Source organism: Rhodococcus sp. IEGM 27 (assembly GCF_033142305.1).
GTDB classification, from domain to species: domain Bacteria; phylum Actinomycetota; class Actinomycetes; order Mycobacteriales; family Mycobacteriaceae; genus Rhodococcus_F; species Rhodococcus_F oxybenzonivorans.
The window spans coordinates 167,842-225,512 of sequence record NZ_JAWLSG010000005.1 but is presented as its reverse complement, the minus strand read 5'-3'; the positions used below and the strand labels follow the sequence as shown (position 1 = coordinate 225,512).

Below are 57,671 nucleotides of genomic sequence, written 5' to 3'. Positions count from 1 at the left end.
TCGAGGCCAGGACGACGAACACGAGCAAAGCGGTGAGAAGGACCTCGACGATCATCGCAGCACCGATGCCGTATCCGTTCTCCAGAATGCCGCCGAGCGGGCCTTTGATCGCCGAGGGGCTGTGCTCACCCCAGCCGTTGGCCCCGAGCCCGTCGGCCTTGCGGTCGTACGACGGCAGACTCTGCGCAATTGCGTAGATGACGAGTCCTGCGAGGAGGCCGCCGATTACCTGGGCCACGATGTACAGGCCGGCCCGGACCACCGACACTCGGCCGAGGGCCAGATGTCCGATGGTGACGGCCGGATTGACGTGACACCCGGAAATGGGACCGATGGCGTAGACGAGGAAGAGGAGCGTCAGTCCGAAAGCCAGGGCCACACCGAGATTGCCGACCTTGGCTCCGGCGAACACCGCCGTGCCCACTGCCGAGAAAACCAGCACGAAAGTGCCGATTGCCTCCGCCGAGTATTTCTTGATATCCGAGATCGGCTCGACCTCTACGTATTCCTGTGCGGTTGGAGACATTGAACCCACCTTCGTCGGAATGGATCGTTAGTCCTTGCTTTCCACAGTTCTGCGCCGGACTTTACGCCAGGCGTGTGATCTCCACGACGACTTCGAGGTCTGTTGCCTGCCCTCCCGAGAAGATTCCCTTGAGCGGCGGGACGTCGGCGTAATCACGCCCGACACCCACCGACACGTGCTGCTCGTTGACGGCCACAGCGTTGGTGGGGTCGTATCCCCACCACGCGCCGGTCCATGCCTCCACCCAGGCGTGGCTCTCCCCCGCGATCGTGTCGTCCAGTGCCGCATCCGCTTTCGGGTGCAGATATCCCGACACGTACCGGCTGGGAATCCCCATGCTTCGTAACAGGACGAGCGTCAGGTGGGCGTAATCCTGGCATACGCCTTCCCGTTCGGCCCAGGCCTCGACTGCCGACGTGTGCACGCCCGTGGTCCCGGGAACGTACGCCATTTCCGCGTGCACCCAGTCCGCTGCGGCTACAACGGCTTCCTCGGGCGTGCACCCCTTCCGGAGATCGCGAGCGATCGCGTCGAGCTTCCGGTTGCGGGGCGCGTACTGGGTGTTACTGAGCTGCTCGTTGAACCGGTCCGTCACCGCCGGCCCAGCCAGTTCGTCCCAATCCACCGACTCCTCGGGAGGCGAGAACGGTTCCGTCTCCACGACCGACAGCCCTGTGACCTCGAGTTCCCGATGCGGCGCATGCAGATCGAAGGCGGTGACCGCGGTACCCCAGTAGTCGGTGTAGCGATACGAACGGGTGGCCGGGGTGGTCTCCACTCGGTTGAGAATCACCGTCTGCCGACTGTCGCCGCGGGGAGTGAGCCGCGCCTCGTTGTATGAAGACGTCACCGGCGCGTCATAGGCATAACCGGTGGTGTGCACCACCCTCATTCGCCAGCTCACAACTCTCCCTCCACGACGGCTTCTGCGCCGACGGCCCGTGCATCGGTCCACGCCACCCACGGCGCGGCGTGAAAATACTGCAGTGCGATCGCTTCTCCGAGCTCACGGCAGGTGTCCTGCAAACCCACCAACCGGTCCTGGAGGTCCTCGAGGAGAACGCCGGGGGGCAGGAACTCGAGTTCGCTCCGCGCCCGTCCCAGCAGACGCTGTGCCTCGGCGCGCGGTCCCACCCGGCTGTCGGGTTGATGGTCGAGTTCCGCGAGACATTGTTCCGCCTGCCGGATGGCATGGAACACCGACCGCGGGAACAAGCGGTCGAGGAGGATGAACTCGACGACGCGGTTGGCGTCGAGCGCGCCGCGGTAGGTGCGCAGGTACGTGTCGTGAGCGCCCGCCGAACGCAGAACCGTCACCCACGCCGGCGACGACGGTCGGTCGCCCGCGCGGGACAGCAGCATTCGCGCCAGCATGTCGACACGTTCGATCGAGCGGCCGAGCAGCAGGAATCGGTAACCGTCGTCACGACTCATCGTCGAGTCGGCGAGACCGGCGAACATCGCCGCGCGCTCCTCGACGTAGCGGAAGAACTCGTGCGGCCCAAGCCGTTTGGCTGCGCGTTCGCGTTCCGCGAGACCGTTGTACGTGGCGTTGAGGCACTCCCACATCTCACTCGACGTGACCTCGCGGGCGCCTCGGGCGTTCTCGCGTGCGCTGGCGAGCGAGTCGATGATGGAGCCGACCTGATTACGACTGAAGGCGACGAGTTCGGTGACCGAGCGAACATCGAGTTCCGTACTCGGAGCAGGGATCCCGAGAACCCGCAGGAGCAGCCGGGACGTTCGGTCCGGATTCACCGACGCATCGTCGAGCAGTTGATGCACCGCGACGTCGAGAATCCTCGCCATGTCGTCGGCACGCTCGACGTACCGGCCGATCCAATACAGCGATTCCGCGTTTCTCGCCAGCATCAGCCCTCACCTCCACACTTCTGTTGCTGTTGCTGTTGCTGTTGCTGTTGCTGCTGCTGCTGCTGTTGTGACGTACTGAGTTCGGGGCCCTGCTCGGCTTCTGCGGTCTGCGCAGGTTCGGTGACGAGTTCCTCGCCCGCGAGTTCCTGTTCCTCATCCGAGGTTCGGCTGGCGAGCACCCAAGTGTCCTTGCTGCCACCGCCCTGACTGGAATTGACCACGAGAGAACCCTCGGGCAGGGCAACCCGGGTCAGTCCCCCCGGCAGCACCCACACGTCCTCGCCGTCGTTCACCGCGAACGGGCGAAGGTCGACGTGCCGGGGCACGAGCTCGTCACCGATCTTGGTCGGCACCGTGGACAACTGGACCAGCGGCTGGGCGATCCATCCGCGCGGGTCTGCCCTGATTTTCCGGGTGATCGTGTTCAGTTCCTTGGGTGAGGCGTCGGGACCGAAGACGATGCCGTATCCACCCGAACCTTCCACCGGTTTGATGACCAGTTCGTCCACGCGGTCGAGCACCTGCTCGCACTCGTCGTCGAGCCAGCACCGGAACGTGTCGACGTTCGAGAGCAGCGGTTTCTCACCGAGGTAGTAGTCGATGATCTGCGGCACATAGGTGTAGACCAGCTTGTCGTCGGCGACACCGTTTCCGACGGCACTCGAGATGACGACGTTTCCGGCCCGCGCGGCATTGAGAACACCGGCTACGCCCAATACCGAATCCGGCCGGAAATGCATCGGGTCGAGGTAGTCGTCGTCGATGCGGCGGTAGATCACGTCCACCTGGCGCTCACCCTCGGTGGTGCGCATGTAGACCATGTTGTCGCGGCAGAAGAGGTCGCGGCCCTCGACGAGTTCCACCCCCATCTGACGCGCGAGCAGTGAATGCTCGAAATAGGCAGAGTTCCCGACACCGGGAGTGAGCACCACCACGGTGGGATCGGCCTCGTTGAGCGCAGCGGACGCCCGCAGCGCGCGCAGCAGATGCGTGGAGTAGTCGCCGACCGAACGCACGCGGTGGGACATGAAGAGGTCGGGGAAGACGCGCGCCATGGTGCGGCGATTCTCCATCACGTAGGACACTCCCGAGGGCGACCGCAGGTTGTCCTCGAGTACGCGGAACACCCCGTTCTCGTCGCGAACGAGGTCGATACCGGCCACGTGAATGCGCACACCGTTGGGTGGAACGATGCCCGACGCCTCCCGGTGGAAGTGCTCACACGAGGTGACCAAGCGTTTCGGGAGGACGTGATCGCGCAGGATGCGCTGCTCCCCGTAGACGTCGTGGAGGAACATCTCCAGCGCTTTCACGCGCTGCTTGATCCCCTTCTCGAGGCGCGTCCACTCCGCGGCGGCGATCACCCGGGGGACGAGATCGAGCGGAAACGGCCGTTCCTGACCGGAGAGGGAGAATGTCACGCCCTGGTCGATGAAGGCCCTGCCCAGCGCCTCGGAGCGGGCGGCGAGATCGGCGCTGTCGGCCGGCTCGAGGGCCTTGAAGACACCCTTGTAGGGGGGCCGGACACTGCCGTCACGGTCGAACATCTCGTCGAACGCCAGCCCGTACCCTCCCACGTCGACGTAGCCGTCGAACACGTGCGCGGGCCGCGCCGGCTTGCGTGATCGGGTCGTCACAGAGGCTCGCGACTGAGCTGCCGACGCTTTCACGCCCTTCTGTCTGCTGTCGCCCGAGACGGGAGCCGGCGCCTTCGTGCTTCCCTGTGACTTCGTTACTGTTGACGACTTCGATGCTGGGGGCGTCATCCCAGACATGCTGCTACATGTACACCCGTTCAGCAGCACAGCCGCCCTGTCCCCGGCGCGTCCGGGGTCCGGTTTGAGATCGAACCCCGATCACTGGTAATCTCGCCTGTCGGTGCATAAGTGTGCGCCCACAGCTTTCTAGACCGTATCCAGCTTAAGACGACAGGATTTTACGCGTGGCCAACATCAAGTCCCAGGTGAAGCGGATCCGTACCAACGAGGCGGCCCGACTCCGTAACCAGTCGGTGAAGTCCTCGCTGCGCACGGCCATCCGCTCGTTCCGCGAGGCTGCGGCGGCCGGTGACAAGGACAAGGCCAACGAGCTCCTCGTCGCCACCAGCCGCAAGCTCGACAAGGCGGCCAGCAAGGGCGTCATTCACTCCAACCAGGCTGCCAACAAGAAGTCTGCTCTCGCGCAGGCTCTCAACAAGATCTGACGACACCTTCGTCGTAGCTCTCCAACAGCCGCTCGGTCCTCGGATCGAGCGGCTGTTGTCGTGCGCCGATCAGAGCTGCCGTAGCAGCGATACGCGTCCGACCGCGCTCTCGACGGCATAGTCCGCGTCCGCAGCGGCACCTTTCACGTCTGCGTTGAGGGCGGCGACGATACGCAACGCTTCACCGACGGACGCGGGAGTCCACCCTTTGGCGATAGCCTGCACCTTCTTGATCTTCCAGGGCGGCATGCCCAGCTCGGACGCCATCCGAAACGGATCCCCCCTGCCTGCGGGCGCCACGCGCGCAATCGAGTGCACCGCGTCGGCGAGCGCGTCCGCGAGCAGCACGTGCGGTACCCCACGCAGCATGGCCCATCGCAGCGCTTCCCTGGCACCCGCCGTGTCCCCGGCCACAGCCTTGTCCGCGACATCGAACCCGGTCACCTCGGCCTTGCCCGAGTAGTACCGCTGAACGGCAGCCACGTCGATCTTTCCGCCGGTGTCGGCGGTGAGCTGTGAGCAGGCGGCCGCAAGTTCCCGCAGATTCGAGCCCACACCCTCGAACACGGTCTGCACCACTTCCGGTGACACCCGGACGCCGAGCGTGCGGAACTCGCCGCGGATGAAGCCGATGATGTCACCGGATTTCAACTTGGCGCACGGGTGAGTGACCGCGCCGAGTTTCTCGAGTGAGCCGGTCATCGCCTTCGCACGCCCACCGCCGGAGTGCAGAACCACGAGCACGACACCGGGCGGCGGGTCTGCTGCGGCGTCGAGAATGAGCGCGACCGCATCCTTACCCGCCTCCGCGGCGGACTCGAGCACCACCACCCGGTCTTCCGCGAACAGGGACGGACTCAGCAGCTCGGCCAGTTCTGCAGCACCGGCATCACCGGCCCGCAGCCGGTTGACGGGCAGTTCAGCACCCGGCGCGACGGCCGCAGTGGCCCGGACCTGGGCGATCACGGTCGACACGGCGCGTTCGACGAGGAATTCCTCGTCACCGAGGACCAGATGAAGTTGTTCGAGCTGGGTTGGGGTGCTCACGCGACAATCGTGCCACGGGCGGCGGACACGAACGGTGACCCCCGGCGCCTACCGGACGGACGCGCCCTCAACTGGTCACCTCTCGCGTCAGGAATGCCAGCACGTCGGCCAGTGAGCCGCGCCGTTCGAACTCGGCGCGTTGCTGCTCTGCGCCCGTTCCGTCACGGAGCATCAAGTCGAGTCCGGCTTCGAGGAAGCCCAGATCCTCCGCGCCGAGGACGTCACTCACCGTGTCGTGCATCAACTCGAGTTGCCGCCGGATCGCCAGAGGCCGGGTCGAAACCGGACTCGTGCATTCCCCGTCGAGCCCTTCTCGGGCTGCCCGCCACTGCTCCGCACGTAAGAGTTCGATCCTCGGTGAGTCGACGGACACCCCGTCGTCGATATACCGCAACGCCCGCGCGACCAGCCCCTTCACCGCAACGGCATACACGGACGCGTGCGCTGCGGTCATGGCCACGTCCGCGATCCGAATCTCGATGGTCGGCTGCGCGTCGGACAGTCGAACGTGCCAATAGATCATGCCGCGGTCGAGAGCAGCGCCGCTGGCAATCATCGCGGTCACGGTGTCCTCGTACTCCTCGGCGGAGTCGAAACGCGGCGGCGGGCCTGCGGACGGCCAGCGCGACCACAGGATGTGACGCCAACTGTGGTAGCCGGTGTCCTGCCCGCTGTGGAAGGGCGAGTTCGCGGCCAGCGCCAGGACGACGGGCAGCCATCCTCGGATGTAGTTGCTCACCTGTACACCGATCTGACGGTTCGGTATCCCCACGTGAACATGGCAGCCGCACGTGGTGACCGAATCGACGATCGGCCCGAAACGACGAGCCATCTTCTGGTAGCGCGGTGTCGGCGTGATCGCAGCGGGACCTTCCTCGACCATCAGCGGGGTGCCACTGGGCAGGAGCAGGAGATCGCGGTCCGCGGCAACCTTCACCAGACTGCTGCGCAGAGTGCGCAATTGCTCGTGCACCTCTTCACCGGTGGAGCACACACCGGTCGCGGTTTCGATCTGGGGCCGGGACAGTTCGCGCTGCAGTCCCTGGATTTCCTCACCGGCTTCCGCCACCACATCGGGTCCCGCGTCGGAGAGATGCCCCGAGGAGTCGACCAGGAAAAACTCCTCCTCGACGCCGACGGTGAGGTTTCGAACCGATTCCCTTGCTGCAGCGCCCATCCGAGAGGTATCCCCCGATCGGTCGATACGAAACCGGAGCACCCGCTCACGTGAAGCCGATCACCTCTTCACCCCACGCACGGCGAAGATCCCGATCGGGGTCCGCCACCACCGCATCCGCCTTGCCGATCAACAGCGTGGCGCGGTCCGTCTCGTCGTACCGTGGCCAGGGCGTTTCGGTTTCCCCGCCGTCCGGGTTGCCCGCCGACGCGAAGGACAGCCACCGCCGCTGAATCCGATCGGATACGTGAGCGGCGGTCCGGCGGCCACCGAGCTTGAAGGTGGGGTCCCGGGGGACGACACCGAAGTTCCCGAACACATAGGGCACTTCCGTCCCGTGGGTCGCACCGATTCGCGCCGCCCGGAGAAAAGGCGTGGCGTAGTCGAACCGATACAACCACGTGGGTGCGACGCGACTGTGGGCCTCGGCGATCCACAAAGTGGGCATCCGGAAAGCAGCGTCCCGCGAGATCTCCATTGCGGACCGCCTCTTCGGGTAATCGAGGTATGCCGCCTCCACCTGCTGCTCCTCGTCCACCGGCAGGTCGGGGTGGTCCGCAGCGATCGCCACGAACATCTGGTGGACGGCGTCCGGGGTGATGGGCATGAGCGGAGACTTCATCAGCCGGAACATCGACGCCTCGTCCTTGTTGGTCCCGATCATCAGCGGCACCTTGTGCGCGAGGCCGTGACGGAACGCGGCCACCGGGTAGTGCGGTACCACGTCACCGTCCACGGTCGGCGCAACCGCCAGCGTGCCGGGGACGCGTGCAGGCACCTGCTGCACGAGTTCCACGCAGGCCGCAGTCAACACGTCGACGGGAAGATCGCGGAGACGTCCCACCTCGGCGGGAGCCAGGCCGACCAGTTCGAGGAACGCCTCCGCAATGGACGCCGCGCGCTCGCTGCCGTAGACCGAGGTTGCGGGCGAACTTTCGGCGATCGCCCGGTGGAAGAGTCCCTCGGCGGCGGGCGACGTCATCAGCGTGGTCACCGCGCCGCCCCCCGCGGACTCGCCGAACAGTGTGACATCGGCCGGGTCGCCACCGAACGCGGCGATGTTCGCTCGCACCCACTTCAGCGCCTCGATCTGATCGTGGAGACCGAGGTTCGTATCGAAAGGCTGCTCTGCCGTCGAGAACGACGAGAAGTCCAGGAAACCGAGAGCACCCAGTCGATAATTGATCGTGACCACCACGACGTCGCCGCGCTCCACCAGATGGCAGGCATCGAACATCCGCTGCGCCGAGGACCCGAGGTAGTAGGCACCACCATGAATCCACACCATGACGGGGCATGGTCGATTCTGCGGACGTTCGGGGGCCCAGACGTTCAGTGACAGGCAATCCTCGTCGAGCGTGAGGCCGGGGTCGATGGGCAGCGGCCCGTGCTCGTTCTGCGGTGCTATCGGCCCGAACGCCGAGCAGTCGCGCACGCCCTCCCACGACTCGGCGGCCCGTGGGGCGCGCAAGCGCAGGGCGCCGATCGGCGGAGCCGCATAGGGTATCCCCCTCCACACCAGTGCGCCGGCGAGGCGCACGCCTCGCGCGGTTCCCTGAGCGATGGACACGAGTGGACTATCGGTGGACGACACCATGCCGCCATCTTCGCCGCCGACAAGGATTCGCGAGTCGGTTCCAGCAATTTCTTCCGGCCGGGGCCCGGCCCGACCCCTATCTGGCAGACTGGGCGTCAACACTGGGCTTGCCCGGATGTGGAGGACCCGATGCGGGACGACGAGCAGGAAGCGACTCGCTCACAGCCTGTCGACAAAGCGTCGGCATCGTTGGCCGGATTGGCCGAACTGGTGTACGCCGGCGCGGACTTTCGGGATGTCCAGCAAGCAGTCTGCGATGTCGCCCCCATTCTCGTCGACGGCTGTTCCCACGCCAGCCTGATGCTTCACGAGAAGGGTCGATTCGTCACCGCCGCGGCCAATGACACCGTCGCCGCCCGGGTGGACGAATTGGAGCGGAGCGAAAACGAAGGTCCGTGCGTCGATGCCATCCTCGAGGAGACACCGCAATTGGTACCGGACCTCACCGCCGCACACGAGTGGCCGCGGTTGGTGCGCCGGGTGCTCGCCGAGACCCCGGTTCGCGGTGCAGCCGGGTTCCGCCTCGTCGTCCGGCGTCGCAAGGTCGGCGCCCTCAACCTCTTCGCCGATACGCCCGGCGCGTTGACCGCAGCATCCGTCGAACAGGGGATCATGCTCGCATCGTTCGCCGCTGTAGCCCTCACCGCGGCGCATGAGCACCTCGAAGCGGAGACGTTACGGGCGGGGTTGACCAGCAATCGGGAGATAGGGAAGGCATTGGGCTTGATGATGGCGTTTCACAACATCACCGAAGACCAGGCGCTGGCGATCCTGCAGGCGACATCTCAGGAAATGAACGTCAAGATCTCGGCGCTGGCTGAGGAAATCATCGTTCACCACCACAAGAACCTGAGCTGATCGGCACCAGTTCAGCCCCGACTTCACTCCAGCTCGGCGGCCTCCGGGTTCCCGGCAATGCCCAGCATGGACAGCAGCAACCGGCAATCGTCGGCGTCCAGCGATGATGCGGCGACGACGCGCTGCGCCCGGCGAACCTGACCCGCGTCGAGGACATCGTCCACATCGAGATCTGCCTGCTCAGCTTCCGACATACCTCTCACCTCCAATGCGGATGCACTTCAGGACCATTCGCCGCAGTATTTGTCACCGGATGGTAGTCGCAGTTGCCGCGCGGCATACACACATCGCGCATCGAATCCGCGATCGGTGCGGCCTACCGAAGTGCCCGTAACGGTTCGCTCAGTTCGTTCGAGAAGAATTCGAAGAATCCATCGACGTCGGGACCCGCGTTGATCAGCACCAGACGATCGAACCCGGCGTCGACGAATTTACCCGCCACCTCCAGATGACGCTGCACGTCAGGACCACACGCCATTCCTTCCCGGACATCCTCCGGACGTACCGTCGCCGTGGCCGCCTCGAAGTTGATCGGGTTCGGCAGCTCCGCCTGCACCTTCCATCCCGTCATACCGAAACGGAACTTGTCGTGCGCCGAGTTCACTGCCGACTCCACGTCCGGCGCCCACGCGAGCGGCACTTCACCGTACTTGGGCCCCGATCCGCCGGCGTCGGAGTACGCCCGCACCAGCTCGGCGTCGGGTTCGGTGGCGAACAACCCGTCCCCCAGTTCCGCGGCGAGGCGCGCGGCTTCCGCGCCCCCTGCCGCGACGGCAATCGTGGGCGGCACCTCGGGCAGGTCGTACACGCGGGCGTCGTCCAACGTCAGGTGCTTGCCCTCGTAGGAGTGGTAGCCACCCGACCACAGCAGTCGAATGATGTCGAGCGATTCGCGCAGCATCTCGTGCCGCACCCGCACCGACGGCCACCCACCGCCCACCACATGTTCGTTGAGACGCTCTCCCGAGCCCAGACCGAGTGTGAAACGCCCTTCGCTCAGCACTGCGGTGGTGGCGGCAGCCTGCGCGATGATTGCGGGGTGGTAGCGGACGAACGGGCAGGTGACACCCGTTGCCAAGCCGATGTTGCTGGTTCGGGCGGCGGCCGCGGCGAGCATCGACCACACGAATCCCGAGTGGCCGTGGCTGTAGAGCCAAGGATGGTAATGATCGCTCACCTCGACGAAGTCGAAACCCGCACGCTCGGCCTCCACCGCTTGGCGCACGATTTCCCGTGGATCGAACGTTTCGGCCATGAGCTTGAAACCGACCTGCATGAGGAATCCTCCTGTGTCGTCGAGTTCCGAGCAGGTTGCCCGCACGGCGGCGTACTCACACAGCGCCGGCGAGAGAGGACGGCCACACCGGTGCCCAGAGCAGCGCGAGACCGACCGCGGCCCCGAACAGCAGCAGGCGGAATCGTCGGACGCGCAGCGCCACCCCGATCAAGACTGTGCAGGCGAGGACGGACACTGCGCCTACCGGCCCCGACGGGACCGGTATCGACGCCCCGGGGATCCGCGACCCGTGGTCGGCCACGGTGACGAGCCACCAGAGTGGCCACTGCGTCAGGCGTACCGTCACTTCCGCGACCGGCACCGAGACCGCTGACACGAGGGCGGTGACGGCGCCGAGCACCGTGACGATTCCGATGACAGGCGCGACCAAGAGATTGGCCCCCACCGACACCGCGCTGACGGTCCCCGTCATTGCGGCGACGATGGGCGCGGTCACCGCGAAAGCAGCCACTGCGACGGCCACCATTTCCGCTGCCGCGCGCGGCCATCGCCGCCCGACAAGAAGGTCCACCCAGACCGGCGCGACGACAATCAACGCCGCGGTGGCCGTGACGGACAGGAGAAAACCGAAGTCCACAGCCAGCGCCGGAAAGAACATCAGCAACACGATGACACCCGCGGCGAGAGCCGGTACCGCCTGCTTCCGCCGACCGCTCACGAGAGCGAGCAACGCAACCGAGCCCATCGCCGCGGCACGCAGCACGCTGGGCGACGGCCTCGCCACCACGACGAAAGCGACCAGCGCGCCGGCCGCCAGAACGGCGCCGGCCCGCGGGCCGAGTCCGAGCGCCCGGACCAGGAGCAACACCGCCCCCAGGAGGATGCTGACGTTCGCGCCGGACACCGCGGTCAGGTGTGTCAGTCCGGTTGTCGTGAAATCGTCCTTCACTTCGGCCGACAGCGACGACGTATCCCCCACCACCAGCCCAGGCAGCAGTCCTGCCTCGTCGGGCGGCAGAACGGCGGCCACGGCCGTGAACCGGGCGCGCAGGGCGCCCGCCCATCGCTGGTGAGGAGGTGCCGGCCCCACTTCCGAGGGTGGTCCGGACACCCGCACCGTGGCCAGAGTCAGGTCGCGGTGCATCGGCGGGCTCACCTGCCCTCGCAGGACCACCTCCTGTCCCGGCAGCAGACCGGACCACCCATCGGACGGGGCGAGAACGATGATCGACCCACTCGCGTGAACAGTCTCGGTGGCTTTGCGTATCTCGCGCAAGTGCGCGTCAACGCGGACCCGTCGACCGAAACTTGCGAGTTTCTGTGGGTCGTCGGCGATTTCGATCACCAACGTCACCCACGCGCCGTTCGACGCCAGGTTCACCATCGGGTGCGTCTCGGCGGCCTGTACCCGCACGGCGACGGCCGTGCTGCACACGCATCCGAACACAAGAAGCGCCAGTGCCGTCGTCCGATGCGCCGTCCACCGGGAGTCACCCGACCGGACACTCGCCGCGACCAGCGCAACAGCAACGAGAAACGCGCCACCCACCACCCACCACGCGGTTCGCGCACCCCACAGGATCCCGCCTCCGGTCGTTGCCCAGCAGGCCGCCGCGAAGGGAACAAGGCGGACGTCGAGCCGGTGCGACTCCCGCTCGGACCTCACACGGTGACCTGGGACCGTAGCTTCTCGAGGCGCACCGGCCCGATCCCGTCCACCTCGCCGAGTTGGGCCACGTCCGTGAACTTCCCATTGGTGGTGCGCCACGCGATGATGGCTGCCGCAGTCACCGGGCCGACCCCGGGCAAGGCATCGAGCTCGGTCTCCGTGGCCGTGTTCAGATCGACGAGCCCGCCCGTCGTTGCCTTCCCGTCCGCCGGTGCAGCTCCCGGAGTGGAGACGCCGCCCACCGCACTGGGCGCCGCTGCGGGCGCGGCCACCCCGACCACGATTTGGTCACCATCCGAAAGCCGTTGCGCCAGATTGAGAGCGAGGGTGTCGCCTCCGGTGCGCACCCCTCCCGCGGCGGCGAGTGCGTCGGCAACCCGAGAGCCAGGCAGCAGCCGCACGAGCCCGGGCGTGCTCACCAGACCGACCACACTCACCACGATTTCGTCCACCGGCGGCGGAAGCTGCGGCCGAGCCGCCTCGGCCGGTTCCGCGGCGGGGGTGGCCTCCGAACGGACGTGCGCAAGGGGAAGGGAGGGCACGGCCTGCGCCTCCGGCTGACCGCTGCGAACACTGATCACGGCGACTGTCGCCAGAATCAGCCCCACTATGACGAGGACGGCTGCGCCTGCGCGGCCGGGGTCGACGCGCGCACCCCACCAGCGTTCGGGAAGGGCGCGGGACCATCGCCCTTGCGCAGACCACGACGGCGCGTCTTCGGGTTCGGCGTCCTCGGCGTGCGCCAACCATCCCGGTGTGGAGGGGCCGGACGGGGCCACCGCACCCGGAGGAAGATGCGCGTCCTCCCCCGACGTGATGAACGCCAGACGGCTCCGTCCTCGCGAACGCTCTTCCCTGTTGCCCATGCAGAGAAGGTAGAACGTCGCGGCGGCCGATCAGCGAGGTTGTGGGCAAGAAAAACTGGCCTGTGGATCAGCTCGAGGTTGTGGATGAATCGGCGTCTGCATAACCCTCGGCGGGCTCTGGGCAGAGAACGACGCCGATAGCGCCTGCCCCCACGTGGGCCCCGATCACCGAACTGAAATCAGTGACGACGAGGTCGCTGACCTGCGGAATCCGTTCTTTCAGCCGCTGCGCCACCGCCTCGGCCCGGTCGGGTGCATGCATGTGATGCACAGCCACCGAGGTTCTGTCCACCCCTGCCAGCTCGACGGCGGAATCGATCATCTTCGCCATCGCCTTGGTGGAGGTCCGGGTTTTCTCCTTCAGGACGAGTCGTCCATCCACGAGATGCAGCACCGGTTTCATCGCCAGCGCGGTGCCGAGCAACGCGGCCGCCGCGCCGATCCGCCCCCCGCGGCGCAACTGATCGAGCCGGTCCACGACAATCAGGCAACGGCTGCGACCCGCTACGTCGACAGCCCGCCGGTACACCGTCTCGAGGTCGGCACCGCTCTTCGCCAACCGTGCTGCTTCCAGCACCGGGTATCCCAAACCCATTCCAGCAGACTGGGAATCGACGATGCGCACGCGACCGTCGAACTCCTGTGCCGCCTGCCGTCCGGCCTCCCAGGTTCCCGACAACTGGCGGGAAATGTGCACGGCGACCACGCCGGCGCCCTCGCTCGCTTCCCACGCCGCCGCGTAGGCCTCGGACAGCTCGCCGGGGGAGGCACCCGCGGTGGTGACGCCGGCGAGGTCCTCCGGAATGACGTCGATTCCCTCGCGAAAGTCCTCGTCGCCGCTGAGAACATGAAGGGGCACGACCTGGATTGCTTGCTCCTCGACGACCTCGGGGACAAGCGAGGCCGACGAATCGGTGACAACGACAACGGGCATGGGACTACTCGGCCCCGCTCGACACCGCGTCCGCGGCAGTGATGTCTTCGCCCAGCGTCGGTGCCGCTCCGGTGGCACGAAGGGCGGTCAGCATGGCCGCCGCTACCTGGGTGTGACCGTCCCAGCCCCAGTGGATTCCGTCCGGATTGCCTCGGCCACCGAAGATGTCGGCTCGCACGGCCTCCGCGAGGTCGACGAGCGGAACGTTCTTGTCCTCCGCCCACGCCGTGATGGCCGCGACAGCACCCGGCCGGCCCGAGTGCACCTTGCCGTAGGCCTCACTGCGGTGGACGGACGGGAGAGTGCCGACGACGGGCAGTTCCGGTCGCATGTATTCGAGCGCCGCCCGGGAGCTTTCGAGGTACTCGACGCTCAACTTCGGGGGCAACGCGACCGGCCATCCGAGCGGAGACAGCCGCGGCTGCAACCATTGGTAGGCCGTACGCACAACCCGGCGCAGCGCGGGCGGGCGAATGTAGCGGAGCTGCTCCCGCAGTGCGGTGGGCAGCGGGGACGGGAGCGAATCCATTCCCCCGACCGCGAACACCACAGCGCCCGCCCGGGGGACGGCCGACCACACGCGGGGGTCCTGGGTCAGTGCCCACCAGACGTCACGACTGGTCCAACCGATCCGCGCAACAAGCTCCACGTCCCAGTTCAGCTCGCGCGCAACGATGTTGGGCCAGATTTCGGGATGATTGGACGGCAAGCCGCCCTTGGGTCCGTAGTAGGACAGCGAATCGGCGAGCACGAGAAGGACCGGCCGCTCTCCGGAACCGGCCTCCATGTCAGAGGACGTCACTTGCCACGCTCGCGGATGCGTTCCAGACGTCCAGGCGCCAGCTCGGCGAGTCGGAGTTTCCGTGCGCACTGAGCTGAACCCAGCTGGTGTTACCGAGACCACCGAGCACCGGCCAATGACTGACAGGAAGATCGAGAAGCGCCGCGGTAAGTGCAGCAATCAATCCGCCGTGGGCGACGAGGACGACGGGCTGTTCGGCCCAATCCTCGTACTTCTCGAGAAGCTCGGCCACCACCGGGGTGCTGCGGCGCGCGACATCGACACGGCTCTCTCCGCCGGGCGGTGCCCACGTCGCGTCGCTACGCCAGGCCGCGCGCGCACCCGGTGCCCGCGCGTCGACGTCGAGGTGAGTCAGCCCCTGCCACTCACCGAGATGGGTTTCCCGCAGGCGCTCGTCGATCTGTACCGGCAGTCCGGCGTTGTCGCCGATCTCCACCGCCGTGTCGTACGCACGCCGCAGGTCCGAGGACACGATAGAGATCGGTGAGCGACCGACGAGGACGGCGGCAGCGGCGCGGGCCTGCCTCCGGCCGAGTTCGGACAGGTCGGTGTCGAGCTGACCCTGCATGCGGTTTCCGGCGTTGTACTCGGTTTGGCCGTGCCTCAGCAGAATGAGCCGTCGCGGGGCGCGCGGAGCGTCCGTCACTGCTCGGATTCCTCACTGTTCGCGGAGCCGGGATCGGCACCGTTGGTCGCGGGGGCGTGCACGCCGATCCCGTCGACCGGGACGGTGGGGCAGTCCTTCCAGAGCCGGTCGAGTGCATAGAAGTTACGTTCCTCGTTGTGCTGCACATGGATGACGACGTCCACGAAGTCCAGCAACGCCCACCGACCCTCCCGGGTGCCTTCACGGCGCACCGGCTTGTGACCGGCCTCACGCAGACGTTCCTCGATGTTCTCGACAATCGCGTTCACCTGGCGCTCGTTGGGCGCCGACGCGATGACGAAGCAGTCGGTGATGACCAGCTGCTCGGAAACATCGAGCACCACCACATCGGAGGCCAGCTTCTCGTCGGCCGCCACTGCCGCGATGCGTGCCATCGCGATGGCTTCGGTCGTTGCGCTCACTCGATGTTCTCCAGTTCGTTGAAAAGTGCTAGCTCTTGGTCTTGCCGGGGGCCGGTTCGGACATCGTCGTCGCACCGTCCAGGCGCTCGGCGTCCGGCGGCCGATACAGGTTCCGCTTCGAGATGTACTGGACCACGCCGTCCGGCACCAAGTACCACACAGGCCGGTGCCGGCTGGCGCGCCGCCGACATTCCGTCGAGGAGATCGCCAGCGCCGGTATCTCGATCAACGTGACCGCGTCCTCCGGCAGCGCGTCGAGATGAGCGGCCAGATGTTCGGTATTGAGATCGAATCCCGGGCGCGACACTCCCACAAATTTCGCCAGTGAGAACAGTTCCTCCCAGTCCTGCCACGACAGAATACTCGCCAGGGCATCGGCACCGGTAATGAAGTACAGCTCGGCGTCGGGATGGAAGCTGCGGAGATCGCGCAGAGTGTCGACGGTGTAGGTGACCTTCCGGCGGTCGACGTCCACCCGGCTCACCGAGAACCGTGGGTTCGACGCAGTGGCGATGACCGTCATCAAGTACCGGTCTTCCGCGGGGCTGACCACTTTCCCCTGCTTCTGCCAGGGCCTGCCGGTGGGTACGAAGATCACCTCGTCGAGGCCGAACCGGTCGGCGACTTCACTGGCGGCCACCAGGTGACCGTGGTGAATGGGGTCGAAGGTGCCGCCCATGACCCCGAGACGGCGCCGACGTGCGCCCGTTGTTCCCTGTTCCACGAGTGCCGAGCTTACGTGGTCATACCGGGAGCAACCCGGCGACCACCGAGGCGAGCTGCTGCGCGGAGCGGCACTCGTGCATGCTGATGACCTCGTTGTACACCTTGGCGGCCGAATCCCCGGAACCCCACTGTCCGCGTGGCTCGGGGTTGAGCCAGTGCGCATGCTTGGCCACCGACACCAGACGCGCCAGCGCCTCCAGATTGGGGTCGCGATAGTTGTTGCGGCCGTCCCCGAGGACGAGCAGTGAGGTGCGTGAGGTAATGCTCGAGGTGAACCGCTCCGCGAACACACCGAATGCGTTGCCGTAGTCGGAGTGCCCGTCGTAGCTGACGAGCTCGGCCTCGCGGATCATCCGCGACATCGCGTTCCCGAGGTCCGCGCCGGTGTCGAAGAATCGGGTGACTTCGTCGGTGGTGTCGATGAAAGCGAACACCCGCACCCGCGAGAACTGCTCCCGCAGCGCATGGACGAGCAGCAATGTGAAGTGGCTGAACCCCGCCACCGAACCCGACACGTCGCACATCACCACCAGTTCCGGGCGGGCGCGTCTCGGCTTGCGCTGGACGAGATCGATGGGCACTCCCCCGGTGGACATCGACTTGCGCAGGGTCCGCCGGAGATCGATCGACCCGGCGCGATGACGACTGCGGCGCACCGCGAGCCGGCTGGCCAGCAGTCTGGCGAGCGGGGTGACGTTACGTTTGAGAGCGGTCAGCTCGGAGTCCGACGCGCGCAGGAAGTCCACTTCCTCGGCCAGCCGCGGCACGCCGTACGACGCCACCCGCTCCTTGCCCAGATTCTCGGCCGACCGCCGACGCGTCTCCTTCTCGACCATCTTTCGGAAGTCGGCGATCCGCTGCGCCGCGGTGCGTTTGGCCACCTCGGATTCGTAGCTTTCCGTCATTCGGGCTTCGCCGTCCTGCTGATTGCCCAGGAGTCCGTCGAGGATCTTCTTCAGCAGCGTCTCGGGCGCCACGTCCCGCAACGCCTGGTAGGCGGAGAACGACGGCCCGTTCGCCGACTGGTACTGCCCGAGTTCCTCGACCATCTGCGCGGTCAGGAGTTCGGTGAGTTCGAGCGCTTCGGGCGACCCGTCGGCGAGGAGCTCGACGATCAACTCACGCAGGGCGTCGTAATCGATGTCGCCCTTCTCGGTTCGCGGAAGCCTGGTGTCGACGGCCCCGCTCGACCGATTCCCGACGGCCGCGGGGAACCACAGATCGAAAAGAGCGTCGAAGGTGGAGCGGTGAGTGGGACGCCGTAGCAGGGCGCACGCCAGTCCCTCTCGGAGTGCCTCGCGGTCGAGGAGGTCGAGGACCGACATGACCTGCCCGGCATCGACGGTCTCCGAGGGGCCCACCATGATGCCGCGCCGCCGCAACGCCTCGACGAAGTCGACCAGGTGGCCGGGTAACCCGTGCGGCGCGGCGGGCCCCGATGTTGCCGACCGGGACGTGGGAGGACCACCTGCAGCCATGGGAACCCTCAGTTCAGTCGCAGTTCGGCAGCGGCGCGCTGCTGGTCGGATTGGTGTTTGAGGACCACGCCCAGGGTGGCCCGCACGGCGTCGTCGTCGAGAGTGTCCAACCCGAGCGCGAGGAGCGTGCGGCCCCAGTCGATCGTCTCGGCTACCGAGGGCAGTTTCTTCAACTGCATTCCGCGCAGCACCCGGATGGTCGCCACCAACTGCTCGGCGATCGCTTCCGGAAGCTCCGGGACGCGACTCGCCAGAATCTTGCGTTCGAGTTCGGCATCCGGGAAGTCGAGGTGGAGGAAGAGGCAGCGACGCTTGAGCGCCTCGGACAACTCACGGGTGGCGTTGGACGTGAGGAGCACGAACGGCTTGCGGACGGCCGTGATCGTTCCCAACTCGGGAACCGTGACCGCGAAATCGCTGAGCACCTCGAGGAGCAGGCCCTCGATTTCGACGTCCGCCTTGTCGGTCTCGTCGATCAGCAGCACCGTCGGATCCTCGCGCCGGATCGCGGTCAGCAGCGGACGCGACAGCAGGAACTCCTCCGAGAAGACATCCGCCTTGGTGGAGTCCCAGCTGCTGTCGCTGCCGTGAAGATTCCCCGTTGCTGCGCTCGCCCCGGCCTGGATGCGCAGGATCTGCTTCGCGTGGTTCCACTCGTAGAGCGCGCGAGCCTCGTCGACGCCCTCATAGCACTGCAACCGCACCAGTTCGGCGTCGGTGGTCTGCGCGACGGCTCGGGCCAGCTCGGTCTTGCCGACACCCGCCGGTCCCTCGATGAGCAGGGGCTTACCGAGCCGGTCGGCGAGAAACACCGCGGTGGCGGTGCCCTTGTCTGCCAGGTAGCCGGTTTCGGCGAGCCGGGTGATCACGTCGTCGACGCTCGCGAACAACGGCGTCGTGGTGGGTAGTGCGCGATCCACGCTCGCTCCTTTCGATGGGCTTGCGGAAATTGGTGGTCGAACTGTGGCGCTAGGCCGGACGCGTGTGCCCGTCCCCCCACACGATCCACTTCGTGGAGGTGAGTTCCGGCAGCCCCATCGGACCGCGGGCGTGGAGCTTCTGGGTGGAGATCCCGATCTCGGCGCCGAAACCGAACTGCTCGCCGTCGGTGAAGGCGGTCGACGCGTTGACCATGACGGCGGCGGCATCGACGCGGGCGGTGAACTCGCGCGCGGCCGACAGGTCGGCGGTCACGATGGCCTCGGTGTGACCGGTTCCATATCGATCGATGTGCTCTACCGCGGCATCGAGATCGTCGACGACCTTCAGCGCCACATCGAGGGTGAGATATTCGTCCGACCAGTCCGTCTCGGTGGCGGGCACCATGCCGGGAAGATCTCCGTGGACGGTGACACTGTGCGTCTGCAGCGCCTGCAGAAGCTTCGGGACGGCGACGTCGGCAACGGCGGCGTCGACCAGAACCGTCTCCGCGGTATTACAGACGCTCGGCCGCCGCGTCTTCGAGTTGAGCACGATTCGTTCGGCCATCTCCAGGTCCGCGGCGGCATGGATGTAGACGTGGCAGTTACCCACGCCCGTCTCGATGGTGGGGACGGAGGCGTCTCGCACGACGGCGCTGATCAGTCCGGCGCCGCCCCGAGGAATCACGACGTCGACCAAACCACGCGCCTGGATGAGATGGGTGACACTCGAGCGGTCCTCGGTGGGCAGCAATTGCACCGCGTCTTCCGGCAGATCCTGCGCCGTCAGCGCGGCGCGCAACGCGACGACCAGCGCCGCATTCGACTTCGCCGCGGACGAGGATCCACGCAGAAGCGCAGCGTTGCCCGACTTCAGAGCCAGGCCGAACGCGTCCACGGTGACGTTGGGACGGGCCTCGTACACCATGCCCACCACACCGAGCGGCACTCGGAGCTGTCGCAGTTCGAGCCCATTGGGCAGGGTGGATCCGCGCACCACTTCACCGATCGGGTCGGGCAGACCCGCTACTTGACGGAGTCCGGCGGCGATTCCCTCGATCCGAGCCTCGGTCAGCCGGAGCCGGTCGAGAAGGGATTCCTCGGTGCCGGACGCCCGGGCCGACTCGATGTCGGCCGCGTTGGCGGCAAGGACGTCAGCCGTAGCTGCCAGTACCGCATCGGCGGCGGCGTGCAGGACCGCGTCTTTCTGCGCGGTGGTGAGCAGAGCAAGGACCCGCGACGCGGTGCGGGCACGACGAGCCGCCGCGTGAACGGCCTCACGGGTGTCCACGGCACCGGTCGACGCGGTGGAGGTCACTGCAGTCATGAAGACAGCCTATATACCGGGGTCTGTGCAGCGCGGCGCGGGAACGACCGGGAATGATTTGGTCCCCCGCGCAGGTTGCGACTGGTCGAGACCATCAGAGGCAGGAGTGCTGTAGTGAGCGTGTTGTTCGAACCCATCACCTTCCGCGGAGTCACCGTCCCCAATCGGGTGTGGATGGCGCCGATGTGCCAGTACTCGGCCGACGTGACGGGCCGCGACGTGGGGGTTCCCAATGACTGGCACCGGACGCACCTCGTGACGCGCGCCATCGGCGGTGCCGGCCTGATCCTCACCGAGGCGACGGCCGTCAGCCCGGAGGGCCGCATCAGCCCCGCCGACCTCGGCATCTGGAACGACACCCAGGCCGAGGCCTTCGCGGAGATCAACGCACAGCTCGAGTACTTCGGCGCGGTCCCGGGCATCCAGCTCGGTCACTCCGGGCGCAAGGGCTCCGCACACGTCCCGTGGCGCGGGGGTGGGAGCCTCGACGGCGACGATCGGCTGTCCTGGCAGACGGTGGCGCCGAGCGCGATCGGTTTCCGCGACCACACCCCGCCGGCCGCGGCGACGACCGACGACATCCGGAAGGTGGTCGCCGATTTCGCCGCCGCCGCCGAGCGGGCGTCGCGGGCCGGTTTCAAGGTGGTGGAAATCCATGCGGCACACGGATATCTGCTGCACCAGTTCCTCTCACCGGTCAGCAATCACCGCACCGACGAGTACGGCGGCAGCTTCGCGGGCCGCATTCGCCTCCTACTCGAAGTCGTCGACACGGTACGCGGGGTCTGGCCCGCCGAGTTGCCCGTCTTCGTCCGGGTCTCGGCAACCGACTGGCTCTCGGAGGAGCCCGGCCTCGACGCGGACAGCTGGACGCCGGATCAGACCGTTTCCCTCGTGCAGGCCCTCGCGGACCTCGGCGTCGACCTCGTCGACGTCTCCAGCGGTGGCGTCGCGTCCGCCCGGATCCCGGTCGGGCCCGGCTACCAGGTCCCGTTCGCCCGTCGCATCCAGAACGAGACCACGGTCCCGGCCGCCGCCGTCGGGCTCATCACCGAGCCGGAGCAGGCCGAGCGGATCGTGGAGTCGGGAGAAGCCGTCGCCGTGCTCCTCGGGCGCGAACTGCTCCGCGACCCGTGTTGGCCGCGAAAAGCCGCACGGGCATTGAATGCGCAGGTGACGCCGCAGATTCCGGCGCAGTACGCCCGGGCGTACTGAGGCTCGGGCCGACAAGCCCCCGTGTCCTTTGCTACGGTAATCGCTCTTACAGCTGGTAGTCCCGCACCCCGGACGGTGGGGCGGGACCAGCCACGAGCCAGAGCCGATCGGCGGGGGCCGCATCGCGCCGAAGGGTCCGTGGCCAGGAGACCCGACCAGCACTTCACCCGGCGGGCGACGAAAAGATGCGTGCATCAGGTACGTGCCCCGCGTGGGTGATACCGGCGCTGGGGAGCGCACGACTCATGAATGCACCAGATCACTCCATCACCGCGGACGAGGTGGCGCAGTCACCCGACGTCACCGTCATCGACGAGGCCTCGGTCTCGCGGGCCGTCAAAGCGACCATGCTCGGCAACGCCATGGAATGGTTCGACTTCGGCGTCTACGCCTACCTCGCGACCACCATCGGCCAGGTGTTCTTTCCCGAGGCCAGCGGCACGGCGCAGCTACTGTCGACGTTCGCAATCTTCGCCGCAGCCTTCATCGTCCGGCCGCTCGGCGGTTTCTTCTTCGGCCCGCTCGGCGACCGCATCGGCCGCAAGAAGGTGCTTGCCACCACCATCATCCTCATGGCGGGAAGCACTTTCGCGATCGGCGTGATCCCGAGCTACGAATCGATCGGCATCCTGGCACCGATCCTTCTCGTACTCTTTCGCCTCGTACAGGGATTTTCGACCGGCGGCGAATATGGTGGCGCCAGTACGTTCGTCGCCGAGTACGCGCCAGACAAGCGTCGCGGCTTCTTCGCGAGTTTCCTCGAATTCGGCACTTTGGCCGGGTATGTCGCGGCGGCGGGGCTCGTCACCGTCATCAGCAGCGCTGTCAGTGCCGACGCTCTGGTCGACTGGGCATGGCGAATCCCGTTCCTGCTCGCCGGTCCCCTGGGACTCATCGGCCTCTACCTGCGCCTGCGGCTGGAAGAGACACCGGCCTTCCAGCAGCAACAGCAGGCTGAGGAACGTTCTCTCGCAGAAGAATCCACCGGCCGAAAGCTGCGCGAGACACTGGTCGACAATTGGCGGCCCCTCGTACTGTGTGTCATCCTCGTCGCCGCCTACAACATCGCGCACTACGGCCTGCTCAGTTACATGCCGACGTACCTGTCGAACACTCTCGGCTACGACGAGTCGCACGGCCTCGTGCTCATGATCATCGTGATGCTCATCATGATGGTGTGCATCAGCTTCGTCGGAAAGCTGTCCGACCGGGTGGGTCGTAAACCGTTGCTGCTGACCGGTTTCGTCGGATTTTTCGCGCTGTCGCTGCCCGCGTACCTGCTGATCGGTGTCGGGCACTACTTCACCGTCTTCGTCGGCCTCGCGATGCTGGGCGGACTGCTACTGCTATTCGTCGGCGTCTTCCCTTCGGTCCTTCCTGCGCTCTTCCCGACGGGAATCCGCTACGGCGGCCTCGCGATCGGATACAACCTCGCCGTCTCGATCTTCGGTGGTACCACGCCTCTGGTGCTGACCGCCCTGCAGGACGCGACCGGCAGCGATCTCGTTGCTCCGATGTACATGATGGTGGCCGCAGTGATCGGGGCCATCGCGGTCCTCCTCATCGCCGAGACCGCCCGCAAGCCGCTCGAGGGATCGCCGCCTGCCGTCGCCACGGAGGCGGAAGCTCGTCGTGTCCTGGGCCGGTTGCGGCGGACGAAGGCCGGCGAGTCACCGAGGTCCGAGCACGAGGCGGACGCCGTCGACGCGGGATAGTCTTTCCATCATGTCCGCTCCCAGGATCGCCGTGGTCGGCAGCGTCAATATGGATCTGCTGACGGCGACCGAACGATTACCCGCCCCCGGCGAGACCATCCTGGGTCGCGCCTTCGCCGCTACCCCTGGTGGCAAAGGCGCGAACCAGGCCATCGCCGCGGCGCGGGCAGGGGGACGGGTCACGTTCATCGGCGCCGTCGGATCCGATACGTTCGCCCTCGAATTGCGCCAAACCCTCGTGGAGGCCGAAGTTGACACCACCCACCTGCGCGAGGTCGACGGGCCGAGTGGAATCGCGACCATCACCGTCGACGCCGCCGGACAGAACAGCATCGTGGTGGTACCGGGCGCCAACAGCACTCTGACCGCTCTCGAACCGGCAGATCTCGAGGCCATCGCTGCCGCCGACGTGCTCCTCTGCCAACTCGAGATACCGGTCGCGACCGTGCTCGTCGCAGCCACGCACGCGGCCGAACACGACACGGTGGTGATGCTCAATCCCTCACCTGCTCAGCCGCTTCCGCGAGAACTCGTAACACTCGTCGATGTGCTGGTGGTCAACGAGACAGAAGCCGCGCAACTCGGGCCCGACGTGATTTCCGCCGTCCCCCATCTGGTGACCACGCTCGGCGGATCCGGCGCCGAGTACACGAACCCGGGTGGCGCCGCCGTACATGCCGACGCCCCCTCGGTCGAGGTAGTCGACACGACGGGTGCCGGTGACGCGTTCGCAGGCGCCCTGGCGGTGTCGTGGATGCGCGGCCCCGAGGCCGCACTGCCGTTCGCCACCGCAGCGGGCGCACTCGCGACCACCCGGCGAGGAGCCTCGACATCCTCCCCCACCCGTACCGCCATCGAGACCGCTCTGCACCGCTGAGCAGGCCGTTCCCCTCTCCGCAGGTGGAGTGTCACAGCAGTCGTGCACCATGGGGTCATGACCACCGCCACCACGCCCGCACTCCGCGACGAGGCCGAACGCCTGCTCCGAGAGCTGGCAGGACCCGAAGCGCGGCTGCGGGACGACCAGTGGACTGCCATCGAGGCGCTCGTCGTGGGCCGACGACGCGCGCTCGTCGTCCAGCGGACCGGGTGGGGTAAATCAGCTGTCTACTTCATCGCGGCCAAGCTGTTGAGGGCCGACGGGCACGGGCCGACCGTCATCGTGTCGCCGCTGCTCGCCCTCATGCGGAATCAGGTGGCGTCGGCAGAACGGGCGGGAGTCCGGGCCGCCACGATCAACTCGGGCAACGTCACGGAGTGGGACGAAATTCACGCCCGTGTCGCGGCACACGAGCTGGATGTCTTGTTGGTCAGCCCGGAACGCCTGAACAACCCCGACTTCCGCGACCAGGTTCTTCCTTCTCTCGCCGCCGACGCCGGCCTGGTCGTCGTCGACGAAGCCCATTGCGTCTCGGACTGGGGCCACGACTTCCGCCCGGACTATCGGCGCATCCGCACGCTGATCGGCGAGCTCGGGCAGGGTATTCCCGTGCTCGCGACCACGGCCACCGCAAACGACCGCGTGGTCACCGATGTCTCGACCCAGCTCGGGGTCGGCGGCGGCGAAACGCTGGTGTTGCGCGGCGGGCTCGAACGCGAATCGCTACATCTGTCGGTGGTGCAGATTCCTGAGGCCACGGCCCGCGCCGCGTGGCTCGCCCAGAAGCTCGACAGCCTGCCCGGGTCGGGGATCATCTATGCGTTGACGGTGTCGGCGGCGCGAGATCTGGCGAGCTTGCTCACCGAGCAGGGGCACACCGTCGCCGCCTATACGGGACAAACCGATGCCGGCGAACGGGAAGGCCTCGAGCAGGATCTACTCGGCAACCGCGTGAAAGCCCTGGTGGCTACGTCGGCGCTCGGCATGGGCTTCGACAAGCCCGACCTCGGGTTCGTGGTGCACCTCGGTGCGCCGTCGTCACCGATCTCGTACTACCAGCAGGTGGGCCGTGCGGGGCGTTCCACGGATCGCGCCGAAGTAATCTTGCTCCCCGGCTCGGAAGACCGGCAGATCTGGAGCTATTTCGCATCGGTGGCGTTTCCCCGTGAGCACATGGTGCGGCGGGTCATCGAGGTTCTCGACCCCGACCGGCCGCAGTCCACGCAGGCCCTGGAGCCGCTGGTGGAACTGGGGCGAACGCGGCTCGAGATGGTGTTGAAGGTTCTCGATGTGGACGGTGCGGTTCGCCGTGTCCGTGGGGGCTGGGTGGGAACCGGGCAGCCATGGACCTACGACGCCGAACGCTACGAACGTCTCGAACGGGCCCGCGAGTCCGAGCAGCAGGCCATGCTCGACTATCAACGCATCACCACGTGCCGGATGGCGTTCCTGAGGGAGCAGCTCGACGACCCAGGACTGGTGGCGGGGGCGTCCGACTGCGGCCGGTGCGACAACTGCACCGGCGAGCACTACGACACCGCTGTGGATGCAGACGCCGTGGCTCAGACCCGATCGCGGCTGGAGAGGCCGGGCATCGACCTCGCGCCTCGAAAGCAGTGGCCTTCGGGGCTCAACAAGCTCGGTGTCGCGCTGTCGGGGAAAATTACGGACGGTCCGGAACCGGGTCGTGTCCTCGGCCGATTGTCCGACCTCGGCTGGGGACAACGACTGCGCACTCTGATGGACGGACCGGACGGTCCGGCACCGGAGAACGTCCTGCAGGCCTGCATCGCCGTGCTGGCATCGTGGGACTGGACGCAGCGGCCCACCGCCGTCATGGCCGTCGAATCGACTACCTATCCCCTTCTCGCTGCCTCCTTGGCGGAGCGGCTCGCCCAGATCGGCCGGCTCGAGCATCTGGGAGTCCTGAGGCAACGACCCGGCCATCCGCCGGTCTCTGCCGCCAACTCCGCCTACCGGGTGGCCGGTCTGGCAGACGCGTGGGAAACCCCTCAACTTTCGGGTTCCACGGGGCCTGTTCTCCTCGTCGACACCCTCACCGACACCGGCTGGACCCTGACGATGGCTGCCCGCACGCTGCGGGCGGCGGGCGCCACCTCGGTGCTGCCTTTCGCCCTGGCAGCCGTGAAGTGACTCCACAGGGGCCGTCGGGTGCCCTCAGATCTCGAAATGGACAAGTGTGTCGCTTGCGGATCGTCGAAAAGTTACATAACGTGATCAGCGTCACATTGCCCGTCTCACCTGCGAAGGCTCCGTGCCCGGACGGGCCAATTTCGCGACGCACGTGAAATCGGCATAGATGGTTGTTAGGTTGGTTTTTCCAATGACGCCTGTTCAGAAGAGTGCCATCCCGACCACCGCGCCGGACGCGGTGTTGTTTCGAAGTCCACAGATCTCTGATGGAGTCCGGCTCTGGGAGATCGCCAGGAACACGGAAGTGCTCGACCTCAACTCGAGTTATGCCTACCTGTTGTGGTGCAGAGATTTCAGCCGCACGTCGGTCGTCGCAGTGGTCGACGAACGAGTAGTGGGATTCGTTTCGGGCTACATCCGCCCCGAATCCCCGGCGACACTGTTTGTCTGGCAGGTCGCCGTAGACGCAGACCAGCGTGGCAAGGGAATTGCCGGACGCATGCTGGGCGCCTTGCTCGATCGTCTTGCGCCTGAAGGGATCACCCATCTCGAGACGACGATCAGCCCCGACAACGAGGCATCGATCGCGCTGTTCACCGCATTGGCGCGTCGCCGAGATACGGCGATCACCAAGCAGACGTTATTCTCGCCCAACGATTTTCCCGATGGACACGAAGCCGAAGATCTTTACACGATCGGCTAAGAGCATGCCCCGGAGGAATGCAGCAACATGACTGACAGCAGTACGACTAACGCTCATACCGATATCTTCGAGAGCCTCGAATCCGAGGTTCGCAGTTACAGCCGCGGGTGGCCCACCGTTTTCGAAACGGCGTCCGGATCGTGGATTCGCGACGAGAACGGCAAGGACTACCTCGACTTCTTCGCCGGAGCCGGCTCGCTCAACTACGGGCACAACAACCCGGTGCTCAAATCGGCACTCGTCGACTACATCGTCGGTGACGGAATCACTCACGGTCTCGACATGTCGACCGTCGCGAAACGCGAACTGCTCGAGACCTTCGAGGACAAGATCCTGAAACCGCGGGGCCTCGACTACAAAGTCCAGTTCCCCGGCCCCACCGGCACCAACACCGTCGAGGCCGCGCTGAAGCTTGCCCGTAAGGTCACGGGCCGTTCGTCGATCATCAACTTCACCAACGCGTTCCACGGCATGACGCTCGGCGCGCTCTCGGTCACCGGTAACTCGATGAAACGTGCCGGGGCCGGTATCCCACTGGTGCACGCCACTCCGATGCCGTTCGACAACTACTTCGACGGGGTCACCGAGGACTTCCACTGGTTCTCCCGGGTCCTCGACGACTCGGGCAGTGGTCTGAACCGTCCGGCCGCCGTGATCGTCGAAACCGTTCAGGGCGAAGGTGGCGTCAACGTCGCTCGGGCCGAGTGGCTGCGCGCCTTGGCGGAGCTGTGCGCGGAGCGCGACATCCTGCTGATCGTCGACGATGTTCAGATGGGTTGCGGACGCACCGGCCCGTTCTTCTCCTTCGAGATCGCCGGGATCACCCCCGACATCGTCTGCCTCTCGAAGTCGATCAGCGGTTACGGGCTCCCCATGGCGCTCACGCTGTTCAAACGCGAACTCGACGTATGGGGTCCGGGCGAGCACAACGGCACGTTCCGCGGCAACAATCCCGCTTTCGTCACCTCCAAAGTGGCCTTGGACCACTACTGGTCCGACGACGCCCTGCATCAGTCGACGCTGGCCAAGGGCGAGAAGATTCATCAGGCGTTCACGGCACTGTCCAACCAGTTCGAGGGCAAAGTGTTCACCCGCGGTCGAGGCCTCGTTCAGGGACTCGTCTTCGACGAGCCCGAGAATGCGGGCAAGGTCTGCAAACTCGCCTTCGACGAGGGACTGCTCGCCGAAACCTCCGGACCTTCCGACGAGGTGGTCAAGCTGCTACCGGCGCTCACCATCACCGACGAGGAACTCGACCACGGACTCGGCATTCTCGCCGAGGCCACCGGCAAGGTTTGCAGCTAGAGAGAGGATGGGAGTACCCATGATCGTTCGCACCACCGCAGAAATCACCGACACCGAGCGCGACATCACCAGCGAGGACGGCAATTGGCGCAGCAAGCGCATCGTCCTCGGCGGTGACAAGGTGGGCTTCTCCTTCCACGAAACCACGATCAAGGCGGGAACTGTCAACGAGTTCCACTACGCCAACCATGTCGAGGCCGTGTGGCTGGTCGAGGGCACGGGCAAATTGGTCGATCTCGACAACGACAAGGTTTACGACCTCGGACCCGGATCGATGTACCTGCTGAACGGACACGAACGGCACCGCGTCGAGCCGGAGACCGAAATGCGCATGCTCTGCGTGTTCAACCCGCCCGTGACGGGACGTGAGGTACACGACGAAAATGGTGTCTACCCGTTGATCGAGGTTCCCGCGTAGCGTCGAACCATGGCCGACGACGTTGCTGTTCCAGCTGTTGCCATCGGACCCGCCCCGGACCCGCTCCTCGAGGACGCGGTGCGCCGGGGCGGCGCCCGTCTATCGCCCTTCGAGTCCGCCGATGCGTTGGTGTGGACCGCGGGCACGATCGGGTTTCCCGACCCGCTCCCGGACAATATTCGGTGGGTGCAGCTCGATTCCGCCGGAGTCGAGCAGTGGTTCGATGCGAAACTCATCACACCCGATACCCAGATCATGTGGACGTCGGCTGCAGGTGCGTTCGCGGCCACAGTCGCCGAACATGCCCTGACGCTCCTCCTGGCCGGAGTGAGGGCGCTGCCGGAACACATGGCGGCCCGAACGTGGCGTCAGCACGATTTCTACTCCAAGGTCGGCACCCTCCGCGGTGCGACGGTCGCCATGGTGGGCGCAGGCGGCATCGGCCGGGCACTCATTCCCATGCTGTCCGCGCTCGGAGCCGACGTGATCGCCGTGAATCGCTCGGGCAGCCCCGTTCCGGGTGCCATCGAAACGCTTCCGACCACCAGGTTGAACGAGGTGTGGCCGCGGGCCGACCATTTCGTCATCGGGGCGCCCGCCACGTCCGCGACACATCACCTGGTGAGCGGTGCCGAACTGGCTCAGATGAAGTCGACGTCGTGGGTGATCAACGTGGCCCGCGGGTCGCTCATCGACACCGATGCCCTCGTGCACGCATTGCGGCACGGCAGCATCGGCGGCGCCGGACTCGATGTCACGGATCCGGAGCCGCTTCCCGACGGTCACCCGCTCTGGGAACTGCCCAATGTGATCATCACCCCCCACGATTCCAACCCGCCGTCCGTGCGTCCGCCCGCTTTCGCCGATCATGTGGCGTTGAACGTGACCCGTTTCGTTGCCGGTGAGCGGCTCACCGCCCTGATCGATCCGGTCGTCGGTTACTGACCCGGCGCTACCCTGGAGTGCGTGTTCGACCGACTGCTCGACGTACTCAGCGGCCGGCGTCTGTGTGTGGTCACCGGCGCCGGCATTTCCACGGATTCCGGAATCCCCGACTACCGGGGTCCCGACTCTCCCCCGCGCAACCCGATGACCTTCCAGCAATTCATCGGCGACCCCGACTTCCGTCGTCACTACTGGGCCCGGAATCATCTCGGCTGGCGGCACATGGACGCCGCCCGGCCCAACGCCGGTCATCGGGCCTTGGCCGGTCTCGAACACGCCGGCACCGTGCACGCGGTGATCACGCAGAACGTGGATCTGCTCCACACCAAGGCGGGCAGTCGCCGGGTCATCGATCTACATGGCACGTACGCACAGGTGCGTTGTCTCTCGTGCGGTGCACTGATCTCGCGGGCAACACTGGCCGAGCGTCTCGAGCGAGCCAACCCCGGGTTCGCCGAGACCGTGGCCGCCGCGGAGGGAGTCGAGATCGCACCGGACGCGGACGCCGTCGTCACCAGCACGGAGCACTTCCGGATGGTCGACTGTGAGGCCTGCGGCGGGCTCCTGAAACCGGACATCGTGTACTTCGGCGAGTCGGTCCCCAAGCCGAGGGTCGCGGCTGCCTACGCCGTCGTCGACGAAGCGGAAGCACTGCTGGTGGCCGGTTCGTCGCTCACCGTCATGTCAGGACTACGGTTCGTCCGGCACGCCGCCAAGCGCGCAATACCGATCGTGATCGTCAACCGTGGGTCGACGAGAGGTGACGAGTTCGCCACCCTCACACTCGATGCGGGTTGCTCGGACGCGCTGCGGGCGCTGCTCGACGCGTCCACCGCGATGTCAGCGTGACAGGCACCCCCGTCAGAGCGGTACGAGGTCGTCGGCGTGCACCACGGGTCGCTGCATCTCCGGCGGTAACTCGGTTGTCGACTTCCCCAGGATGTCGTTGATCTCGGTGGAGTCGTAAGCCACCACGCCCCGCGCTACGGGACGCTCCTCGGGGCCGAGCAGGGAAACCACGTCGCCGCCGTAGAACCGGCCCGAAACGGCAGTAATTCCCGCGGGCAGCAGCGACCGCCGCTTGGTGACGACGGCACGAACCGCGCCCTCGTCGATGTGGAGGGTTCCCTGTTCGTCCGCGGCATGCCGCACCCAGAACTTGCGTGCGGACAGCCGGGTGGGCCGGGCCGCGAAAGCTGTTCCCACGCCGGCGTCCTGCAGCGCCGCATCCGCCTCCGACGCTGCCGCGAGCAACACCGGCACACCGGCATCCGAGGCGAGACGGGCCGCGGACAGTTTGGACGCCATACCGCCCGTCCCGAGGGCACCACCCGAACCTGCGACCACTCCGTCGAGGTCCTCGGGGCTGTTCACTTCCGGGATCAGGGTGGCGTTCCCCTTGCGTGGATCGCCGTCGTAGAGGCCGTCGACGTCCGACAACAGGATGAGTGCGTCGGCACCGACCAGGTGCGCCACGAGCGCAGCGAGGCGGTCGTTGTCACCGAACCGGAGTTCGGCGGTGGCGACGGTGTCGTTCTCATTGACGATCGCGACGGCATGCAGAGCCCGCAGACGGTCCAGGGTCCGCTGGGCATTGCGATGCTGCGCACGGCGCGCGATGTCGTCGGCGGTGAGCAGCACCTGTCCCACGGTCCGGCCGTACCGGGAGAAGGACGTTCCCCAGGCGTGGGCCAGGGCCAGCTGCCCGACACTTGCGGCGGCCTGCTTGGTGGCCAGGTCGCGGGGTCGCCGCGTGAGGCCCAGCGGCGCCAGACCGGCGCCGACGGCACCGGACGACACCACGATCACGTCGGAGCCGGCACGCATCCGTGCCTCGATTGCGTCGGCCAGCGCATCGAGGCGACCCACGTCGAGGCCGCCGACCAGGCTGGTCAGCGCCGACGATCCGATCTTCACGACAATGCTGTCGGCCGACGCAATCGTGCGCCGGGTGGCGCTCACTGCTCTTCGGGGTCGAGGCCTTCGAGACCGCGACGGATCCTGTGTGCGTGCTTGCGCTCCGACGCGCCGATACGTTCCACCTGATCGAGGCGTGGGTCGGTACCGCGGCCGGTGCGAGTGAGATCGATACCTGCGGGCGTCTGAGGTTCCCAGTCGAAACTCACGTCACCGATCGTGACGGACGCGCCGGGTTCGGCTCCCTGCTTGACGAGGGCGTCCTCCACTCCGAGTCGAGCGAGACGGTCGGCCAGGTAACCCACAGCCTCGTCGTTGTCGAACTGGGTCTGCCGCACCCAGCGCTCGGGACGTGTTCCCCGCACGATGAAGCCGCCGGGCACCTCCGGGTCGGCTGTAACGCTGAAGCTGTTGTCCTTGTTGGCAATCGGGCGAATTACGGGCCGCTTGGGGACTTCCGGCGGATGCGCCGTGCGGTACTCCTCGACGAGTTTCGCCAGGGCGAAGATCAGCGGACGCAATCCTTCGCGGCTCACCGCGGAGATCGTGAACACCGGCCAGCCGCGAGCCTCGAGGTCGGGGGTGACCATCTCGGCCAGCTCCGCAGCTTCCGGAATGTCCGCCTTGTTGAGGACCACGATGCGAGGACGATCAGCGAGGTCACCGAGGCTGGCGTCACTGGACAGCGCGGGTTTGTAGGCCGCGAGCTCAGCTTCGAGGGCGTCGATGTCGGAGATCGGGTCACGACCGGGGTCGAGGGTCGCACAGTCGACGACATGCGCCAGCACAGCACAGCGCTCGAGGTGGCGCAGAAAGTCCAGCCCCAGGCCACGGCCCTCGCTCGCCCCGGGGATCAACCCGGGCACGTCGGCGACGGTGAAGGTGGTGTCACCGCTGGACACGACACCGAGGTTGGGGACGAGAGTGGTGAACGGGTAGTCGGCGATCTTCGGCTTTGCCGCCGAGAGCACGGACACGAGGGAGGACTTGCCGGCCGAGGGAAAGCCTACGAGCCCGACGTCGGCGACAGACTTGAGTTCGAGGACGAGCTCGCGTTCGACGCCGTCCTCACCGAGTAGGGCAAAGCCGGGCGCCTTGCGTGCCTTGGAAGACAGCGCGGCGTTTCCGAGCCCACCACGCCCACCCTGGGCGGCCTCGAACCGGGTGCCGATACCGATGAGGTCGGCGAGAACCTTGCCGTTCTCGTCGAGGACGACGGTGCCGTCGGGGACCTTCAGAACGAGGTCTTCACCTTGGGCGCCGTCCCGGTTACTTCCCATCCCCTGCTTGCCGTTGGTGGCCTTCGCATGGGGATGGAAGTGGAAGTCGAGGAGGGTGTGGACATTGCCGTCCACCTCGAGCACCACGTCACCGCCACGCCCGCCGTTACCGCCGTCCGGGCCGCCGAGCGGCTTGAACTTCTCCCGGTGTACGGATGCGCAGCCGTTGCCGCCTTTGCCGGCGCTGACGTGCAGCACGACGCGGTCGATGAATCGGGACATGACTGCCGGATCCTTCCTCAGTCAATAAATGAACTCTGAAAAAAACAATAGGGGCGGACCGGGTATCTCGACCCTGGTCCGCCCCTATTCGGGAGCTTGGTACGTCCTATGTCAGGACGGTACATACTCGCGGCAGGACTAGGCCTCTGCCGCCGCCGGAACGATGTTCACGGTCTTGCGTCCACGCTTGGTGCCGAACTCGACGGCACCGGCGGAGAGAGCGAAGAGCGTGTCGTCGCCGCCACGTCCGACGTTGACGCCGGGGTGGAAGTGGGTTCCGCGCTGACGCACCAGGATCTCGCCGGCGCTGACGGACTGACCGCCGAAGCGCTTCACGCCGAGTCGCTGTGCATTTGAATCGCGCCCGTTACGGGAGCTGGATGCACCCTTCTTATGTGCCATGTTTCTTGACCCTCCTCGGGTGAAATCAGCTCTGAAGCTCTAGTTACTTGATACCGGTGACCTTGAGGACCGTCAGCTTCTGCCTGTGGCCCTGACGCTTGTGGTAGCCGGTCTTGTTCTTGAACTTGTGAATGCGGATCTTCGGGCCCTTGGTGTGCTCGACGACCTCGCCGGTGACCGAGATGTTGGCCAGCTTGTCGGCGTCGGTGGTCAGATCGGATCCGTCGACGACGAGAACGGGAGCAAGCGAGACAGCAGTGCCGGGCTCACCCTCGATCTTCTCGACCTTGACGAGGTCACCAACAGCGACCTTGTACTGCTTTCCGCCGGTCTTGACGATCGCGTACGTTGCCATCGGAGGGCTACCCCTTGCTTCTTCGAACTTGCTCGCGCCACGAAGTGCGCGACTGGTCTGTTGGTACGGCTAGCTCGGTCGAGATCGCGCAGCCTTCACAAGTGAAGGCACAGCTGACCCTTATCGCCGAGTAGCGACTGGTCAAGGTTACAGGAAGGCAACCGTTCCATACAAACTGGGCGGATTGCCTTCCCGCAGCCTCTGATCAGTTGTCGGCGTCGACCGGCGGACCGGCGGGACGCGCCGCTGCGCGACGACGCTGCCTTCGAGGCGCAGGCTGCACACCCGTGCCGGTGGGCGAGGAACCGGCGGACCCGCTCGGTGCCGATGAGGACATCGCCGGTTCCGGAGTTGATTCCGGAGCCCTCTCCGACTCCGACTCCGACTCCGACTCCGACGAGGCAGGAATCACGAAGACGGTGCCCGCTGCCGGGGTTTCGGACACCGGTGCCGCCGCTGCCCTCGACACTCGGCGACTACGACGCCGCTGCGGAGTCACAGGTCCGGATGTCACAGCAGGTTCCGGCGCGAGAGCAGGTTCCGGCGTCACAGGCTCGACCACGGGTTCCGGTGCCGTCACCGCTTCGCCGGCGGCGGCCGCCGGTGCCTCGGCAACGGCTTCTCCGATTCCGGCCAGGTCCGCCGTGGGCGCCCCTTCCGTCGTGTGCTCCGCCGCGGTGGAACCGACGAACGGTTGCTCCGTAGCTTCGGCGGCCTCCGCGGCCGGAGCATCCATCTGCGCCGCCTCGACAGCACGCGCGTCGTGCACAGCCTCGTCACGCGCGTGGTGCGCTGCCGTTTCGCGCGGCCCCTCGGGCGCTGCCGCGTCCTCGTGATGGTGGTGCGCCATCGCCAGAGCCACCGGATGCGCCCGCTTCACGGTGGCATCCACGGCCGGGACGACAGCCTCCTGCGGGGGCGTCGGCGACACATCGGCACCGGAGGACTTGTCGCGACCGCGCTTCTTGCGGGAGCCGCCGGCGTCGCCGCGGGAGGACCCGCGTGCCCCGTTGTCCTCGGAGACCTTCGCGTCGATCGGCTCGGCGTGGACGATGATTCCTCGTCCGTGGCAGTGCTCACAGGTGGTGGAGAACGCCTCGACGAGGCCGGTACCCAACTTCTTGCGGGTCATCTGCACCAGGCCGAGGGACGTGACCTCCGACACCTGGTGGCGGGTGCGGTCGCGGCCCAGGGCCTCGGTGAGACGCCGCAGCACCAGGTCCCGGTTCGATTCGAGCACCATATCGATGAAGTCGACGACGATCATGCCGCCGATGTCGCGCAGGCGCATCTGCCGCACGATCTCCTCGGCGGCTTCGAGGTTGTTACGAGTGACGGTCTCCTCGAGGTTGCCGCCGGCACCCGTGAACTTGCCGGTGTTGACGTCGACCACGGTCATGGCCTCGGTGCGATCGATCACGAGCGTGCCACCCGACGGCAACCACACCTTGCGGTCCAGCGCCTTGGCCAGTTGCTCATCGATGCGGTGCGCTTCGAAGACGTCGACACCGTTGTGCCCGGTGTGCTGCTCGAGCCGCGGCAAGAGGTCGGGAGCCACGGACTTGATGTAGGACTCGACCGTCGACCACGCCTTCTCACCCTCGATGACGAGTTTGGAGAAGTCCTCGTTGAACAGGTCGCGAATCACCTTGACCAGCAGGTCCGGCTCCTCGTAGAGGGCCTGCGGGTTCCCGGACTTGCCGGCGTCCGCCTTGGCGGCCTGCTCTTCGATTCCCGCCCACTGCTCCTGCAGACGGGTGACGTCACGCGCCAGCTCTTCCTCGCTCACACCTTCGGAGGCGGTGCGGATGATCACACCGGCGTCCGCCGGAACGATGTCGCGGAGGATGTCCTTGAGGCGCTTGCGTTCCGTGTCGGGCAGCTTGCGGCTGATTCCTGTGGAGGTGCCGCCCGGCACATACACGAGGAATCGGCCGGCAAGGCTGATCTGCGTGGTCAGCCGCGCACCCTTGTGCCCGACCGGATCCTTGCTCACCTGCACGAGGACCTGGTCGCCCGGCTTGAGCGCCTGCTCGATCTTGCGGGAGTTTCCGCCGAGCCCGGCGGCCTCCCAGTTGACCTCACCCGCATACAAGACGCCGTTACGGCCGCGGCCGATGTCGATGAACGCCGCCTCCATGCTGGGCAGAACGTTCTGGACGCGTCCGAGGTACACGTTCCCGACCATGGAGGCCGACGCGGACGTGGTCACGAAGTGCTCGACGAGAACTCCGTCCTCGAGAACCGCAACCTGTGTGGTGGCGTGGGGCTGCCCGGTAGCGATCCGGTCACGGACCACCATGACGCGGTCCACCGCCTCGCGGCGAGCCAGGAATTCGGATTCGGTGAGGATCGGCGGGCGACGGCGGCCGGCATCGCGACCGTCGCGGCGACGCTGACGCTTCGCCTCGAGTCGTGTCGACCCGGTGATGCCTTGGACTTCGTCCTTCGCCCGGCTCTTGTTGCGGGGTTCACGCTCGTGGACGACGGTGTTGGGCGGATCGTCCTCGGAAACGCTCTCGCCGGAAGCATCGGTACCCGACTTGCGCCGACGACGGCGGCGACGGCGACGGCTCGAACCGTCCGAGTCGGCGTCGCCGGACTCTTCGTCACCGGTCTGATCCACGTCCGTCTCGTCCGACTCCGCGGCCTCGGCCGGCTCCTTCTCGGCTGCGTCGGCGGATTCGCGGGCAGGCTTGTCGGCGGTCGTCTCGTCCCCCGCCGTCTCTTCCCCTGTCTGCTCGACCGTGTCGACAGAGTCCGAGGACTCGGTGTCGGAGTCGGTCTCGGTGCCCTGCTCGTTCTGCTGCTCGCCGCGGCCACGGCCACGGCCGCGACGTCCCCGGCGGCGGCGCCGCGGCTGGTCGCCATCGGCATCGGCATCGTCGGATTCGGCTTCTGTGGTTCCGGTGTCGGCGGACCGTGCGGGCTCAGCGGGGACGTCCCGCTTCTCGGGGGCGGGTTGCGCCTGCTCGGAAGCGGCGTCCGGCGTTCCGGCGTCCCGGCGGCTGCGACGACGACGCGGCGTCTCGACCGCAGCGGGGTCGGGCTGCAGGAACAACGGAACCTGCGCGACGGCGGGAGTGGTCTCGGGGGCGGGCTCCGCGGCGGGGGCTTCGACCTCGTACGCCGAGGTCGTGAACAGGTCGCGGCCGAGTTCCTTCTCAGCCCGTACCTGGTCGGGCGCGCTCGCCTCGGGTGCGGCGTCCTCGACTGCCGCCGCCGGCTCGGCTGCAGCTACCGGCTCGGCCTCGACGACCTGATCGGCTTCAGCTGTCGGCTCGGCTGCAGCTACCGGCTCGGCTTCGACGGCCTGCTCCGGTTCGGAAACGGCCTGTTCAGCGGCGACTGCCGGTTCTGGTTCAGCCGCCTGCTCGGGCTCAGGAACGGCCGGTTCTGCCTCGACCACCGGCTCAGGGACGTCGGTGGGCGCGAACGCTGCGTACACGCGCTCGGCTACCTCACGTTGAAGACTGGACTGCGCGCTGCGCAGTTCGGTTCCGAGGGCCGCAGCCTCGGCGAGAACCTGCTTGCTGGTGACGCCCAGGATCTTGGCCAGAGCGTGGACGCGCATCTTTTCCGGAAGAACAGGAACCGTACGTCCTGCGCTGTCGGCGTTCGGTTCTGAATTTGTGGGCGGCGCTTGATCGGCCACGTAGTCTCCTCAGCCCCCGGGCGCGTCCACTCCCCTGTCTGGGAATGTCACGCGGCCACGCGAGGGCGCAGTGTGTGTACTCGCGCCACTGCTGTGAGCGCGAGATTGTCTGGTCTCGCTCCACACGGCGCATGCAGTGTCCGTTTTCACTGCACATCCATGTAGTGCCTTGCGGATGGCGGGAGTCCGCGACGCGAGCGCCTGATCATCCAGCTTGCCGATACGCCCAGGTACTTCCTGTTGACGTAGGGGCAGCGATGAAGGGCATCGAGCCGAGGTGTCATCCGGTCGAAGCCGCGTGAAGCACAATTTGCGGTTCAACCGCCCTCAGTATCCCACACGTGTGCCGCACTCCGTGCCAGCGGCGCACCGATCCGTCTGCAACACGTTCTGACGGACGCCACGCCGCGGCGCGGGAAGCATTGGTCAGCGTGAGGCGAGGTGCGGGAACCAGAGGGCGATCTCCCGCTCGGCCGACTCGACCGAGTCGGAACCGTGAACCAGATTGTGCTGGGCTTCCAGCCCGAAGTCGCCGCGGATCGTTCCCGGCAACGCCTTCTCCACGGGGTCGGTGCCGCCGGCCAGCTGACGGAACGCTGCGATTGCCCGCGGACCCTCGAGTACCGCCGCGACGAGCGGTCCCGAGGTGATGAACTCGAGCAGGCTCGGGTAGAATGGACGTCCTTCGTGTTCGGCGTAGTGGGTTGCCGCGACGTCGGTGGGTGCGGTGCGCATGTCGAGCGCAGAGATCGTCAAACCCTTCCGCTCGATCCGACCGAGGATTTCTCCTACATATCCGCGGGCAACAGCATCGGGCTTGATCAGTACAAGGGTGCGCTCAGTCACGGCGGACAGCCTAAATGGTCAGTCCCGTTGCCCAGGAAGCAGGCCCCGCTCCATTCTTTCTCGGACATTCTTCCGAAAGTAGAGAAGGTATCCCCACAGGATGGCGAAGACCACGCCGACCGCGCCGATCGACACGTGCACGAAGAAGCCGAAAAGGAGCGCGACCTGCAGCAAGAGGTTGTAGGTCATCGCCCAGGACCGGCCTTGCAGGCCGGCTCCGAGGATCATCAGCACGGCGAGGCCCACCAAGTAGGAACCCGACACCCAGGTGATTCCACCACCCACGGTGGCGACGACGGGCAGGGCGAGCAGCACGACGATCGCTTCGAGAACCAGCGATCCGGCGACCACACCGCGGAAACCTTTCCAGGGATCCTTGGCCGGCGGGCCGAAGTCCGGGGCACTCGAATCTGGCTCGCTCACGCTGGGTCCTTTCCGAAGAGGGTGCGGGCCGAACCGGCGGTCACCACGGATCCGGTGACCACCACGCCCGCACCCGATACTGCCTCACCCGGTTCCGCAACTTCCTCGGCCAGACCGATGGCTGTCTCCAGCGCATCCGCAAGAGTGGGAGACACGACGACGCGCTCGTCACCGAATTTCGCGACCGCCCGATTAGCGAGGTCCTCGACGTCCATGGCTCGAGGCGAGCCGTTGTGGGTCACCACAAGTTCGTCGAAAACGGGCTCCAGCGCGGCGAGGATGCCCTCGACGTCCTTGTCCCCCATGACGCTGACGACCCCGACGAGCTTGCGGAAGTCGAACTCGGCGGTGAGCGCCGCGGCGAGCGCCCGTGCGCCGTCGGGGTTGTGGGCGGCGTCGAGGAAGACGGTGGGGGCGCTACGCACACGCTCGAGGCGACCGGGGTTGACCACCGAGGCGAAGGCCGCCCGAATCGCCTCCTGATCGAGTTGGCGGTCGGGGCCGGCACCGAAGAACGCCTCGACGGCAGCCAGTGCGAGAGAGGCGTTGCGCGCCTGATGTTCTCCGTGTAGTGGCAGGAAGATGTCCGTGTACACGCCGCCGAGGCCCTGCAGTTCCAACTGCTGACCCCCGACGGCGATCTGCCGCGCCAGGACAGTGAATTCGGCCCCTTCCCGAGCCACGGCAGCGTCGACCTCCACGGCTCGACGCAGGAGCACGTCCATGACCTCGGGCGTCTGCTCGGCGATGATGGCGACCACGTCGCGCGGCACGAGGGCATCCTCGCGACCCTTCTTGATGATCCCGGCCTTCTCCGCGGCAATTCCGGCGAGATCGTCACCGAGATACTCGGCATGGTCGAGGCTGACAGGTGTGATCACGGCGACCTCGCCGTCGATCACATTCGTCGCGTCCCAGCGTCCGCCGAGACCCACCTCCACCACGGCCACATCGACCGGCGCTTCGGCGAAGGCCGAGTAGGCCATCGCGGTGAGTACTTCGAACTTGCTCATCCGCGGCCCACCCGCAGCTTCCGACTGCTGGTCGATCATCTGGACGTAGGGTTCGATCTCGCGGTAGGTGTCGACGTACCGCCGGGGTGACACCGGACGCCCGTCGATACTGATCCGCTCCGTGGCGAGCTGCAGGTGGGGACTGGTGGTGCGTCCCGTCCGGCGGTGCAGTGCGGTCAGCAGGGCGTCGATCATCCGCGTCACCGACGTCTTGCCGTTGGTTCCGGTGACATGGATAGCGGGGTATCCCCTGTGTGGCGAACCGAGCACGTCCATCAACGCTGCGATGCGAGTGAGAGAGGGTTCGATCTTCGTCTCGGGCCAGCGTTTGTCGAGTTCCGCCTCGACCAATGCCAGTTCGGCGAGGTCGACCGGGCTGACTTTCTCCGGTGTGGAGTCGGGCGAGGTCACGCGCCTTCCAGCTCCTTCAGTCGCTTGGTGATGCGTTCGATCTCTTCGGTGGCGATTTGCCGACGGGTGCGGATCTTCTCCACGACAGCGTCGGGAGCCTTCGCCAGGAAGGCCTCGTTGGACAGCTTTGCGGCAGTGCCCGCGAGTTCCTTCTCTGCCGCAGCGAGGTCTTTCTCGAGCCGGGCCTTCTCCGCGCCGAGGTCGACGTTTCCGGAGGTGTCGAGGTCGACGGTGACGGTGCCCTTGCTGAGGCGCACCTCGACGGACGCCGATACCGCGAAACCCTCCTCCGGCGCCGTCAGCCGTGCCAGCGACGTGATGGCGGCGACCTGGGTGTTCAGGTCCGCCTCCACGATGCCGCTCACGCGGGCAGGCACGCGCTGCGAGGGCTTGAGCCCCTGATCACTGCGGAAACGGCGCACCTCGGTCACGAGGCGCTGCATGTCCTCGATGCGCTGGGCTGCAACCGGATCCGCCGCCGCGCCGGTGCTCTGCGGCCATTCTGCGACAACGACGGATTCACCGCCCGTCAGCGCCTTCCACAGCGTTTCGGTGACGAACGGGATCACCGGATGCAGCAGCCGGAGCACAGCGTCCAGCACGGTGCCCAGAACGCTTCGGGTGGTCTCGGCAACGGTGTCGTTGTCGGCGAACTGCACCTTGGCCAACTCGAGATACCAGTCGCAGACCTCATCCCACGCGAAGTGGAACAGCGCCTCGCAAGCCTTGCTGAACTCGTAACGGTCGAAAGCTGCATCGACCTCGCCGCGCACCTGCTCGAGACGGTCGAGGATCCACCGGTCGGCGTCGGTCAGCTCCTCACGATCGGGAAGCGGAGCGGGCGCAGCGCCGTTCATCAACGCGAACTTGGTCGCGTTGAACAATTTGGTGGCGAAGTTCCGCGACGATTGCGCGTGATCCTCACCGACAGAAAGGTCACTGCCGGGGTTGGCACCGCGGGCGAGAGTGAAGCGGAGCGCATCGGCGCCGAAGCGGTCGACCCAGTCGAGGGGATCGATACCATTGCCCCGCGACTTCGACATCTTCTTGCCGAACTGGTCTCGGACGAGGCCGTGCAGGAAAACGTCCTCGAACGGAACCTGCGGGCCGGACTTTCCGGCCGCAAGGGCTTCGTCCTCCGACACGTAGGTGCCGAACATCATCATCCGCGCCACCCAGAAGAACAGGATGTCGTACCCGGTGACGAGAACGCTGGTGGGATAGAACTTTTCGAGCTCGGGGGTCTTCTCCGGCCAGCCCATGGTCGAGAACGGCCACAGTCCGGACGAGAACCAGGTGTCGAGAACATCGGGATCCTGCTCCCAGCCCTCGGGTGCGTTCTCGTCGGGCCCGAAGCATTCCACCTGACCGTCGGGTCCGTACCAGATGGGAATCCGGTGGCCCCACCACAGCTGGCGCGAAATGCACCAGTCGTGCATGTCGTCGACCCAGGCGAACCATCGCGGCTCCTGGCTCGTCGGGTGGATCACGGTGTCGCCGTTGCGCACCGCATCGCCGGCCGCCTTCGCGAGGGACTCGACCTTCACCCACCACTGCAGCGACAGGCGCGGCTCGATGGACTCACCGCTGCGCTCCGAATGGCCGACACTGTGAAGGTAGGGGCGCTTCTCGGCGACAACGCGGCCCTGCTCGGCCAGCGCCTCCCGCACCTTGACCCGCGCCTCGAAACGATCGAGTCCGTCGAATTGAGTTCCTGTGTCGGCAATTTTGCCGGTCTTGTCCATGATGGTCGGCATCGGCAGGTTGTGCCGAAGACCCATCTCGAAGTCGTTGGGGTCGTGCGCCGGGGTGATCTTCACTGCGCCGGTACCGAATTCGGGATCGACGTACTCGTCCGCGATGATCGGGATGTCGCGCCCCGTGAAGGGGTGCTCGAGCGTCGTTCCGATCAGGTGCTTGTACCGCTCGTCGTCCGGGTGGACGGCCACGGCGGTATCACCGAGCATCGTCTCCACGCGGGTGGTGGCGACCACGACGTGCGGTTCGTCGTCGTTCAACGAGCCGTAACGAAGCGACACCAGCTCGCCCTCGACGTCCTCGAACTTCACCTCGATGTCGGAGATGGCGGTCTGCAGCACGGGCGACCAGTTGACGAGACGCTCGGCCCGGTAGATGAGTCCGTCGTCGTACATCCGCTTGAACATGGTCTGGACGGCCCGGGACAGTCCCTCGTCCATGGTGAAACGGTCGCGACTCCAGTCGACGCTGTCACCGATGCGGCGCATCTGCCCACCGATGGTTCCGCCGGACTCGCGTTTCCAGTCCCACACCTTTTCGATGAAGAGTTCGCGGCCGAAATCTTCCTTCGTTTTGCCGTCGGCGGCGAGCTGCTTTTCCACCACGCTCTGGGTGGCGATGCCGGCGTGGTCCATGCCGGGCAGCCACAACACTTCGTAGCCCTGCATGCGCTTGCGGCGACTCAGGGCGTCCATCAACGTGTGGTCGAGTGCGTGACCCATGTGCAGACTGCCGGTCACGTTGGGCGGCGGCAGCACGATGGAGTAACCGGGCTTGCTGCTGGAAGGATCCGCACGGAAGTAACCGGCGTCTACCCAGCCCTGATACAGGTCGGCCTCGACGGAGCTGGGATCCCAGCTCTTCGGGAGGGCATCGGCGCGGTTCTGGGAATTTTCGGGAGCTGCACTGGTCACCCGTCGAGTCTAGTGAACGCGGACGCGGCCCTCGAACGTGCGGGCCGCCGAGAGCGACCGACAGCGGTGTAGGGCTGCCGACTGCTGCTCTCTACCGGTCGCTGAACAGTGTGAGGTGAATCTCGGTTGCCGTGGGATGGTGGGCGTCCACGGACTGCGCCGGCTCGTCGCCCTCGTCTCCACGCGGGAGAGGCGTGGTTCCGGCGGGCGGGTGCTGCTCGGAGAAGAGCTGCACATGCTGGTTGGTCAAGGTTTCCTCCGGTTCGTCTGCCGTAGCGGGCCGCGGCAGTTCCGCTGATTGAAGCGGGTGGGGGCCGTGTACACATCTCCGGGTTTCCGAGATTCGGTCCGGCCTCTATGTCGAGTATGCCCCCAACTCGCTGCGGACCGCGCAGTTGACGCTGCAACACGCGCACCAATCGTTCGCTACGACCGCTCGGCGTCCCGCTTTGCGATCGCAAGCTGCATTTCCCAGCCTCGGGAATTGTCGTCGAGAGCGGCAGCCCGTCGTTCTGCACTCGCATACAGTGCGTCGAATCCACTCTCGACGACCCGCAACATCGTGCCGTCGCGGTGCTCGGACAGGAAGAATTCGACCAGCGTGGAGTTGCCGTCGTTCAGGGGCGTACCAGGCTCGTCTCCCCCACGGAACGAGACGTAGTGCGGAGCGTCGGCCCGGACGGGCAGAACGGGGAACCGTCCGTACGGCGGGTATTCGACCACGTAGACGTCGCCTTCCCGAACGATGGTGCGTGCACTCGGGTCTCCGTCACCGATGAACCAGCCGGGCTCGCTCACCAGCCGGTACACCCGCTCCACTGGGGCCGCGATGAAGATTTCGCGTTCGATCCGGTCGGTCGACACCTCGGAAGTGCTCATGATCATCCTCACCTCGCCGCATATGTGCTACCCCAGGGTTGCACATCGATCGCCGTTGCGCAACCCACTGGTTGCACAGAGGGCGAGGTGTCGGGGGTCCTTCAACGGAAAACCGCACCGCACCCCCGAACGGCGGTGCGGTGCGGTTCCCGAAGCAGTGTCAGCTGAAGTGAGCCAGCAGGGCGTCACGCTGGCGATCACCCAGGCCACGAAGGCGCCGAGTCGGGGCGATCTCGAGGTTGGCCATGATTTCCTGAGCCTTGACCTTGCCGATCTTGGGCAGAGCCTCGAGGATGGCGCTCACCTTGGTCTTGCCGATGATGTCATCCACGTCGGCCTTGGACAGGACCTGCTTGAGAGTGACGTCACCCGACTTGAGCTTGCCCTTCAGTTCTGCACGCGCACGTCGAGCGGCTGCGGCCTTCTCGAGAGCTGCGGCCCGCTGTTCGTCAGTGAGCTGGGGAAGTGCCACGATGTCTCCTTCATTTCGGGGTGCTTATCGAACACCGTAGCGAGAGAATCGCTACTTCACGTCATCCAGCCGACGTGTCGCACGTCGTGTCCGAATTGTCCACCTGCCTCTCGACGCCTCGGCGAGAGGGCCCTCGGAGGATTTCCGGGCCGATCATCCGAGGATTTCCGGCAGGGGTGCCTCTTCGCCGAGAACATGTTCGGACAGGAACGACAGCACCACCTGGTACCAGATCTTCGCGTTCTGCGGGCTGAGGATCCAATGGTTCTCGTCCGGGAAGTACAGGAAGCGGTGCGCCGTGCGGCCCTCGTCGTCGGCGGGCAGCCCCGACTCCGAGAGCAGTTCGTACCACAACCGCAACCCGTCGCCGATGGGAACGCGGAAGTCCTTGTCGCCGTGGATCACCAGCATGGGCGTCACGATGTCGGCGACGTAGAGGTGCGGTGAATTCTCCACGGCCATCTCGGGAGTCATCTCCCGCTGCCAGTACCAGGCGGCGTCCGTGGTGGGTCCGAACTGGTCCAGCGCCCACAGGCTCGCATGGGTGACGATCGCCTGGAATCGGTCGGTGTGCCCGGCGATCCAGTTGGCCATGTATCCGCCGAACGATCCGCCCATCGCTGCCGTACGCTTGTCGTCGATCTCGGGCAGTGCCACCGCCGCATCGGTGATCGCCATGAGGTCGGTGAACGGCGCCTTGCCCCACTGCCCCCAGCCCCGCTGCACGAACTCCTGTCCGTATCCGGTGGACAAAGCCGGGTCGGGCAGCAGCACCGCGTAGCCGCGTGCCACCAGCAACCACGGGTTCCAACGCCACGACCACGTGTTCCACGAACCCAGCGGTCCGCCGTGCACCCACAACACCAACGGGACGGGTGCGTGCGCGGACGCGCCGTTCGGCAAGGCCAGCCAGGCTCGCACCGGCACCCCGTCGTCCGCGGTGGTCTCGACCTCGGTCAGCGTTCCGGGAAGCTCGGGGGAATCCTGCGGCGCCTGCAACACCGTGACCGCGCCCGTGGCGAGGTCGACGCGCACCGGGTGGGGCGGAGCCGCGTAGGACGCCCGCAGGGCGAACACCGCGGATCCGTCCGGGGCCACGTGGATATCGGTGTAGGCGTAATCATCCGTCGTCACCCGCATCGGTTCCGCACCGCCGCGGACAACGAAGAGAGGGGCGCGGCCGTGGTCGTCGGCCGTCAGCACCAGCCCCGAGCCGTCGGGTAGCCACTGCACGGAAGTGGCCCAGCGGTCCCAGCCCGGTGCCACGTCCGCCACGGTTCGCGTCTCGAAGCTATAGCGGTGCAGCGTGAATCGAGGTGCACCGTCCGGAGTCGCGTGCGACTCCCTGCTGAAGACCACGTACTCGCCGCTGGGCGAGATCACCGGATTCGACAGGTCGGCGGCGGGATCGTCGACGAGTGTCGTCCGATTCCCTGTCTCGGTATCGATGCGCATGAGGATCGTCCGGATGGAGGCGGTCGGACCGGGAACCGTCCAGGACGTGACGACGAAGGTACCGTCCTCGCTCAGCGCGTAGTTCGCTTCACGCAGTGCAGGGCCGGGCATGGATGTGAGGTCGACGAGGTCGGTTACCGCCTCGTCCTGCGACGCGTCGCCCAGCGTCCCGGACAGCAGATGGGGAACGTCGGGTCCTAGGTCGTGGTCCCAGTACCGGATCGGGTAACCGGAGTGCAGGATCGCGGACACCTTCTTGTCCTTGCGCTCGGAGCGCAGGCGCTCGTCCTCGTCCTTCTCCCCCGACCGTGCCAGCACGCCGGTGGTCACGACGAACCGCGGAGCACACCGCGCCGCCCGCACCCCGGTGATCCCACCACCCCGGTGAGCGATCACGGCCGCCTCACCACCGCCCACGGGTAGCCGCCACAGGGATTCGGGCAATTCCTCCTCGTCCTGCGTCGGCCGCGAGGACGTGAAGAGGAGGTCACCGTTGCTCGTGAACGCCGGATTGGTTTCACCGGTCCGCCCTCGTGTCAGTCGACGTGCCGCCCGTTCCCCGGTGGGATCGATCTCCCACAGCGCCGTGACGTATTTGGTCGCTTTCGCGTCGAGTGTCGACTGCGCGACGACGACACGGCGCCCGTCCGGGGACAGCACCAGGCCGGCCAGGCGGCCGAGAGCCAGATAGTCGTCGAGATCGTCGAAAGGAGTTCCGGCATGGAGTTCAGGGATCGCGGTCACGGTTCGTTGGTACCACGGACGCGCCGCGTGTCGTCGGACATCGCCGAGCGTCGCGCCGCCGAAGGGCCGAGACGTTCGATACCGTGCGTGGTCAGTCGATGAGCGGTGTGATCCGCGGCGGAATCTCGGTCAGGGCGTACGGCAGGCTCAGTACCGTACTCCAGGCCATCGCCTCGGCGGCGGCGTCCTCGAGGATGATGGTGTGGCCCGCTCTCACCACGTCGAGTTCTTGGTAGATCGGCGTCTTGGCGAGTTCTTCGCGCAACTTGTCACCGTAACCACCACCCGCGTACCAGACGAGCAGATCCACGTTCGCCAGCGACAGCTGCTCGGTGCTGATCTCCGCGAAGTTACCGGTGATCTGCTGGGTGACAGGAGGATTGACGAAGCCGAGGTCGGTGAAGAATCGCACCTTCGGGTCTTCCGGCCCGTACACCCCGAACTGCCCCGGACCCTTGAGCGCGCCCACCAGCACGGTCTTGCCGGCGAAAGACGGGTTGGCGCCTCGGACGTCGGCGTACTGCTTCTCGACCGCGGACACCAATTCGGCTGCCTTGTCCTCCTTACCGAGGGCAGTGCCGAGAACGCGCGTCTGGTCCTGCCAGGGAACGCCGTAGTCGGCGAAACCCAATGGCTGCGCCACTGTCGGAGCGATGGCCCCGAGTTTGTCGTACTGCGCCTGCGTCAGGCCGGAGTAGGTGCCGACGAGAAGGTCCGGCCCCACCGTCGCGACCTTTTCGAAGTCGATGTTGGTGGAGGCGGTGCCGACGATTTCCGGCTGCGCCCCGCCCAGCAGATCCTGCGCCCAGGGCCAGACTCCGTACGGGTAGTCGCCGTACCAATCAAACGTGCCGGCGAGAGTGCCACCGAGAGCGAGAATCGTATCGTGATCGTTGTAGCCGACGCTCACGATGCGTTGCGGATTCACCGGCACCTGGGTTTCCCCGTATTTGTGCGCCACCAGCGGTCCCGAGGGCTCGTCACCGCTCGAGTCACCGGAACTGCTGCAGGCCGCGGCGAAAGCGAGCAATGCTCCCCCGGTACCGACGAGGAAACCGCGGCGGCTCAGGCCGGCTCTCTGTTGACCCAGGTTCATGCAGGCGACCCTCTCGTTCGCCGGGCGATACGTTCGCTCCGGTTCAGGCTTGGCGAGCCTATCCTAAGGGATCCGTTTTGGGCTCTCTCCACATCGCCCACACTGCGGGACCACCGTCCGGTATCCGGATTTCCCGTGTGACCTCGAAGCCGAAGCGCTCGTAGTACGGGATGTTTCCTTCCTTGCTGGACTCGAGGTAGGAGGGCAGCCCTTCGGCGTCACAGCGGTCGAGCCGCGACTGCATCAGTGCCTTGCCGTAGCCACCGCCACGGCCGACACTCGACGTCCCGATCGTCGCGAGATACCAGTGCCGCGGCTCCGCCGGGTGCGCCGAATCGATGGTTCCGCTCACTGCCGCACCGACACCGAGGCGCCCACCGAATGCCTGCACCAGGCGCGGAAGGCCGAGAACCGACGACCACGCGGACTGCTTCCACCGCCCGGGCGGATCCCACATCGCGGCGCCGCGCACGACGCCATCGGCATCGACCGCGAGTTCGGCCCCTCCCCCGGCAAGGTGGTGATATTTCATATCGGCCGCGAAGAGCAGCGGCAGTCCGCGTCGTCGACGAGCCGGATCGGGCCACATCCACTCCATGACGGGGTCGTCGAAGAAGGCGTCGGCGAGGACCCGGGCCGACTCGGAGATGTCTTTCCTGGTTACGGCACGAACGCTCACACCCATGCGTCGAGGGTACGGCCGCTGCGCGTCGCGCCGTCGTAATAATTCGGGGTCGGTCCGCTTTCCCCGCGAGGATTCCTACGGATTCGGGGCGCCGATCATCTGGTGACGGGCGAGTTCGCGGTACAGCGGGCTGGTGGTCAACAGTTCGTCGTGGGTACCCACAGCGGAGATGCGGCCGCTGTCGAGGACGACGATCTGGTCGGCGTTCTTCACCGTCGCGAGACGATGCGCGACGATGAGCACCGTCTGATCGGAGGCGGTGGCGTCGAGAGCGATCTGGAAGATCTCCTCGTTGCGGCTGTCGAGACTCGACGTGGGCTCGTCCAGCAGAAGCAGCGGCGGCTCGACGAGAAGAACACGGGCGAGCGCAAGCCGTTGCCGCTCCCCGCCGGACAGGCGGACACCGTTCTCGCCGATCTGTGCGTCGAGACCCCTGGGCTCGGCATCGACCCGGGTGAGGAGGTCGACAGCTTTCAGCGCCGCGCGGCACCGCTCGTCGCTCACGTGCGGGGCTCCGAACGTGAGGTTGTCGCGGATACTCCCGGCCACGGCGGGTGAGTTCTGCTCGACGTACCCGATCTGCTCGCGCAGGACTGCGCGGGGCAGCTCGGTGATATCGATGTCACCGATGGCGATTCGGCCGCGGTCGGTGTCGTAAAAGCGTTCGATCAGGGTCAAGAGTGTGGTTTTACCGGCCCCGGACGGCCCGACCACTGCGGTACGTGAGCCGCGCTCCACGCTGACGCTCACCCCGTTCAACACGGCATGCCCCGGCGTGTACGCGAAGTGAACGTCGTGAAATTGCAGCATGGGTCCCGCTGTGTGCGGCAGAGCGTGGTGGCGGATGGTGTCGGCGGCGTCCTCGGTGGGCACGCGGCGGATTTCGGTGATGCGTTGCAGGGCACCGAGCGCCCCCGCGACGGACTGCACCGCAGCGAACCCGACATTCACCGGGCCCATGAACAAGAACATGAAGAGAACGAAGGTCACCAACTCGGCCACCGTCATATTTCCCGCGGCCACCCGGTAGCCGCCGATGCCGAGGACGATCAGCAGCGACGCCTGACCCGCGGCCCGTCCGAGCGGTTGTATCGCAGCGCTCGACCGTGCCGCGCGCACACCGACAGCGAATGCGGCTGCAGCCCGATCGTCGAGCCGAGCCTGTGCCCGTTCGGTAGCACCGTTGGCACGAACCACGGTGACGGCGGACAGTGTTTGGGTCAGATCGGCGGTGAGGTCGCCGAGGCGGCTCTGGGTGTCGAACATCAACTTGCGCAGTCGGTTGCCCACCAGCAGGGAGACGGCCACGACTATCGCGATCACCGTCACCGTCACCCCGGCGAGCACCGGGTCGAGGAGCAGCATCGCTGCCAGCGCACCGACCAGAACGAAGACGCCGCCGAGTGCATCGACGAGCCCCTCGGTCAGTGCACCGCGAAGCAGCGTCGTGTCCGATCCCACCCGGGAGACGAGATCACCGACATCACGGCGGCGGTACTCGCTGATCGGTAGGCGCAGCACGTGACGGATCAGATCGGTGCGGGCGCCGAGGACCACACCTTCGGCGGTCCGATGCAGCAGGTAATACTGCATCGTCCCCACGCCGACTTCGACGGCCAGCAAGCCGACCAGCGCCCACCCCAGCCCGCCCCATGATCGTCCGTCGCTGACTGCGGCAATGATTCCGCCCACCACCAGGGGTTGCGCGAGACTTACCCCAGCCGCAGCCACCGACAACACCACCGCCGCACCGAGAAGCCGCCGATGCTCGCGTGCGTACGGCCACAACTCCCGGATACCCGGCCGAGTCGCCGTATCCGTGGTCCGTGCGTGCGCCGTTCCTGCGTGCGGTCTTCCCCGATGCGACTCCACAGATCCCCCTGCTGCCCGCCGACACGTGCACTCCGTCGACCCCTGTACCCCGCACGAACGGGACGTTCGTTGCGTCAGATCGAACGAACGTACCGCTGGTACGACCCCCGGGCGAGGCCGACACGGGGGGCGGCCAGTCCGGCGGGGATGAAATCCACTTGATTTCAAGTACTGATGGGCGGGATCGGCACCCGTACCGTCTTCTCGGGTTGTCCGGGAAGTACGCCCGGCACGGTGGAAGGAATTGTGTTCGTGACGAATGTGGACGACGGCAGAAGCGAGCATCGACCAGCCGATCCGCCCGTCCCGCCCGGGGCGCGGGGATACGAAGGATTCGGCGGGCGGATCGGGCGAACCAGCGCCGAGTCGACTCCCTGGTGGGGTCCTGAGACCACAGCTCCGCGCGGCGCACCGAACATCGTCGTGATACTCGTCGACGATATGGGCTACGCCGACATCGGACCGTTCGGCTCCGAAATCGACACCCCCAATCTGAACCGGCTCGCCGACAGCGGTTACCGACTGTCGAACTATCACACCACCTCGGTCTGCTCACCGGCTCGCGCGGCGCTGCTCACCGGCCTGAACCCGCACCGCGCCGGCTACGGCAGCGTCGCCAACTTCGATCCCGGCTTCCCCGGACTGCGGATGGAACTCGCCGAAAACGCACTCAGCCTCGCCGAGATTCTGCGCGCGAACGGCTATGCCACGCACGCGGTCGGCAAGTGGCATCTCGCGCGCGACACCAACCTCGCGCCGGGCCGCACCCGCGACTCCTGGCCACTGCAGCGTGGATTCGACAGCTACTACGGCTCGCTCGAGGGACTGAACTCGTTCTACTACCCGAACGAGCTGATCTCCGACAACTCCGTGGTCGACGTCGAGGAGTATCCGCCGGACTACTACGTCACCGACGACATCACGGACAAGGCAGTCGCCCAGATCAAGAGCCTGCGCGCCCACGATGCCGACAAGCCGTTCTTCCTGTACTTCTCGCACATCGCGATGCACGGACCCCACCAGGCCAAGCCCGAAGACCTGGCCAAGTACCGTGGCCGCTACACCGAGGGCTGGGACGCTGTGCGACGCCGCCGCTTCGACGCACAGGTCGAGGCGGGGTTCTTCCCGCCCGGCACCCAGATGGCCGAACGCAACACCGAACCCGGCTACGACGCGCCGCCGTGGGACGAGCTCACCGAAGAAGAGCAGCTTCGGTTCGCCCGGTACCAGGAGGTCTACGCCGCGATGGTCGACAGCATCGACCAGAGCGTGGGCCGGGTTCTCGACACCCTCGACGAACTCGGCGAGACCGACAACACCATCATCGTGTTCACGTCCGACAACGGGGGTACCGCCGAGGGCGGCGCAGCGGGAACACGCTCGTACTTCAGCCAATTCGTGCACGGACCCGTCCCCGACGACTGGGTGCGTGACGTTCCGCACGACGAGGAACTGATCGGCTCGGAGAAGATCGGCGTCCACTATCCGCGCGGCTGGGGCCAGGCGTCGAATACCCCGTTCCGGTTCTACAAGGGTCAGACGTTCGCCGGTGGTGTGCGGGTGCCGTTCCTGCTGTCCTGGCCGGCCGGGCTCCGGCGTGCTGCCGGTGACAGCGGGCTGCGCAAGCACTACTCGTACGTCACCGACATCACCCCGACCCTCCTGGATCTCGCCGGACTCGTGACTCCGAGCCACCGGAACGGACTTCCCGCCCAAGAGCGTGACGGCGTCAGCATCGCCGACATCCTGCGGGACACTGCGCAGCCCACACCCCACACGGAGCAGTACGCCGAGTTCGGCGGTCACCGCGGGTTCTACCGGAACGGCTGGAAATTGCTCTCGCTGCATACGGATCCGACCCGGGTCGACGATCCGCAGTGGCAGCTGTTCGACGTCGAGTCCGACCCGGCCGAGACCACCGATCTCGCACATCTGTTTCCCGAGAAGGTGCGCGAACTCGCCGAGGCCTGGGACCGGGCGGCCTGGCACAATACGGTCTTCCCGATCCTCAACGACCGCAAGGCCGTGCAGCGGCGCCCCGACGAGCGTCGGCTGGCAGAGCCGGTGAAGATCCTCGCGGGCACGCCGACGCTGGAACGCTATCGGTCCAGTGTGCTGATCCAGTACCGCGACTTCAGCATTGACGTCGCCACACACGAGATCACCGAGGACGTCGAAGGCGTGCTCGTGGCCCACGGCGACCCGCACGGCGGATACGTGCTCTACGTCGAAGACGGTCGAATTATGTTCGCCGTCAACAGCTACGGACGGGTTGCGCATACCTCCGCGCCCCTCGGCGCGGCTGTGGTGGGCGTACAGGTGCGGGCACAGGCCACCGAATCCGTACGGTGGAACTTCACCGTCGCCCTCACCGACTCGGCCGGGGTCAGAACGGACGTGGCCACCCTCGACGACCAGTTCCAGCTGGTCGGCATGGCGCCGTGGACCGGGATCTCGGTAGGCGTCGACGCCCGCGGACCCGTGGTGTGGGAGCTTCGGGAACGCCGCGGGACTTTCCGCTTCACCGGCAGACTGCGATCGGTCACCTACACCCCCGGTACGGTCCGTGTGCCTGAACCGGTCATCCAGGAGGTCGAGGAATTGGCAGAAGCGATGGCCGACTGAGGTCGCCGCCGCTGTCGTTCGAATGCCACTTTTTTCCAGGTCCCCCTGGATGCGGCGGGAGCGGCCAACTCACAGGGTGATCCACGTAGCGGAGGCCCGACCGAGTTCACGTTCGTCGGCTCCGTAGGCCGTCGTCGCAGTCCACACCTTGCGCCCTTCGGAGCCGACCAGTCGGCCCGTGATCACGCAGTTCTCGTCAGGCTCGGGCAGCGCCGTTATCCGAGCGGTGATTCTGCCCAGCACCATGGGTCGATCTTCGATCGGTGCGGCCCAGCCGCCGGGGCAATCGAGCGCCGCCCACACGAAAGCCGCCTGCCCCGCGAGGTCGGGGTCGACACACCACACGCACGCGGTGCTGCCGTCTGCGATCCGGCCGGGGAACAGGCGCATGCCATCGCCGGACGCGCGGTCGGGGCCGCACACGAAACATTGCGGGAACGGATGACGGTCTCGGCCGGGATAGTTCTCGGACGCGGCACGAGCAACGTCGAGGCCCACTGCCGCGACCTGTGGTAGCTCGTTGACCGTGGCCGATTCGGCGTCGGCGATGGTCGTGCCGTCCCGGTCCTGGGCGCTGGAGTGCCCTCCGCTTCTCACCACCTTCAGTGGAACTTCCAGCGGTGGCGGTCTGCGCAGGGTCACGGTCACCGGAGTCGCCGGGGCGTCGTCGTGATCCAGCGTCGCGGCTAGAAGTCCAGCGACGTACCCGCCGTTGCCCGACGCCGTGGGCCCGCGAAAACGGTGAGGTACGAGCAGGACCATGCCGTCCACAATATCCCGGAGGGAGGAGGGCGTCCGGTCAGTTCGTGCCCTGGACGAAACTCCGGAGCAACCGTGCGCCGAGAAGAGCGACACCGACCGCGAACACGGCGGTTACCAGGGAGATGCGCGCCGTACCGTCCAGTGCAGCCGCACACAACCGGTACAGCTCCTCCTCTGACACAGCCTGTCGACCCTCCGGAGTGACTGCGAGGCTTTCCCGAGGAGTGGGGGAAAAGGGCGATCCACACTCGACGAACGCACGGTTGGAATCGTCCAGCGGATAGTCGAGTGAACCGAAATACCAGGCGGCACTGATCCACATCAGGAAGGCGGCAAGGAGAAGCGTCGCGGCCGCGCGAAACGGGAACCGCCGGCGCACGGCTCGAGCAGGAGGGTCTGCAGTCACCGCCCCATCATGACCGCACGAGGAGGGTAACGGGGAACGCCGGGACACACTGACCATGCAGGCCCGATTACGCCCAGCCGCCGTGCAGCCGGGTCTACGGTGGGTGTACCACGGCGGGGAGTCGCCGAACACACGTGGAGGCGGGAAGGTCTGTGATGACTGATGACGACGCGCATCTCCAACCAGCGGTCGCTGCAGAATTCTCGGCACTCGCCGATCAACTCGAGGCACTCTCCGACGCACGGTGGGACACGCCATCGCTCTGTGAAGGGTGGAGGGTGCGCGAAGTGATTGCCCATCTGACCATGGCGGCGCGCTATTCAGGCGACGAATTCATGGCCAAGTTGCAGGACTGCCAATTCGACTTCACCCGGCTGTCCAACCAGATCGCCCGGGAGGATGCCCGCCTCCCGGTAACCGAGCTCGTGGACAACCTGCGTTCCGAGGTGATGCAGCACTGGACACCGCCGGGCGGCGGTTATCACGGCGCCCTCAACCACGTGGTAATCCACGGCCTCGATGCCACCGTGCCGCTCGGATTCACGCGCCGGGTACCCGACGAGACCATCCGGGCCGTGCTGGACGATCTCACGCACGGCGGCGGACACGCTCGCTTCGGCATCGACATCGAGGGCCGGCGGCTGGTGGCCACGGACATGGACTGGGCATTCGGGTCGGGTACCGAACTCCTCGGCTCGGGTGAAGACCTCGCCCTCGTGATGTGCGGCCGGACCGTGCCGGCAGGACGAGTCGCGGGCCTCCCGCTGTGACACCCATCGGCTGACGAAGGAGCCGACCACGATCCGCGCGCCTTCCGAAGTGTGGGGTTACACGGAAGTCTCGGACTACACGGTGGCGTCGACCAGCAGCGGGGCGCCCGTTGCCGCCTGCACTTCTTCGATGCTGTGGCCGGGCGCGGTCTCGACGAGGCGCAGACCGTTCGCCGTCACGTCGATGACGGCAAGGTCGGTGACGATCTTCTGTACGCACCGCTTGCCTGTGTACGGCAGCGTGCACTCCTCGAGAATCTTGTGCTCACCCTTCTTGGTGAGATGATCCATCATCACGATGACCTTGCCTGCACCGTGGACAAGGTCCATGGCTCCGCCCATCCCCTTGACCATTGCCCCGGGAACCATCCAGTTGGAGAGGTCGCCGTGGCTGCTGACCTGCATGGCGCCGAGAACGGCCACGTCCACGCTGCCGCCGCGGATCATCGCGAACGAATCGGAGGACGAAAAGAACGCCCCACCGGGTGCCACCGTGATGGTTTCCTTGCCCGCATTGATCAGTTCGGGGTCGACCTCGTCGTCGGTGGGGTACGGCCCGACGCCGAGGATTCCGTTCTCCGAATGCAAGATGACGTCCTTGCCGGCCGGGATGTGGCCGGGGATCAAAGTAGGCATCCCGATGCCGAGATTCACATACTGTCCGTCTTCGAGTTCTGCGGCGACTCGTGCTGCCATCTCGTTCCGCGTCCAACTCATGCCCGCACCGTCCTGTTCTCGATTCCCGTTTCCTGCTTGCCGACCTCGACCACACGCTGAACGAAAATGCCGGGCGTGTGGACTTCGGCCGGATCGATCTCACCGGGTTCTACCAGGTACTCGACCTGCGCGATGGTGATGCGACCCGCGCCCGCGGCATCGGGGTTGAAGTTACGGGCCGTCTCGCGGTAGACGAGATTGCCGAGTCGGTCACCCTTCCAGGCGTGGACCAGCGCGAAGTCGGTGCGGATGGCCCGTTCGAGGACGTAGGCCTCGCCGTCGAATTCGCGCGTTTCCTTCGGCTTGCTCGCCACGGCGATACCGCCCTGGCCGTCGTAACGGATCGGCAGTCCGCCCTCCGCAACCTGCGTTCCCACCCCCGCAGGGGTGTAGAAGGCGGGAATGCCCGCTCCCCCGGCGCGCATGCGCTCCGCCAGCGTGCCCTGCGGAGTGAGTTCCACCTCGAGTTCGCCGCTCAGGTACTGGCGTGCGAATTCCTTGTTGGCGCCCACGTATGAACTAATCGTGCGGCGGATACGGTGCTGCTCGAGCAGGAGCCCGAGACCGAAACCATCGGTGCCGCAGTTGTTACTGACGGTCTCGAGGTCGGTCGCACCCTGCGCAAGGAGGGCGTCGATGAGCACCGAGGGGATGCCGACGAGGCCGAAGCCGCCCACGGCAAGGGACGCACCGTCGGGGACATCGGCAACAGCCTCGGTCGCTGTTGGGAAGACTTTGTTGACCATGTGACCCAGGCTACCCGAAAATGTTCACAGAGTGAACACCCATCCACATTGCGAACAAATTCCGCCCCGGCTGTTGGCCCCATCACAGATCCCGCCTACTATGTACGTATAGCGGGCGACTGTTCACATCGAGAACGCGAGGATTTCATGCTGCACCTACCAGCGCACCGGGCTGGGCACGAAGCCAATGCGCCGTTGCTCTTCCCCGAGTACAAGACGACCCGGTTACGCAGTCCCAAGAATGACTTGATCCTGATTCCCCAGCGCCTGGGCGAGATCACGGGCCCGGTCTTCGGTGACGGCGATGTCGCCAAGGGCGAGAACGACATGACTCACGCCAACGGAGGCGAGGCGCAGGGACAGCGCATCATCGTCCACGGGCAGGTCCTCGACAGCGCCGGCAAACCGATCCCCGACACCCTCATCGAGGTGTGGCAGGCCAACGCCGGCGGACGCTACCGCCACAAGAACGACTCCTGGCCGGCACCTCTCGATCCCCACTTCAACGGTGTGGCTCGTTGCCTGACGGACAAGCAGGGGCACTACGAATTCACCACCGTCAAGCCCGGCGCCTACCCGTGGGGCAATCACCACAACGCCTGGCGGCCGGCGCACATCCACTTCTCCCTGTTCGGTCAGGCGTTCACGCAGCGACTGGTCACCCAGATGTACTTTCCGGACGATCCGTTCTTCTTCCAGGATCCGATCTACAACTCGGTTCCCGAAGCCGCTCGCGAGCGGATGATCGCCACGTTCGACTACGACCACACCCGCGAGAACTGGGCGGTCGGGTTCAGATTCGACATCGTCCTGCGCGGCCGGGACGCCACCCCGTTCGAGCCGTCCACCGAGACAGGGGGCCACTGATGATCGACACCCAGAATCCCGACGCACCCCGCTACCCCGTCTTCGCGCGCAGTCAGGACGAAGTGCCCTTCGGCGTCACCCCCTCCCAAACGGTGGGACCGTATGTGCACATCGGCCTGCTACCCCGCTGGGAGAACAGCGGCACCACTGTTCCCGAGGATGCGCCGGGACGCGTCGACGTCTCCTTCACGGTGCTCGACGGCGCCGGGCAGCCCATCGTGGACGCGATGATCGAGACCTGGCAGGCCGATGCCGAAGGCCGCTTCGACACTCCCGCCGATCCCCGCGGTGCGGCGGAGGCGACTCCGGCCGGTTTCCGGAGTCTGGCACGAGTATTCGCCGACGACACCGGCACGATCGTGGTGCACACGGTCAAGCCCGGCGCTCTCCCCGCGGAGAACGGCACTGCGGAGGCGCCCCACATCAACGTCGGTCTCTTCGCCCGCGGAATGCTCGAGCGTCTCTACACCCGTCTCTACTTTCCCGAGGACACCGAGGCTCATGAAGCGGACCCCGTCCTCGCCGCCGTTCCCGAAGCGGACCGTCCGAAGTTGATCGCCGCGAAGACCGATCGCGGGTACCACCTGACGATCCACGTGCAGAATGCGGAAGGACGGGAAACGCCGTTCTTCGCCCTGTAACCGATCGGTGAAAGGATCTCGCGTGAATTCGCCCAACCGAGGCGCATTGTTCGACCCGACGTTCGGCGCCGGGGAGTTGTCGACGCTGCTTTCCGA

The 57,671-nt window shown here is 66.4% G+C and carries 55 protein-coding genes (2 of these 55 only partly in view); 16 read left to right on the top strand and 39 right to left on the bottom strand.

Annotated elements, in window-relative coordinates; translation table 11 throughout:
• The 4 genes from R4P95_RS19025 to R4P95_RS19010 form a co-directional block, all read right to left on the bottom strand.
• A protein-coding gene (locus R4P95_RS19025; RefSeq protein WP_109328969.1) for an aquaporin crosses the window boundary here: on the bottom strand, positions 1–526 show its 5' portion. It extends 248 nt beyond the left edge of the window; only the first 526 of its 774 coding nucleotides appear in the window; its start codon is at positions 524–526; its stop codon lies beyond the left edge, outside the window.
• Between the two features lie 61 nt (positions 527–587).
• Positions 588–1,418 (bottom strand): transglutaminase domain-containing protein, encoded by an 831-nt coding sequence (locus R4P95_RS19020; RefSeq protein WP_213578105.1) that lies wholly within the window; start codon positions 1,416–1,418, stop codon positions 588–590.
• A gap of 8 nt (positions 1,419–1,426) precedes the next feature.
• A complete protein-coding gene (locus R4P95_RS19015) occupies positions 1,427–2,398 on the bottom strand; it encodes an alpha-E domain-containing protein (protein WP_159921439.1) in 972 nt (323 codons plus the stop codon).
• Entirely contained in the window at positions 2,398–4,035 is a 1,638-nt protein-coding gene (locus tag R4P95_RS19010) for a circularly permuted type 2 ATP-grasp protein (RefSeq protein WP_317746277.1), read from the bottom strand. The genes R4P95_RS19015 and R4P95_RS19010 overlap by 1 nt, the downstream gene beginning before the upstream one ends.
• 305 nt (positions 4,036–4,340) lie before the next feature.
• On the opposite strand from R4P95_RS19010, the gene rpsT reads away from it, so the two are divergent.
• Entirely contained in the window at positions 4,341–4,601 is a 261-nt protein-coding gene (gene rpsT, locus R4P95_RS19005; protein ID WP_213572545.1) for a 30S ribosomal protein S20, read from the top strand.
• A gap of 69 nt (positions 4,602–4,670) precedes the next feature.
• Here the strand turns inward: rpsT and holA are convergent, their stop codons facing one another.
• The 3 genes from holA to R4P95_RS18990 all read right to left on the bottom strand — a co-directional run bounded on the left by holA (position 4,671) and on the right by R4P95_RS18990 (position 8,422).
• Positions 4,671–5,648: a DNA polymerase III subunit delta gene (gene holA / locus R4P95_RS19000; RefSeq protein WP_213572546.1), complete on the bottom strand. Its 978-nt coding sequence runs from the start codon at positions 5,646–5,648 to the stop codon at positions 4,671–4,673.
• Positions 5,649–5,715: 67 nt separating this feature from the next.
• Complete coding sequence (locus R4P95_RS18995) at positions 5,716–6,825, bottom strand: glutamate--cysteine ligase (RefSeq protein WP_317746278.1); 1,110 nt, start codon at positions 6,823–6,825, stop codon at positions 5,716–5,718.
• A gap of 46 nt (positions 6,826–6,871) precedes the next feature.
• The gene (locus R4P95_RS18990; RefSeq protein ID WP_317746279.1) at positions 6,872–8,422 is read right to left on the bottom strand and encodes a carboxylesterase/lipase family protein; all 1,551 of its coding nucleotides are present in this window, start codon (positions 8,420–8,422) and stop codon (positions 6,872–6,874) included.
• Positions 8,423–8,551: 129 nt separating this feature from the next.
• Here R4P95_RS18990 and R4P95_RS18985 point away from each other — a divergent pair, with 129 nt between their 5' ends.
• On the top strand, positions 8,552–9,280 hold the full coding sequence (locus tag R4P95_RS18985) for a GAF and ANTAR domain-containing protein (RefSeq protein ID WP_213572549.1): 729 nt from the start codon (positions 8,552–8,554) through the stop codon (positions 9,278–9,280).
• Positions 9,281–9,303: 23 nt separating this feature from the next.
• Here the strand turns inward: R4P95_RS18985 and R4P95_RS18980 are convergent, their stop codons facing one another.
• The 12 genes from R4P95_RS18980 to R4P95_RS18925 all read right to left on the bottom strand — a co-directional run bounded on the left by R4P95_RS18980 (position 9,304) and on the right by R4P95_RS18925 (position 20,307).
• Complete coding sequence (locus R4P95_RS18980) at positions 9,304–9,474, bottom strand: hypothetical protein (protein ID WP_204164911.1); 171 nt, start codon at positions 9,472–9,474, stop codon at positions 9,304–9,306.
• 122 nt (positions 9,475–9,596) lie between these two features.
• A complete protein-coding gene (locus R4P95_RS18975) occupies positions 9,597–10,556 on the bottom strand; it encodes a TIGR03557 family F420-dependent LLM class oxidoreductase (RefSeq protein WP_317746280.1) in 960 nt (319 codons plus the stop codon).
• Between the two features lie 55 nt (positions 10,557–10,611).
• Positions 10,612–12,183: a ComEC/Rec2 family competence protein gene (locus R4P95_RS18970; protein WP_317746281.1), complete on the bottom strand. Its 1,572-nt coding sequence runs from the start codon at positions 12,181–12,183 to the stop codon at positions 10,612–10,614.
• Complete coding sequence (locus tag R4P95_RS18965; protein WP_317746282.1) at positions 12,180–13,052, bottom strand: ComEA family DNA-binding protein; 873 nt, start codon at positions 13,050–13,052, stop codon at positions 12,180–12,182. Before R4P95_RS18965 ends, R4P95_RS18970 begins: the two co-directional genes overlap by 4 nt.
• Positions 13,053–13,119: 67 nt before the next feature.
• Positions 13,120–13,986 carry a DegV family protein gene (locus R4P95_RS18960; RefSeq protein WP_317746283.1) on the bottom strand — a complete coding sequence of 289 codons (867 nt, stop codon included), beginning with the start codon at positions 13,984–13,986 and terminating at the stop codon, positions 13,120–13,122.
• 4 nt (positions 13,987–13,990) lie between these two features.
• Complete coding sequence (gene octT, locus R4P95_RS18955; RefSeq protein ID WP_213572554.1) at positions 13,991–14,788, bottom strand: diglucosylglycerate octanoyltransferase; 798 nt, start codon at positions 14,786–14,788, stop codon at positions 13,991–13,993.
• Positions 14,775–15,434, bottom strand: coding sequence for a histidine phosphatase family protein (locus tag R4P95_RS18950; RefSeq protein ID WP_109328949.1), 660 nt, complete (start codon positions 15,432–15,434; stop codon positions 14,775–14,777). The genes octT and R4P95_RS18950 overlap by 14 nt, the downstream gene beginning before the upstream one ends.
• Complete coding sequence (gene rsfS / locus R4P95_RS18945; protein ID WP_213572555.1) at positions 15,431–15,856, bottom strand: ribosome silencing factor; 426 nt, start codon at positions 15,854–15,856, stop codon at positions 15,431–15,433. The genes R4P95_RS18950 and rsfS overlap by 4 nt, the downstream gene beginning before the upstream one ends.
• A 28-nt stretch (positions 15,857–15,884) precedes the next feature.
• Positions 15,885–16,580: a nicotinate-nucleotide adenylyltransferase gene (nadD, locus tag R4P95_RS18940; protein WP_109328945.1), complete on the bottom strand. Its 696-nt coding sequence runs from the start codon at positions 16,578–16,580 to the stop codon at positions 15,885–15,887.
• A gap of 19 nt (positions 16,581–16,599) precedes the next feature.
• Positions 16,600–18,060 carry a vWA domain-containing protein gene (locus tag R4P95_RS18935; protein ID WP_213572556.1) on the bottom strand — a complete coding sequence of 487 codons (1,461 nt, stop codon included), beginning with the start codon at positions 18,058–18,060 and terminating at the stop codon, positions 16,600–16,602.
• 8 nt (positions 18,061–18,068) lie between these two features.
• Positions 18,069–18,980, bottom strand: a complete 912-nt coding sequence (locus R4P95_RS18930; RefSeq protein WP_213572557.1) for an AAA family ATPase — start codon at positions 18,978–18,980, stop codon at positions 18,069–18,071.
• Between the two features lie 49 nt (positions 18,981–19,029).
• The gene (locus R4P95_RS18925; protein WP_317746284.1) at positions 19,030–20,307 is read right to left on the bottom strand and encodes a glutamate-5-semialdehyde dehydrogenase; all 1,278 of its coding nucleotides are present in this window, start codon (positions 20,305–20,307) and stop codon (positions 19,030–19,032) included.
• Positions 20,308–20,421: 114 nt separating this feature from the next.
• Between R4P95_RS18925 and R4P95_RS18920 the strand changes: the two genes are divergently transcribed.
• From R4P95_RS18920 to R4P95_RS18880, 9 genes are all read left to right on the top strand, one after another.
• Positions 20,422–21,522 (top strand): NADH:flavin oxidoreductase/NADH oxidase, encoded by a 1,101-nt coding sequence (locus R4P95_RS18920; RefSeq protein WP_317746285.1) that lies wholly within the window; start codon positions 20,422–20,424, stop codon positions 21,520–21,522.
• 245 nt (positions 21,523–21,767) lie between these two features.
• On the top strand, positions 21,768–23,237 hold the full coding sequence (locus R4P95_RS18915; protein ID WP_213572560.1) for an MFS transporter: 1,470 nt from the start codon (positions 21,768–21,770) through the stop codon (positions 23,235–23,237).
• Between the two features lie 10 nt (positions 23,238–23,247).
• The gene (locus tag R4P95_RS18910; protein WP_213572561.1) at positions 23,248–24,114 is read left to right on the top strand and encodes a ribokinase; all 867 of its coding nucleotides are present in this window, start codon (positions 23,248–23,250) and stop codon (positions 24,112–24,114) included.
• A gap of 57 nt (positions 24,115–24,171) precedes the next feature.
• Complete coding sequence (locus R4P95_RS18905; protein ID WP_317746286.1) at positions 24,172–26,271, top strand: RecQ family ATP-dependent DNA helicase; 2,100 nt, start codon at positions 24,172–24,174, stop codon at positions 26,269–26,271.
• A gap of 190 nt (positions 26,272–26,461) precedes the next feature.
• Complete coding sequence (gene ectA / locus R4P95_RS18900; protein WP_213578107.1) at positions 26,462–26,974, top strand: diaminobutyrate acetyltransferase; 513 nt, start codon at positions 26,462–26,464, stop codon at positions 26,972–26,974.
• Between the two features lie 27 nt (positions 26,975–27,001).
• Positions 27,002–28,279: a diaminobutyrate--2-oxoglutarate transaminase gene (gene ectB, locus R4P95_RS18895; protein WP_213572563.1), complete on the top strand. Its 1,278-nt coding sequence runs from the start codon at positions 27,002–27,004 to the stop codon at positions 28,277–28,279.
• 19 nt (positions 28,280–28,298) lie between these two features.
• Positions 28,299–28,697, top strand: coding sequence for an ectoine synthase (locus R4P95_RS18890; protein WP_109328926.1), 399 nt, complete (start codon positions 28,299–28,301; stop codon positions 28,695–28,697).
• A 9-nt stretch (positions 28,698–28,706) separates the two neighbouring features.
• Positions 28,707–29,642, top strand: a complete 936-nt coding sequence (locus R4P95_RS18885) for a D-isomer specific 2-hydroxyacid dehydrogenase family protein (RefSeq protein ID WP_213572564.1) — start codon at positions 28,707–28,709, stop codon at positions 29,640–29,642.
• 21 nt (positions 29,643–29,663) lie between these two features.
• The gene (locus tag R4P95_RS18880; RefSeq protein ID WP_213572565.1) at positions 29,664–30,491 is read left to right on the top strand and encodes an NAD-dependent protein deacetylase; all 828 of its coding nucleotides are present in this window, start codon (positions 29,664–29,666) and stop codon (positions 30,489–30,491) included.
• Positions 30,492–30,503: 12 nt separating this feature from the next.
• Here the strand turns inward: R4P95_RS18880 and proB are convergent, their stop codons facing one another.
• The 16 genes from proB to R4P95_RS18800 form a co-directional block, all read right to left on the bottom strand.
• On the bottom strand, positions 30,504–31,604 hold the full coding sequence (proB, locus tag R4P95_RS18875) for a glutamate 5-kinase (protein ID WP_213572566.1): 1,101 nt from the start codon (positions 31,602–31,604) through the stop codon (positions 30,504–30,506).
• Positions 31,601–33,061, bottom strand: coding sequence for a GTPase ObgE (obgE, locus tag R4P95_RS18870; protein WP_317746287.1), 1,461 nt, complete (start codon positions 33,059–33,061; stop codon positions 31,601–31,603). The genes proB and obgE overlap by 4 nt, the downstream gene beginning before the upstream one ends.
• Before the next feature lie 138 nt (positions 33,062–33,199).
• Entirely contained in the window at positions 33,200–33,463 is a 264-nt protein-coding gene (gene rpmA / locus R4P95_RS18865; protein WP_005248077.1) for a 50S ribosomal protein L27, read from the bottom strand.
• 43 nt (positions 33,464–33,506) lie between these two features.
• Positions 33,507–33,818: a 50S ribosomal protein L21 gene (gene rplU, locus R4P95_RS18860; RefSeq protein ID WP_109328917.1), complete on the bottom strand. Its 312-nt coding sequence runs from the start codon at positions 33,816–33,818 to the stop codon at positions 33,507–33,509.
• Positions 33,819–34,023: 205 nt separating this feature from the next.
• Positions 34,024–37,473 carry a translation initiation factor IF-2 N-terminal domain-containing protein gene (locus R4P95_RS18855; RefSeq protein WP_317746288.1) on the bottom strand — a complete coding sequence of 1,150 codons (3,450 nt, stop codon included), beginning with the start codon at positions 37,471–37,473 and terminating at the stop codon, positions 34,024–34,026.
• A gap of 426 nt (positions 37,474–37,899) precedes the next feature.
• The gene (gene ndk, locus R4P95_RS18850) at positions 37,900–38,319 is read right to left on the bottom strand and encodes a nucleoside-diphosphate kinase (protein ID WP_213572569.1); all 420 of its coding nucleotides are present in this window, start codon (positions 38,317–38,319) and stop codon (positions 37,900–37,902) included.
• An 18-nt stretch (positions 38,320–38,337) separates the two neighbouring features.
• Positions 38,338–38,742 (bottom strand): DUF4233 domain-containing protein, encoded by a 405-nt coding sequence (locus R4P95_RS18845; protein WP_109328911.1) that lies wholly within the window; start codon positions 38,740–38,742, stop codon positions 38,338–38,340.
• Positions 38,739–40,166, bottom strand: coding sequence for a bifunctional tetrahydrofolate synthase/dihydrofolate synthase (gene folC / locus R4P95_RS18840; RefSeq protein WP_213572570.1), 1,428 nt, complete (start codon positions 40,164–40,166; stop codon positions 38,739–38,741). The genes R4P95_RS18845 and folC overlap by 4 nt, the downstream gene beginning before the upstream one ends.
• Complete coding sequence (locus R4P95_RS18835; protein WP_317746289.1) at positions 40,163–42,838, bottom strand: valine--tRNA ligase; 2,676 nt, start codon at positions 42,836–42,838, stop codon at positions 40,163–40,165. Before R4P95_RS18835 ends, folC begins: the two co-directional genes overlap by 4 nt.
• Positions 42,839–42,929: 91 nt before the next feature.
• A complete protein-coding gene (locus R4P95_RS18830; RefSeq protein WP_213572572.1) occupies positions 42,930–43,088 on the bottom strand; it encodes a hypothetical protein in 159 nt (52 codons plus the stop codon).
• Between the two features lie 176 nt (positions 43,089–43,264).
• Positions 43,265–43,723, bottom strand: a complete 459-nt coding sequence (locus tag R4P95_RS18825; RefSeq protein WP_317746290.1) for an SRPBCC family protein — start codon at positions 43,721–43,723, stop codon at positions 43,265–43,267.
• 154 nt (positions 43,724–43,877) lie between these two features.
• A complete protein-coding gene (mihF, locus tag R4P95_RS18820; protein WP_109328903.1) occupies positions 43,878–44,189 on the bottom strand; it encodes an integration host factor, actinobacterial type in 312 nt (103 codons plus the stop codon).
• A 153-nt stretch (positions 44,190–44,342) separates the two neighbouring features.
• Positions 44,343–46,388: an alpha/beta fold hydrolase gene (locus R4P95_RS18815; RefSeq protein WP_317746291.1), complete on the bottom strand. Its 2,046-nt coding sequence runs from the start codon at positions 46,386–46,388 to the stop codon at positions 44,343–44,345.
• A 91-nt stretch (positions 46,389–46,479) separates the two neighbouring features.
• The gene (locus tag R4P95_RS18810; RefSeq protein WP_317746292.1) at positions 46,480–47,484 is read right to left on the bottom strand and encodes an iron-siderophore ABC transporter substrate-binding protein; all 1,005 of its coding nucleotides are present in this window, start codon (positions 47,482–47,484) and stop codon (positions 46,480–46,482) included.
• Positions 47,485–47,542: 58 nt separating this feature from the next.
• Complete coding sequence (locus R4P95_RS18805) at positions 47,543–48,169, bottom strand: GNAT family N-acetyltransferase (protein ID WP_213572576.1); 627 nt, start codon at positions 48,167–48,169, stop codon at positions 47,543–47,545.
• Between the two features lie 75 nt (positions 48,170–48,244).
• Positions 48,245–50,041 carry an ABC transporter ATP-binding protein gene (locus R4P95_RS18800; RefSeq protein WP_213572577.1) on the bottom strand — a complete coding sequence of 599 codons (1,797 nt, stop codon included), beginning with the start codon at positions 50,039–50,041 and terminating at the stop codon, positions 48,245–48,247.
• Positions 50,042–50,302: 261 nt separating this feature from the next.
• On the opposite strand from R4P95_RS18800, the gene R4P95_RS18795 reads away from it, so the two are divergent.
• Positions 50,303–52,666 carry an arylsulfatase gene (locus R4P95_RS18795; protein ID WP_317746417.1) on the top strand — a complete coding sequence of 788 codons (2,364 nt, stop codon included), beginning with the start codon at positions 50,303–50,305 and terminating at the stop codon, positions 52,664–52,666.
• Positions 52,667–52,735: 69 nt separating this feature from the next.
• Here R4P95_RS18795 and R4P95_RS18790 read toward each other — a convergent pair whose 3' ends face one another.
• Both R4P95_RS18790 and R4P95_RS18785 read right to left on the bottom strand, forming a co-directional pair.
• Positions 52,736–53,428 (bottom strand): hypothetical protein, encoded by a 693-nt coding sequence (locus R4P95_RS18790; RefSeq protein ID WP_213572578.1) that lies wholly within the window; start codon positions 53,426–53,428, stop codon positions 52,736–52,738.
• Between the two features lie 37 nt (positions 53,429–53,465).
• The gene (locus R4P95_RS18785; RefSeq protein WP_213572579.1) at positions 53,466–53,834 is read right to left on the bottom strand and encodes a hypothetical protein; all 369 of its coding nucleotides are present in this window, start codon (positions 53,832–53,834) and stop codon (positions 53,466–53,468) included.
• Between the two features lie 155 nt (positions 53,835–53,989).
• Between R4P95_RS18785 and R4P95_RS18780 the strand changes: the two genes are divergently transcribed.
• Entirely contained in the window at positions 53,990–54,604 is a 615-nt protein-coding gene (locus R4P95_RS18780; RefSeq protein ID WP_213572580.1) for a maleylpyruvate isomerase family mycothiol-dependent enzyme, read from the top strand.
• A gap of 75 nt (positions 54,605–54,679) precedes the next feature.
• Here R4P95_RS18780 and R4P95_RS18775 read toward each other — a convergent pair whose 3' ends face one another.
• Positions 54,680–55,321 carry a CoA transferase subunit B gene (locus R4P95_RS18775; RefSeq protein ID WP_213572581.1) on the bottom strand — a complete coding sequence of 214 codons (642 nt, stop codon included), beginning with the start codon at positions 55,319–55,321 and terminating at the stop codon, positions 54,680–54,682.
• Complete coding sequence (locus tag R4P95_RS18770; RefSeq protein WP_213572582.1) at positions 55,318–56,067, bottom strand: CoA transferase subunit A; 750 nt, start codon at positions 56,065–56,067, stop codon at positions 55,318–55,320. The genes R4P95_RS18775 and R4P95_RS18770 overlap by 4 nt, the downstream gene beginning before the upstream one ends.
• Before the next feature lie 147 nt (positions 56,068–56,214).
• On the opposite strand from R4P95_RS18770, the gene pcaH reads away from it, so the two are divergent.
• The 3 genes in view from pcaH to pcaB are tightly spaced (at most 22 nt apart) and all read left to right on the top strand, a layout consistent with a single transcriptional unit that may run on beyond the window.
• Positions 56,215–56,934 (top strand): protocatechuate 3,4-dioxygenase subunit beta, encoded by a 720-nt coding sequence (pcaH, locus tag R4P95_RS18765; protein WP_213572583.1) that lies wholly within the window; start codon positions 56,215–56,217, stop codon positions 56,932–56,934.
• Positions 56,934–57,575, top strand: coding sequence for a protocatechuate 3,4-dioxygenase subunit alpha (pcaG, locus tag R4P95_RS18760; RefSeq protein ID WP_109328884.1), 642 nt, complete (start codon positions 56,934–56,936; stop codon positions 57,573–57,575). The genes pcaH and pcaG overlap by 1 nt, the downstream gene beginning before the upstream one ends.
• Before the next feature lie 22 nt (positions 57,576–57,597).
• A protein-coding gene (gene pcaB, locus R4P95_RS18755) for a 3-carboxy-cis,cis-muconate cycloisomerase (protein ID WP_213572584.1) crosses the window boundary here: on the top strand, positions 57,598–57,671 show its 5' end (the start). 1,273 nt of this gene lie beyond the right edge of the window; the window shows 74 of its 1,347 coding nt (coding positions 1–74); the start codon lies at positions 57,598–57,600; its stop codon lies beyond the right edge, outside the window.

What these genes read in the sequence shown, in the direction of transcription:
- R4P95_RS19020 (WP_213578105.1), bottom strand. Translation starts at nt 1,418, where the DNA reads ATGAGGGTGGTGCACACCACCGGTTATGCCTATGACGCGCCGGTGACG.
- R4P95_RS19015 (WP_159921439.1), bottom strand. Translation starts at nt 2,398, where the DNA reads ATGCTGGCGAGAAACGCGGAATCGCTGTATTGGATCGGCCGGTACGTC.
- R4P95_RS18995 (WP_317746278.1), bottom strand. Translation starts at nt 6,825, where the DNA reads ATGGGCGCTGCAGCAAGGGAATCGGTTCGAAACCTCACCGTCGGCGTC.
- R4P95_RS18990 (WP_317746279.1), bottom strand. Translation starts at nt 8,422, where the DNA reads ATGGTGTCGTCCACCGATAGTCCACTCGTGTCCATCGCTCAGGGAACC.
- R4P95_RS18985 (WP_213572549.1), top strand. Translation starts at nt 8,552, where the DNA reads ATGCGGGACGACGAGCAGGAAGCGACTCGCTCACAGCCTGTCGACAAA.
- R4P95_RS18980 (WP_204164911.1), bottom strand. Translation starts at nt 9,474, where the DNA reads ATGTCGGAAGCTGAGCAGGCAGATCTCGATGTGGACGATGTCCTCGAC.
- R4P95_RS18975 (WP_317746280.1), bottom strand. Translation starts at nt 10,556, where the DNA reads ATGCAGGTCGGTTTCAAGCTCATGGCCGAAACGTTCGATCCACGGGAA.
- R4P95_RS18965 (WP_317746282.1), bottom strand. Translation starts at nt 13,052, where the DNA reads ATGGGCAACAGGGAAGAGCGTTCGCGAGGACGGAGCCGTCTGGCGTTC.
- R4P95_RS18960 (WP_317746283.1), bottom strand. Translation starts at nt 13,986, where the DNA reads ATGCCCGTTGTCGTTGTCACCGATTCGTCGGCCTCGCTTGTCCCCGAG.
- R4P95_RS18935 (WP_213572556.1), bottom strand. Translation starts at nt 18,060, where the DNA reads ATGGCTGCAGGTGGTCCTCCCACGTCCCGGTCGGCAACATCGGGGCCC.
- R4P95_RS18925 (WP_317746284.1), bottom strand. Translation starts at nt 20,307, where the DNA reads ATGACTGCAGTGACCTCCACCGCGTCGACCGGTGCCGTGGACACCCGT.
- R4P95_RS18915 (WP_213572560.1), top strand. Translation starts at nt 21,768, where the DNA reads ATGAATGCACCAGATCACTCCATCACCGCGGACGAGGTGGCGCAGTCA.
- R4P95_RS18910 (WP_213572561.1), top strand. Translation starts at nt 23,248, where the DNA reads ATGTCCGCTCCCAGGATCGCCGTGGTCGGCAGCGTCAATATGGATCTG.
- R4P95_RS18905 (WP_317746286.1), top strand. Translation starts at nt 24,172, where the DNA reads ATGACCACCGCCACCACGCCCGCACTCCGCGACGAGGCCGAACGCCTG.
- ectA (WP_213578107.1), top strand. Translation starts at nt 26,462, where the DNA reads ATGACGCCTGTTCAGAAGAGTGCCATCCCGACCACCGCGCCGGACGCG.
- ectB (WP_213572563.1), top strand. Translation starts at nt 27,002, where the DNA reads ATGACTGACAGCAGTACGACTAACGCTCATACCGATATCTTCGAGAGC.
- R4P95_RS18890 (WP_109328926.1), top strand. Translation starts at nt 28,299, where the DNA reads ATGATCGTTCGCACCACCGCAGAAATCACCGACACCGAGCGCGACATC.
- R4P95_RS18885 (WP_213572564.1), top strand. Translation starts at nt 28,707, where the DNA reads ATGGCCGACGACGTTGCTGTTCCAGCTGTTGCCATCGGACCCGCCCCG.
- obgE (WP_317746287.1), bottom strand. Translation starts at nt 33,061, where the DNA reads ATGTCCCGATTCATCGACCGCGTCGTGCTGCACGTCAGCGCCGGCAAA.
- rpmA (WP_005248077.1), bottom strand. Translation starts at nt 33,463, where the DNA reads ATGGCACATAAGAAGGGTGCATCCAGCTCCCGTAACGGGCGCGATTCA.
- rplU (WP_109328917.1), bottom strand. Translation starts at nt 33,818, where the DNA reads ATGGCAACGTACGCGATCGTCAAGACCGGCGGAAAGCAGTACAAGGTC.
- R4P95_RS18825 (WP_317746290.1), bottom strand. Translation starts at nt 43,723, where the DNA reads ATGATCATGAGCACTTCCGAGGTGTCGACCGACCGGATCGAACGCGAA.
- R4P95_RS18810 (WP_317746292.1), bottom strand. Translation starts at nt 47,484, where the DNA reads ATGAACCTGGGTCAACAGAGAGCCGGCCTGAGCCGCCGCGGTTTCCTC.
- R4P95_RS18805 (WP_213572576.1), bottom strand. Translation starts at nt 48,169, where the DNA reads ATGGGTGTGAGCGTTCGTGCCGTAACCAGGAAAGACATCTCCGAGTCG.
- R4P95_RS18790 (WP_213572578.1), bottom strand. Translation starts at nt 53,428, where the DNA reads ATGGTCCTGCTCGTACCTCACCGTTTTCGCGGGCCCACGGCGTCGGGC.
- R4P95_RS18780 (WP_213572580.1), top strand. Translation starts at nt 53,990, where the DNA reads ATGACTGATGACGACGCGCATCTCCAACCAGCGGTCGCTGCAGAATTC.
- R4P95_RS18775 (WP_213572581.1), bottom strand. Translation starts at nt 55,321, where the DNA reads ATGAGTTGGACGCGGAACGAGATGGCAGCACGAGTCGCCGCAGAACTC.
- R4P95_RS18770 (WP_213572582.1), bottom strand. Translation starts at nt 56,067, where the DNA reads ATGGTCAACAAAGTCTTCCCAACAGCGACCGAGGCTGTTGCCGATGTC.
- pcaH (WP_213572583.1), top strand. Translation starts at nt 56,215, where the DNA reads ATGCTGCACCTACCAGCGCACCGGGCTGGGCACGAAGCCAATGCGCCG.
- pcaG (WP_109328884.1), top strand. Translation starts at nt 56,934, where the DNA reads ATGATCGACACCCAGAATCCCGACGCACCCCGCTACCCCGTCTTCGCG.